Origin of the sequence: Roseinatronobacter alkalisoli, assembly GCF_028745735.1 — a bacterium.
In the GTDB taxonomy this organism is placed as follows: domain Bacteria; phylum Pseudomonadota; class Alphaproteobacteria; order Rhodobacterales; family Rhodobacteraceae; genus Roseinatronobacter; species Roseinatronobacter alkalisoli.
The window spans coordinates 1-57671 of the sequence record NZ_JAQZSM010000021.1; the positions used below are offsets into that span (position 1 = coordinate 1).

The 57671-nt window shown below is 59.6% G+C and carries 48 protein-coding genes and 4 pseudogenes (1 of these 52 running past the window's edge); 37 read left to right on the forward strand and 15 right to left on the reverse strand.

From position 1 onward, the window contains the following. Positions 1 to 162: 162 nt before the first annotated feature. The 7 genes from PUT78_RS17425 to PUT78_RS17455 form a co-directional block, all read right to left on the reverse strand. Positions 163 to 945 (reverse strand): hypothetical protein, encoded by a 783-nt coding sequence (locus tag PUT78_RS17425; RefSeq protein ID WP_274353555.1) that lies wholly within the window; start codon positions 943 to 945, stop codon positions 163 to 165. Positions 946 to 1054: 109 nt separating this feature from the next. Beyond that, positions 1055 to 2008, reverse strand: a complete 954-nt coding sequence (locus tag PUT78_RS17430; RefSeq protein ID WP_274353556.1) for a hypothetical protein — start codon at positions 2006 to 2008, stop codon at positions 1055 to 1057. After that, entirely contained in the window at positions 2005 to 2667 is a 663-nt protein-coding gene (locus PUT78_RS17435; protein ID WP_274353557.1) for a Fe(II)-2OG oxygenase family protein, read from the reverse strand. Before PUT78_RS17435 ends, PUT78_RS17430 begins: the two co-directional genes overlap by 4 nt. Positions 2668 to 2884: 217 nt before the next feature. Next, the gene (locus tag PUT78_RS17440) at positions 2885 to 4645 is read right to left on the reverse strand and encodes a UvrD-helicase domain-containing protein (RefSeq protein WP_274353558.1); all 1761 of its coding nucleotides are present in this window, start codon (positions 4643 to 4645) and stop codon (positions 2885 to 2887) included. Next, positions 4638 to 6698 carry an ATP-dependent nuclease gene (locus PUT78_RS17445; protein ID WP_274353559.1) on the reverse strand — a complete coding sequence of 687 codons (2061 nt, stop codon included), beginning with the start codon at positions 6696 to 6698 and terminating at the stop codon, positions 4638 to 4640. The genes PUT78_RS17440 and PUT78_RS17445 overlap by 8 nt, the downstream gene beginning before the upstream one ends. 197 nt (positions 6699 to 6895) lie before the next feature. Then, complete coding sequence (locus tag PUT78_RS17450) at positions 6896 to 8182, reverse strand: McrC family protein (protein ID WP_274353560.1); 1287 nt, start codon at positions 8180 to 8182, stop codon at positions 6896 to 6898. Next, on the reverse strand, positions 8182 to 9996 hold the full coding sequence (locus tag PUT78_RS17455) for an McrB family protein (RefSeq protein WP_274353561.1): 1815 nt from the start codon (positions 9994 to 9996) through the stop codon (positions 8182 to 8184). Before PUT78_RS17455 ends, PUT78_RS17450 begins: the two co-directional genes overlap by 1 nt. 290 nt (positions 9997 to 10286) lie before the next feature. On the opposite strand from PUT78_RS17455, the gene PUT78_RS17460 reads away from it, so the two are divergent. The 4 genes and pseudogenes from PUT78_RS17460 to PUT78_RS17475 all read left to right on the forward strand — a co-directional run. Further along, entirely contained in the window at positions 10287 to 11249 is a 963-nt protein-coding gene (locus tag PUT78_RS17460; protein WP_274353562.1) for an ArdC family protein, read from the forward strand. Further along, positions 11246 to 11641, forward strand: coding sequence for a DUF2958 domain-containing protein (locus PUT78_RS17465; protein ID WP_274353563.1), 396 nt, complete (start codon positions 11246 to 11248; stop codon positions 11639 to 11641). Before PUT78_RS17460 ends, PUT78_RS17465 begins: the two co-directional genes overlap by 4 nt. 124 nt (positions 11642 to 11765) lie before the next feature. After that, positions 11766 to 13283: pseudogene (locus tag PUT78_RS17470) on the forward strand (ParB/RepB/Spo0J family partition protein); the annotation flags it as partial. 1 nt (position 13284) lies between these two features. Beyond that, positions 13285 to 13641 (forward strand): annotated as a pseudogene (locus PUT78_RS17475) (DUF3363 domain-containing protein); the annotation flags it as partial. Positions 13642 to 13700: 59 nt separating this feature from the next. On the opposite strand, the gene PUT78_RS17480 reads toward PUT78_RS17475, so the two are convergent. Next, the gene (locus PUT78_RS17480; RefSeq protein ID WP_274353565.1) at positions 13701 to 14588 is read right to left on the reverse strand and encodes a LysR family transcriptional regulator; all 888 of its coding nucleotides are present in this window, start codon (positions 14586 to 14588) and stop codon (positions 13701 to 13703) included. 169 nt (positions 14589 to 14757) lie between these two features. Here PUT78_RS17480 and PUT78_RS17485 point away from each other — a divergent pair, with 169 nt between their 5' ends. The 4 genes from PUT78_RS17485 to PUT78_RS17500 all read left to right on the forward strand — a co-directional run bounded on the left by PUT78_RS17485 (position 14758) and on the right by PUT78_RS17500 (position 19575). After that, the gene (locus PUT78_RS17485; RefSeq protein ID WP_274353566.1) at positions 14758 to 16014 is read left to right on the forward strand and encodes an MFS transporter; all 1257 of its coding nucleotides are present in this window, start codon (positions 14758 to 14760) and stop codon (positions 16012 to 16014) included. Beyond that, entirely contained in the window at positions 16004 to 16981 is a 978-nt protein-coding gene (locus PUT78_RS17490; protein WP_274353567.1) for a LysR family transcriptional regulator, read from the forward strand. The genes PUT78_RS17485 and PUT78_RS17490 overlap by 11 nt, the downstream gene beginning before the upstream one ends. A gap of 154 nt (positions 16982 to 17135) precedes the next feature. Continuing rightward, positions 17136 to 19127 (forward strand): conjugal transfer protein TraG, encoded by a 1992-nt coding sequence (locus PUT78_RS17495; protein ID WP_274353568.1) that lies wholly within the window; start codon positions 17136 to 17138, stop codon positions 19125 to 19127. 28 nt (positions 19128 to 19155) lie between these two features. Continuing rightward, positions 19156 to 19575 (forward strand): ribbon-helix-helix domain-containing protein, encoded by a 420-nt coding sequence (locus tag PUT78_RS17500; protein ID WP_476453968.1) that lies wholly within the window; start codon positions 19156 to 19158, stop codon positions 19573 to 19575. Positions 19576 to 19591: 16 nt separating this feature from the next. On the opposite strand, the gene PUT78_RS17505 is transcribed toward PUT78_RS17500, so the two are convergent. After that, complete coding sequence (locus PUT78_RS17505; RefSeq protein WP_274353570.1) at positions 19592 to 20203, reverse strand: LysE family translocator; 612 nt, start codon at positions 20201 to 20203, stop codon at positions 19592 to 19594. A gap of 93 nt (positions 20204 to 20296) precedes the next feature. Here PUT78_RS17505 and PUT78_RS17510 point away from each other — a divergent pair, with 93 nt between their 5' ends. The 18 genes and pseudogenes from PUT78_RS17510 to PUT78_RS17595 all read left to right on the forward strand — a co-directional run. After that, a complete protein-coding gene (locus PUT78_RS17510; RefSeq protein ID WP_274353571.1) occupies positions 20297 to 21184 on the forward strand; it encodes a LysR family transcriptional regulator in 888 nt (295 codons plus the stop codon). A gap of 203 nt (positions 21185 to 21387) precedes the next feature. Continuing rightward, positions 21388 to 22335, forward strand: coding sequence for a P-type conjugative transfer ATPase TrbB (gene trbB, locus PUT78_RS17515; protein ID WP_476453969.1), 948 nt, complete (start codon positions 21388 to 21390; stop codon positions 22333 to 22335). Then, positions 22332 to 22664: a TrbC/VirB2 family type IV secretion system protein gene (locus PUT78_RS17520; protein WP_274353573.1), complete on the forward strand. Its 333-nt coding sequence runs from the start codon at positions 22332 to 22334 to the stop codon at positions 22662 to 22664. Before trbB ends, PUT78_RS17520 begins: the two co-directional genes overlap by 4 nt. Further along, positions 22664 to 22945, forward strand: a complete 282-nt coding sequence (locus PUT78_RS17525; RefSeq protein WP_274353574.1) for a VirB3 family type IV secretion system protein — start codon at positions 22664 to 22666, stop codon at positions 22943 to 22945. The genes PUT78_RS17520 and PUT78_RS17525 overlap by 1 nt, the downstream gene beginning before the upstream one ends. A gap of 9 nt (positions 22946 to 22954) precedes the next feature. Next, positions 22955 to 25465, forward strand: coding sequence for a conjugal transfer protein TrbE (gene trbE / locus PUT78_RS17530; protein ID WP_274353575.1), 2511 nt, complete (start codon positions 22955 to 22957; stop codon positions 25463 to 25465). Further along, entirely contained in the window at positions 25462 to 26253 is a 792-nt protein-coding gene (gene trbJ / locus PUT78_RS17535; protein WP_274353576.1) for a P-type conjugative transfer protein TrbJ, read from the forward strand. Before trbE ends, trbJ begins: the two co-directional genes overlap by 4 nt. Positions 26254 to 26267: 14 nt before the next feature. Beyond that, a complete protein-coding gene (gene trbK-alt, locus PUT78_RS17540) occupies positions 26268 to 26528 on the forward strand; it encodes a putative entry exclusion protein TrbK-alt (protein WP_274353577.1) in 261 nt (86 codons plus the stop codon). Between the two features lie 2 nt (positions 26529 to 26530). After that, the gene (trbL, locus tag PUT78_RS17545) at positions 26531 to 27907 is read left to right on the forward strand and encodes a P-type conjugative transfer protein TrbL (protein WP_274353578.1); all 1377 of its coding nucleotides are present in this window, start codon (positions 26531 to 26533) and stop codon (positions 27905 to 27907) included. Next, entirely contained in the window at positions 27904 to 28593 is a 690-nt protein-coding gene (trbF, locus tag PUT78_RS17550; protein WP_274353579.1) for a conjugal transfer protein TrbF, read from the forward strand. The genes trbL and trbF overlap by 4 nt, the downstream gene beginning before the upstream one ends. A gap of 413 nt (positions 28594 to 29006) precedes the next feature. Beyond that, positions 29007 to 29975 (forward strand): P-type conjugative transfer protein TrbG, encoded by a 969-nt coding sequence (gene trbG / locus PUT78_RS17560; protein ID WP_274353611.1) that lies wholly within the window; start codon positions 29007 to 29009, stop codon positions 29973 to 29975. Continuing rightward, positions 29972 to 31108, forward strand: a complete 1137-nt coding sequence (locus tag PUT78_RS17565) for a TraB/TrbI/VirB10 family type IV secretion system protein (protein ID WP_274353580.1) — start codon at positions 29972 to 29974, stop codon at positions 31106 to 31108. The genes trbG and PUT78_RS17565 overlap by 4 nt, the downstream gene beginning before the upstream one ends. A gap of 2 nt (positions 31109 to 31110) precedes the next feature. Then, the gene (locus PUT78_RS17570; RefSeq protein ID WP_274353581.1) at positions 31111 to 31338 is read left to right on the forward strand and encodes a DUF2274 domain-containing protein; all 228 of its coding nucleotides are present in this window, start codon (positions 31111 to 31113) and stop codon (positions 31336 to 31338) included. A gap of 151 nt (positions 31339 to 31489) precedes the next feature. Next, positions 31490 to 32716: an ATP-binding protein gene (locus tag PUT78_RS17575; protein ID WP_274353582.1), complete on the forward strand. Its 1227-nt coding sequence runs from the start codon at positions 31490 to 31492 to the stop codon at positions 32714 to 32716. After that, the gene (locus PUT78_RS17580) at positions 32713 to 32946 is read left to right on the forward strand and encodes a hypothetical protein (RefSeq protein ID WP_274353583.1); all 234 of its coding nucleotides are present in this window, start codon (positions 32713 to 32715) and stop codon (positions 32944 to 32946) included. Before PUT78_RS17575 ends, PUT78_RS17580 begins: the two co-directional genes overlap by 4 nt. A 97-nt stretch (positions 32947 to 33043) precedes the next feature. Continuing rightward, on the forward strand, positions 33044 to 34573 hold the full coding sequence (istA, locus tag PUT78_RS17585) for an IS21 family transposase (protein ID WP_274353584.1): 1530 nt from the start codon (positions 33044 to 33046) through the stop codon (positions 34571 to 34573). Further along, positions 34563 to 35354: an IS21-like element helper ATPase IstB gene (gene istB / locus PUT78_RS17590; RefSeq protein ID WP_274353585.1), complete on the forward strand. Its 792-nt coding sequence runs from the start codon at positions 34563 to 34565 to the stop codon at positions 35352 to 35354. The genes istA and istB overlap by 11 nt, the downstream gene beginning before the upstream one ends. Before the next feature lie 248 nt (positions 35355 to 35602). After that, the gene (locus PUT78_RS23830; RefSeq protein WP_420793516.1) at positions 35603 to 35869 is read left to right on the forward strand and encodes a hypothetical protein; all 267 of its coding nucleotides are present in this window, start codon (positions 35603 to 35605) and stop codon (positions 35867 to 35869) included. Then, a pseudogene (locus PUT78_RS17595) lies at positions 35790 to 36299 on the forward strand (integrase core domain-containing protein); the annotation flags it as partial. The gene PUT78_RS23830 and the pseudogene PUT78_RS17595, both read left to right, overlap by 80 nt. On the opposite strand, the gene PUT78_RS17600 reads toward PUT78_RS17595, so the two are convergent. Both PUT78_RS17600 and PUT78_RS17605 read right to left on the reverse strand, forming a co-directional pair. Beyond that, positions 36241 to 36618 carry a transposase gene (locus PUT78_RS17600; RefSeq protein ID WP_274353586.1) on the reverse strand — a complete coding sequence of 126 codons (378 nt, stop codon included), beginning with the start codon at positions 36616 to 36618 and terminating at the stop codon, positions 36241 to 36243. The pseudogene PUT78_RS17595 and the gene PUT78_RS17600 overlap by 59 nt on opposite strands. 75 nt (positions 36619 to 36693) lie before the next feature. Next, a complete protein-coding gene (locus PUT78_RS17605) occupies positions 36694 to 37200 on the reverse strand; it encodes an IS110 family transposase (protein WP_274353587.1) in 507 nt (168 codons plus the stop codon). 302 nt (positions 37201 to 37502) lie between these two features. Here PUT78_RS17605 and PUT78_RS17610 point away from each other — a divergent pair, with 302 nt between their 5' ends. The 5 genes from PUT78_RS17610 to PUT78_RS17630 are packed head-to-tail and all read left to right on the forward strand — an operon-like array spanning position 37503 to position 48516. After that, positions 37503 to 38732: a Druantia anti-phage system protein DruA gene (locus tag PUT78_RS17610; protein ID WP_274353588.1), complete on the forward strand. Its 1230-nt coding sequence runs from the start codon at positions 37503 to 37505 to the stop codon at positions 38730 to 38732. 39 nt (positions 38733 to 38771) lie between these two features. Continuing rightward, positions 38772 to 41600: a hypothetical protein gene (locus PUT78_RS17615; RefSeq protein ID WP_274353589.1), complete on the forward strand. Its 2829-nt coding sequence runs from the start codon at positions 38772 to 38774 to the stop codon at positions 41598 to 41600. Beyond that, entirely contained in the window at positions 41597 to 42673 is a 1077-nt protein-coding gene (locus PUT78_RS17620; protein ID WP_274353590.1) for a hypothetical protein, read from the forward strand. The genes PUT78_RS17615 and PUT78_RS17620 overlap by 4 nt, the downstream gene beginning before the upstream one ends. Before the next feature lie 21 nt (positions 42674 to 42694). After that, entirely contained in the window at positions 42695 to 48256 is a 5562-nt protein-coding gene (locus tag PUT78_RS17625; RefSeq protein WP_274353591.1) for a DEAD/DEAH box helicase, read from the forward strand. A 5-nt stretch (positions 48257 to 48261) separates the two neighbouring features. Next, the gene (locus PUT78_RS17630) at positions 48262 to 48516 is read left to right on the forward strand and encodes a hypothetical protein (RefSeq protein ID WP_274353592.1); all 255 of its coding nucleotides are present in this window, start codon (positions 48262 to 48264) and stop codon (positions 48514 to 48516) included. Between the two features lie 58 nt (positions 48517 to 48574). On the opposite strand, the pseudogene PUT78_RS17635 reads toward PUT78_RS17630, so the two are convergent. The 4 genes and pseudogenes from PUT78_RS17635 to PUT78_RS17650 all read right to left on the reverse strand — a co-directional run. Continuing rightward, positions 48575 to 48728 (reverse strand): annotated as a pseudogene (locus PUT78_RS17635) (IS5/IS1182 family transposase); the annotation flags it as partial. Positions 48729 to 48909: 181 nt separating this feature from the next. Continuing rightward, a complete protein-coding gene (locus tag PUT78_RS17640; RefSeq protein ID WP_274353593.1) occupies positions 48910 to 50283 on the reverse strand; it encodes a glutamine synthetase family protein in 1374 nt (457 codons plus the stop codon). Between the two features lie 18 nt (positions 50284 to 50301). Then, complete coding sequence (locus tag PUT78_RS17645; protein WP_274353594.1) at positions 50302 to 51741, reverse strand: aldehyde dehydrogenase family protein; 1440 nt, start codon at positions 51739 to 51741, stop codon at positions 50302 to 50304. A 19-nt stretch (positions 51742 to 51760) separates the two neighbouring features. Continuing rightward, entirely contained in the window at positions 51761 to 52522 is a 762-nt protein-coding gene (locus tag PUT78_RS17650; RefSeq protein ID WP_274353595.1) for an SDR family NAD(P)-dependent oxidoreductase, read from the reverse strand. Positions 52523 to 52704: 182 nt separating this feature from the next. Between PUT78_RS17650 and PUT78_RS17655 the strand changes: the two genes are divergently transcribed. The 6 genes from PUT78_RS17655 to PUT78_RS17680 all read left to right on the forward strand — a co-directional run. Then, positions 52705 to 53637: a 3-hydroxyacyl-CoA dehydrogenase NAD-binding domain-containing protein gene (locus PUT78_RS17655; protein ID WP_274353596.1), complete on the forward strand. Its 933-nt coding sequence runs from the start codon at positions 52705 to 52707 to the stop codon at positions 53635 to 53637. Beyond that, positions 53630 to 54334, forward strand: a complete 705-nt coding sequence (locus PUT78_RS17660; protein WP_274353597.1) for an aspartate/glutamate racemase family protein — start codon at positions 53630 to 53632, stop codon at positions 54332 to 54334. The genes PUT78_RS17655 and PUT78_RS17660 overlap by 8 nt, the downstream gene beginning before the upstream one ends. After that, the gene (locus PUT78_RS17665; protein WP_274353598.1) at positions 54331 to 55716 is read left to right on the forward strand and encodes an aminotransferase; all 1386 of its coding nucleotides are present in this window, start codon (positions 54331 to 54333) and stop codon (positions 55714 to 55716) included. The genes PUT78_RS17660 and PUT78_RS17665 overlap by 4 nt, the downstream gene beginning before the upstream one ends. Beyond that, positions 55713 to 56411, forward strand: coding sequence for a type 1 glutamine amidotransferase (locus PUT78_RS17670; RefSeq protein WP_274353599.1), 699 nt, complete (start codon positions 55713 to 55715; stop codon positions 56409 to 56411). Before PUT78_RS17665 ends, PUT78_RS17670 begins: the two co-directional genes overlap by 4 nt. Before the next feature lie 178 nt (positions 56412 to 56589). Further along, a complete protein-coding gene (locus tag PUT78_RS17675) occupies positions 56590 to 57276 on the forward strand; it encodes a GntR family transcriptional regulator (RefSeq protein ID WP_274353600.1) in 687 nt (228 codons plus the stop codon). Between the two features lie 373 nt (positions 57277 to 57649). After that, positions 57650 to 57671 carry the 5' end (the start) of an aldehyde dehydrogenase family protein gene (locus tag PUT78_RS17680; RefSeq protein ID WP_274353601.1) on the forward strand. Its footprint extends 1409 nt past the window's final position, so only the first 22 of its 1431 coding nucleotides appear in the window; the start codon lies at positions 57650 to 57652; its stop codon lies off the right edge, out of view.

Genomic DNA, 57671 nt, shown 5'->3' on the forward strand with positions numbered 1-57671 from the left:
GCCCAGACCTGACTCTATGAAACCTGTTGGCCAGCCTGCCCGAGGGCGTGAAATGGCTGCCCGCGATGCCGTGAAACGCGTGCCCGAGATCACGCGAAATCACTGCCCAAATTCCGCGAAATGCGCAGTCGGTTGGTGGCGATGTACTCCACTATCGCTCTGTTAGTCGGTTTGGGGCATTATTTGTGCTAGTTCATCGGTGGGACTAGTCTTGTAAGCATCGCAAAGATGGAAAAGCTGCAGTCCGACCGACTTCCGCAGCGTCGCTAGCGCATCTCTAAACCGCAACCAACTGGGGTTTCCGCTGTCGCAACGTAGCGTCACCAAGTCGATTTCTTCAACTTGAACGAAGAACGTTAGGATCGTTTTCGTCAATGATTGGAGTACCAGATCCAGTTCGCCACCCTGGGGTAGCCCCTTTCGTAAATCAAGTAACCTGAACCGCAGACGGTCCAGCGATTGGCGAACCCGGTCGGGGAACTCTGCGTCAAACGACTCCCAGAGTGCGCGGTGGTCCTCAAATTCTGAGACTATGTCCTTCGCAAGCTGGGGTGCCTGTTGCCGTGTTTGCAGAAGCACGAGGCTTTGCGCGTAGCCTTTCGTGCGAACCTCCGCGATCAACGCCTCATGGTCACGTTTCCACTGAAGGAGAAGTTCGGGCTTGTGAGGCGAAGAATCCTTATCAACGATGTCACCGCATTCCCTGCAAAGCCACAAGCCATTTGAGATGTGCTTGCGCTGTTCCGGAGTTTGGTTCTCATCGTAGCGCGGCCCGTTGCTTGCGGCGGCCCTAATGTGAGCGGCATGACCGGTTCTCAGGCTCTTCTCCTGATCCGAATGTGGCCCCGCAGTCAACTTAAGGCAGTCAGGATTCGAACAGAAGTGCGCAGCTCGTTCTGCAAGTGTTTGTTTGGTTCTGGGTGAGAACTCATCTCGCGCCCCCATAGACTTCTCCTTCGGCCGCTCTGTGGCAGCTAGTTTTCTTTAGGCTCTCTCCACAGCTCTCCGCAGCGCATCAATGGTGTATCGGGCCAAGTTACCTTGGAGCCAACTATCAACGTTCGTTATTGTCGTCTTCGTAGTCGGACCAATCGTCAGCAGGAGCATAATATTCTGCTGCATCGTAGGTCTGCGTCTTCTTGTATCGATCGCTGAGCCCAACGGCTGCGAGTTTGGAGAGGCCGGCAATCTTGAGGCCGCAGGCTACGCATTCAAAATGCGTCGGGAGGTACTCCTGCGTCTCGATGATTTCGTCGTCGTCGAGCTTCTGCGTTGGGGCTGAAACCGGCTCTCCCAGCACAAGTGCGGTCGACGCACATGACGGACAGTCGACTCTATGACCGTTTTGACGGGTGGCCCACACTGACGCCTGCGTTTGCAGCGTCGTACGCTCGTGTTCTGGCTTGGCGTTCCAGACCTTCTTGTGCGCCTCAACGTCGCCCCTCACGGCTTTCGCGCTCTCATCTGCAGCTGCATCGATCAGCTTCCTGGCAACTTCCGCTTCGTCTTCGCCAAGGAATTCATCAAGTGGGATGCTCATTGACGTCAGAAGGATTTGGCAAGTCTGATAGAATCTTGGTTGCCAGGTCGATCCCCTAATTCCCTCGAATGCGAGTTCGCCAGTATGAAGCTCGGCATTGCGCTTACCGGTATGCACGACACCGAAGCTCTCGTGCTCCTTGGTGAACTCCGGCAGTATCCCTGAGAGGCGCTTGAACACCTCGCTGATTGCGATGGATCTCGGCGAGAACCTCTCTTCGAACGGAGTGAAGCCAAGCGCAAAATAGAGGTTCGATCCATTTTTATCGGCTTCTGCAAGCAGCGCGGGGCTTACATTTGCAAGAGCGGCGCGGGCAAGAAATTCTAGAGCGAGGCTCGACCAGAGAGCATATTCCCATTTATCGCTGTCATATTCATCCATGTTCTGGATGTAGCGCACAGCCTTCGCGTAGAGTGCCTCCGGATCGAAGGTTGCCGGCGTTGCGCCCGGCTTGATTGTCGTCTTCATTTTAGCCCTCCCAAATATACTCTCTCAATAGTACGATCCTCTCGTCCTAGCGGTATCGGCGAACGGGCATGCAGCATGCGCCAGTTGTCGATTATCAGGGTATCCCCCGGACGAATGAGGGCAATCGACAACGAGGCACGTTTCGCAAGCCAATTGCGAATCTGGGCGTCGGCGGTGTCGCCAACTTTGCTCGCTGGCCGAAGAAATATTTCATCCCATCGTAGGAGATCGGTGCCATCCGACGTACGTTCGAGCAGGCGAAGAAGCGCAAGGGCTCCATCGCGGGGCCGGCGTGGCTTGAAGATTGCGCGTGCGAGAGTGTCTCGAGAAATGGTGTTGACGAGCGCGCGGCCATCGATCAGCAATGTGGGAACGTCATCATATCCAATTAGGCATCGTAGGAGTAAGTAGCGCGGTGGTCTGCGCCAATGGGCAAGATCGGTATGAAACGGAAAACGGCCCAGTCCAAAGTTCCCGCTATATGTATTCGGAGCCGATTCTTCGCGAGGAATTAAAGTTTGGACAAGGCCGCCTTCCCAAGGCGTGAGCGGATCGCCGAGTTCGTTAGCGACTTCGACGATGTCAGCATTAGGACGATGCTGGGAGATTAGGGCGTAGCCGCTTTCGGTAATTTTTTGTCTCAGATCGAACCCCATCATTTCTCAGTCATTCTAGTTGGCTTCTGGGCTATCGGCAGCTCGCCGACTCGATATCGAGCGACGGCATGATGTAGATTGCCCCGCGAACCATGCTGTCGCGGAAATGCGTCTTGCATGAAATCGCGGGGCTTATCGTATGTTCGATCGTGTGAGACAACGGGCTTTGGTTTTGGACGATAGTCTCCATGTGCTTCTTGAAGTGGGTTCAGAGTTGCTCTCATGCTGCGACCGGATCAGGAGGCAGAGCGACGAGATTGTTCTCACCAAACAGCTCTGTGAGCTTCGCCATCGCTGCGGGACTAACGAGTTGCGTGAACAGCAACGCTAGGCGGACCTGGGGTCGCGAACATGCAACATAGAACAAATTTCGATTGTTCTCGAAGAACTCCTGCTTATCAGCGGGAGGTGCTGCATCCATCCATTCTAGGGTTTGGACAAAGTTGTACTTGTTCCAGCCACGTCCCACGACCACCAAAACATTCTCGAACTCCGCGCCCTTCACGCCGTGCTTTGTGGCAAATGGCGTGTGCCCGTCGATGAAACGATCCAAAGCTATCAATTCCGTATAGCTAACCGCCCGCAGCCCTCGAAGCTGGGTGATCCGGCGCGACTCTCCTTCTACGGGTTCATCTCCTGCCTCAGCGAGCTTCGCTTCGCGTTGTTCCACAGCGGCCGGCAGCCGCATGTGCGGCTGGGCGGCGATGAAATCGATTATTTCACCAATCGTTCCGGTCTGCCGCAACGCGATGAGAGCGTTCATGCCATTGGTCCAGGCAATTTTGTCTTCGTGACGGCGGATGCGTGGCATACCGGACCCGAATGCCTCGAACATTTCCCCATAACGGTTGGCCTCAAATGCCGCGCAAGCGGGTTCAAGCTGGTCCGCAAGAAACTTGATGTGAGGATCTTCCTTCTTCAACCAGGGATCGTTGAACTGGCCATAGATGCTCCGAATGTTTTCGTAGCCCTGTTCCCGAGCAAGAATACTATGACTGAGCATTAGGATTTTGGTTTTCTCTACAGACAGATCCCAGCCTTCGGCAGCCAGCCGATCCTTCACACACTGAAAGTAAGCACGAGCTGCCTCAGGACTGGTGTCATCTTTCCAGTGGCCTCCTCCTTGTCCGGTTCGCCGCTGCCCCGGCCAGTCGTTTGTATGAAATACACGGGCCTCACCCTGCGCAGCGGGATCGCTAACCATCTGCGGCAAGTCTGGGCGCATACGGTTCAGGACTTGCACAATCGGATCGACCGATCGGAAGTTCGCTTGCTTGGCGATAACCTCAAGTGTCTGGTGCTCCACCAGCCCGCATCCCTCGCCGTAAATCTTCTGCCAATGGTCGCCGAAAAGACCGATCAACGGGCCTTCACCTCTATCAAGAAACCATTCTTTCAACGCATCAACGAATCCGGCATCCGTGTCCTGATATTCGTCGATAAGCAGAATGGGATATCGCGAAGTCAGAACTCGGCGAAACTTGGGGCGGCTTATCGCCTGGATCATCAGTGACAGTACATCTTCATGGCGAAGTGAAACCTGATCGTCCGTAACGCCGGGGTAGCCGAGTTCATAGTGGATACGACGCTGACCGATGCCGCCGGTGTCCGCAAGTCGCTCTTCCCATGTCGGCAACCCGGGAACCAGTTCACGAAGCGTAGGCTGGAAATCTTGGAGGACTGACCAGCAAAAACCGTGAACGGTTTCGGGTCTCACGGCAGGATGCGCGTTCGTTCTGGCAATGATTTCGTCTTTGGCGACGTTGGTGTAGGTGATGCAGCCAATTTGTTGGCGCTGCCGCAGCAACGCGGAGCCTTGCTTTTCAATCAATCTGCGAAGTGCTTTCTCAAGAGAGTAGGTCTTTCCGGCGCCGGCACCTGCCTCTAGGCGAAAGCTGCGTCCTTCATCCAAGCAAGCGAACATGCGTTCCAGAGCAATGCGACCAGCGGCATCTGCTGGGCTTTCTTGTCCCTCAGCCATGTTCGTCTTCCTGGATCGCGTCGATCTCGAGGCCGGCAGCTTCGGCGAGGACTTCGACCGCTACTGCCTCTGGGGGGGCCACAGGAGCAGGATTACCCTGTGCCAACCACCTCAAACCTTCAGCGATGTATCGGGGAACACTCCATTCGGTGTTTGTGATCGCATACTGCAGAGCAAAGGCGGACTTTTTCTGCTCCGCAGCGAGTTCATACGCCGCCGCTGCAACATCTTCCTCCCCAAGCGCGAAAAGGCCAGGGTTCGCGATTATGAACGCATCTTCGAAGCTGCGCCCGCAAGCTCCACCATCCTGTTCGGGAATCTGGTATGCGATGCGCCTGCCATTGGTAATCTTCTCGTCTGGTGTTTTGATGAGCAAGGCAGCCGGGGATATATCGGCACCGTACAATGCCTTCAGACAACCGTTGCTTGTGAATTGCCCTTGCGCGACAGGTACGGCCTCGCGCTTGTTGTTTGCATTGGGACGAACCGTATCTATGTCCGTAATAATCAATGTGCGGAGTTCGAGGAACGTCAGCAAATCGAAGAAGCGATGAGCATAGGCTCCGCCTACTTCCATGACTGTTAGGTATTGGCTCCCCAGTTGCGGTGCTCCAGGTGCCGCACTGTCCGTTTTTCGAATCATTGTCGGAAGGAGGAGGCGTTCCGACGTTCCCTCGATCAAGACGGCCTTATCTGCAAAGAACAGATCGCAACGTGTGAGGGTCAAATACTGATGTAGAAACTCCCGATCAGGCTCGGGCGCAGCTCCCATGCCCCGGCGCAGGTCTTTGATGATGGTTCGCCGAACGCCATCTTCGTCCGCCTTCGACAGGAAATAACGCATGGATTCAAAGCGGGCCTCGTTAGCCATGTGCGGAGAATGCGTCGTAACGACAAACTGGACAGGCCAAGGGAGGTTATCATTCAATTGAGTGACGAAAGCATTCGTGATCTGATCGAGTTGCCGAATGAATACCTCCTGCATCTGGGGATGAAGGTGCGCTTCCGGCTCTTCGATAAAGATTAGATGCACGCCAGCCGCCGTCGGTGTCGCCTGATACTCACGAAAGAAGCGCAAGATTTGCAGTAGCATGAAGACGAGATTACGCACGCCGAGACCATTATAGGTTTCTGGAAGTGTTATCCCGTTTTTCCCGACATAGCGGACCTTGGTGTGATCGCTCAGCAATCTCTCGACGTCAAAGCTTGTCTCAGTGATGAGCCCTGGGTCAGCCAGTCCGGGGTAGCCGAACAGCTCGAAGGTGGGCAGCAGCGATGTGAGCTTTACATTGAAGTCGCTGTGCAGATCGCTTTGAATGCCTTCGACAGCGATTTTCAGCTGCTCGGCGGTAGTCCTTTTTTCAGGATCGATCGGATCGTTTAGCGCCGACTGAAAAAGTATTTCTACTACTTTTCCAAGAACATCTCGTTCGCGTTTCGTGTCATCGTCCAATCCACGTTGTGCATTGATGAAACCGCCTTGTATTATAGTAGTGAGCATTCTCGTTTCGAGAGGCTTCCTATTCGTGGGGTCGTTAGGATCAATCGCCTCTAATACCGAGCTGTAGGCGACAGGAACCCGTGCTCCCAGAGCACGGAAAAGCGCACTTTTGGCATTCTCTCCATCTTCTTCTGGTGCAGGGAGATCGGCGAAGAGCAATGCAGTTGCGTTGGGTCGAGGGCCAAAAGTCAGGACAAGACGCGCATATGTACAATCTGGATTTAGGTCGATGATGCACTCGCCCAATGCTCCGAGGTCCGGCATGTCAACGTCGTACAAAACATCAATTATTATACGAATAACGGGAAGGGTATCCAGTACGTCGGATACCTCCGCTCCGGCACTGAACGCCTCAAAAGCGTTCCAGAATTTCTCGTGACAGCCGAGAGAAAAATCTTCGAGACGGAAGGTGAGAGTCTTTTCTGAGAGGAGTCGGCGGAAAAGCTCTGCAATCGATGTTTTGCCGCTATTGTTTCGTCCCACGATCAGCGTGGTTCTATCTTCGAAACCAATCTCGACGTCCTGCAGCAATCGGAAGTTTTCAATCTTCACATTGTGTAGCTTCAATTTCTACGCCCCCAAATATAATTCCACCGTCTAGTCGTTAGTTCTGTAATTATACATCATGAGATGTCCGATTCGGATCGGCGCAACGAGTATTTTTGCATGGCTCTAACTGCTTCTGAAGCCATGAATTTTCATTGCTTCTCTATTTTTCTCAAATATTGCTCGGGCCGCCTGCAGGCTCATCACGAAACTAATCTCGTCAGCAGGATATCTGCCCTGGGAGGAATGCCGTTTTCCGTGTAATGGATCATGGCGTAAGTGATGATCTCCCAATTCTTTCTTTGTTGGACCTGAGCCAAATCGACTTGCCAGATTTCCACTCTGCGGTCTGTGGCGGTATAGTGCCATGACGTTGGTGGCGTGCGCTTCCGTCCAGGATAAAGAAGTATGACGCGGCTTGCGTTATAGACCGCCCCATAGGACGCGAGTTGGTAAAGATCGGCTTGGCTCACATTTGGCGCGGAGCCTGAATGTTCGCCGAGATCCTTCCATTTCGTATCAATGACCAGTGGACCTTCAGGCGTGTCAATGACGATATCCGGGATCAGAGGGTAGGCACCATGCTGCAACAGGGCGTGCTGTCGGCGCTGAACCGACACTGATCCGGGCGGAAGAACCCGTTGCAGCCAGCGGGCAACATACCGTTCAAACAGCAGGTTCATCGGAAAGAGCAACGAAATGCCCGTGCGGTGTCCGGAACTCGTGTTTTGCCACTCTGCTTCCAGCAACATGCGCGCAAGTATATGCGCCTGACGAAAGCGCTCATTCATCCGGTTCCAGACGATCCGCTCCCTCAGAGGGACGGGGCTGGCGGGGATGTCGATGAAGCGCTCTGTCAGGTTAGCGATCCGGCGACGCAGAGGCTCGGAGCACACAAAGGGGATGACGCGCAACAGGCTGGCCTTGAACAGCCGGTTGAGCGGCGTGTTCTCGGAAAACTCGTCAAACCGGCAATGCAGGCGGGAAGGATCAACCGAGCGGCGAACGATCTGCTGCCGCACATCGAGCGCTCCTCGCAGCTTAGGCAGAATATCCTCTTCAGGCACATAGTCGCGCGTCAGACCGGATTTCGCTTGTTCTGCCAGGCGTTTGACAAACAGATTGATAAAGGCTTCGAGAAGGTCGCTGTCCTGTGCGCCCATCTGCGCGATCTGCCCTTCTGAAAGCGGTATGTCGAAGGCGACCGCAATCATCCGCACAAGGGTCGCTCGCAATGCACCGTCCTCGTCGGCGAGCTTGGGCAGGATTTCCAAACTTATCCCTGGAACGGAAATAATGCCGCAAACCTGCTTGGTTTCCAGCTTCCGAAAACCGCGCGCCAGCACGCCGTTCTCTGCCACGCCAAGCCTGCGGGCAGCCGTGATTGCGGCAAGATGCAGTTGCTCGGCTTCTCCTTCGCTGATTCCGTCGGGTCCAATGGGCAGAGAGGACCATTCCGGCAGCGAGTAATGGCTTTTCTGTTTGGGCATTATTCCTGTCCCAGAAGAGCCATGTAAGCTGCTTCAGGGTATGCGCCTTCTTCCCGAAAAACATCGGAATAGCGATACCGATCCTCAGCAAATCCCTCAGCCCCCTTGGGAACCGGAATAGGGGTTCGATTCAGGAAGCCGTCGCCGCCGCCCAGAACAATGCGAACCCGTTCAATGTCGTCATGGAAATACTCACGCAGCAGCGGGATGACCTTGAATGCCATGACGCGATCGAGTTCGGCTTTCGTCTTGACGCCCATAAACCAGGCGTGGCCGATCTGGGCATCCTCTCCCAGAAAATAGATAAGGCGTAGATTGAGGTTGTCCAGAATGGCTGCAAGATCGAGCGCACTATCGTCGAGCTCGATGCCTGCGAGTTCTGCGGAATCGGGTGGCAGTTCCTCAAACACGAAACGCCGACGCAGTGCTGTATCCAGCAGCGAGATGGATCTGTCGGCCGTGTTCATCGTGCCAAGGATGTACAGATTGGCCGGAAGAGAGAATGAGGTCTTGGAATAAGGAAGTGTGACGGTGATCGCCGCAGGCGCTCCCCGTCTCTTGTCCGCCTCCAGAAGCGTGATGAGTTCGCCCAGAACCTTCGAGATGTTGGCGCGATTGATCTCGTCAATGATGAGGACATGGTTGCCGGCCTGCTTCGAAGCCCGCTCTGTCATCACTTTCAGCACACCTGCTTCGGGTTCGAGCGTGAAGCCTGCGCCCGATGCCATCGGCTTGGGTCGCAGTCCCTCGACGAAATCTTCGTAGGTATAGCTTTGGTGGAAGGTGACGAAGCCGATGCGCCCGTCCTTGACCAGTTGCTCATAGGACGCGCGCACTGCACCCGGATCGTACGCCACTTGGCCTAGACATATCTCGACGGCGCGTTGTGCGGTGCTGAACGTCTTGCCCGTACCCGGAGGGCCATAGAAGATCGTATTCAGTTCAAAACCGGATGGAGCTGGCACGACGGCTTCTTCATCCAGTTTATCTGTCGAGTGCGCCTTCTTTTCTTTCGGCTTCTGCCAGACGGGCCTGAAGTCACCTTCGTAGAAATCGACGTGTGAACCATGCTTGGCTTCAAGGCTCTTGCGCAAAGTCAGAAGTGCGTCATCGAGCTTGGCTATGCTCATAGCACCGACATCGGCTGCGGTTGTGGCCCCGAAGCCAGCCAGAATATCCCGTTTATGCTGGCCGGCGCTGATGCGCTCGAAGCTGTCAGGAAAAAGCAGGAAGGGCAGGATATGACGCAATTGCCGATTTTCGCCGTTCACCTGTATCTCGAACCAACTGGCAAATGCGCCGCCGTCCCCGAGCAGGCGTCGACGTTCATCAACAGGCCTGGATTTGAGATCCTGCATGGCGGTAATCAACAGAACGAGCTCGCGCCATTTATTGTTGTTATATCCTTGGCCAGCCCGGCCGACACCGTAAAGAACCTGTTCGGTTAGGGCCGCCACATCTAGCGGCAAATCCTGGCCCGACCAGGACCAAACCTCGCGGACTTTCCGATCCTTGGTCGGGGGAGAGACATCGCGGCGCTGGAAGGCATAAAGTAGCCAGATCAGCTCGGCCATCAGGCAGTGCGCTTCAGCGGTTGCGTCAGACAGCTGGACTTTCAGCTTTTCGAAGAACTTGCCTTCGCCCTCATCGAGGTTCTGCACGTAGGTACGCTGCAACTCCGCAAAGTGTTCAGCGGTCCAGAGTGAGCGTCCAGGTGAAAGCAGGGAACCATCGCCGATCAGGCAATCAGTGCGAAGACGATCCATCGTCTCGTAAAGGGGAGAAAGATCAGCATCTGGGTTATAACGGGCCACGAAAATTCCTCGGAAATACTTAGATAACCAGTGCGGCATGCAATATTCGTCTTCCGACTGGCGCGAGTCGGTCCAGCTTGCATAAGAAACCAGAAAAGCTCTTTTTGTCCAGTATACAGAGGCATTTGGGGGAAAGCCTTCCCCCTGGTCGGCACTGGCGTTGCCGACGCACCCTCTTCTGCGGGGAGACTCCGCAACGCCCCCTTCAGAGTGAGAGTGAGGACGGGTTTTCCGTGACGGGTTGAGGGCTGGAAGAGAGGCTTCCGGTGCCCGTCGCGGAGATCATCCCGATGGCCAGACACGATCGCAGCCCCGCTGACGGTGGCGCGCGCAGCAACCTTTACGACGACATCACCAACAAGATCATCGCCGAGCTGGAGCAAGGGCGTCTGCCCTGGGTCCAGCCCTGGGGCTCGTCGCCGGATACCGCCCCGCTGGGCCTGCCGAGAAATGCTTCAACCGGCCGGTCCTATTCAGGCATCAATATTCTCATCCTCTGGGGCGCTGTCATCCAGCATGGTTTTCCCGGTCAGGCGTGGCTCACCTTTCGCCAGGCGCTTTCGCTTGGCGGCAATGTCCGCAAGGGCGAGCGCGGCACCACCGTCGTTTATGCCGACCGCTTCACCCCCGAGGACGAAAAGCGCCGGGCCAGCGAGACGGGTGAGGATGCGCATGCCATTCCATTCCTGAAGCGGTTCACGGTCTTCAATGCCGCACAATGCGATGGCCTGCCCGATGACATCACGGCAGTCGCGCCGCCACCCCCGCCGGGCACGATCGAACCTCGGGTCGAGGCGCTGATCCGGGCCACCGGCATCGACTTCCGTATCGGTGGCAATCGCGCCTTCTATATGCCGTCCCTCGACTATGTGCAGGTGCCGCCTCCGCAAGCCTATTTCGAGCCGATCAACTGGCATCGGACGGCCCTGCACGAGCTGGGTCACGCCAGCGGCCATCACAGCCGTCTCAATCGCGATCTGACCGGATCTTTCGGCTCGAAGAAATACGCCTTCGAGGAAATGATTGCGGAACAGACCGCGGCCTTCAGCTGCGCCGCGCTCGGAATCGTGCCGACCGTGCGCCATGCCGATTACATCGGGTCGTGGCTGGAGGTCATGCGCGAGGATTCCCGCGCCATTGTCCGCGCGGCCTCGCAGGCCAGCAAGGCGGCGGACTGGTTGCTGTCGCATCTGCCGGGCGAGAACACCGTGGAGCTGGATGCCAGTGTAACCGACCGGAGGGCTGCGGCATGATCCTTCTGACCGGCACACAGTGCGACCGCCTGCTGGCAAATGGTCGCCAGCGCGATCAGGATCACATCCCGGTCGTGAAGTTCTTCAACCCCCTCGGCGAGGGCGTCTGGCTCGCCACCGAACTCGATGAGGAAGGCGACATCATGTTCGGCCTGGCCGATCTCGGTTCTCCCGAACTGGGCTCGTGGAGCCTGAGCGAGATGCAGTCAGTCCGGTTTCCCTTCGGCATGGGCATCGAGCGTGATCTGCTGTTCACCGGGGATTTCCCGATCTCGGTCTGGGCCGAGGCCGCCCGTGAGACCGGCAGCATCCGCGCCGCCGAGCGTCTGCTCTACCGCGTCGGCGCGGCCTTTTCCCGTACATCCGCCGATACAGAAAACCGGAGTGCCTGATTTCCGGGTTTCAGGTTCTGCGGCTGGCGTCGCTCTCTTCAGAGGAAGAGGGCGGCGCTTCGCTTCGTGACGGGCTGATAGCCGGAGAGAGAGGCTCACCGGCGTCCGTCATGGAGTAACTGACATGGCCACTGCCGTTCAGAAGATCACCCTGTCGTCCTCGCGCGACATTCCCTTCAACAAGCTGGTTCTCAGCCAGTCCAACGTCCGGCGCGTCAAAGCCGGGATCTCGGTCGAGGAACTGGCCGAGTCCATCGCCCGCCGCGGCCTGATCCAGTCTCTGCATGTTCGCCCGGTGGTGGATGCCGAGGGCAAGGAAACCGGCATGTTCGAGGTGCCCGCTGGCGGTCGCCGTTTCCGCGCGCTGGAACTGCTGGTCAAGCAGAAGCGCCTCGCCAAGGTCGCGCCGGTCCCCTGCGTCGTGTCGGAGGCCAGCGCCGATGTGCTGATCGACGAGGTATCGCTCGCCGAGAATATCGAGCGTGCACCGTTGCATCCGCTCGACCAGTTCCGCGCCTTCCAGGCCATGCGCGAGAAGGGCATGACCGAGGAGGCCATCGCCGCCGCCTTCTTCGTGGATGCCAAGGTGGTGAAGCAGCGCTTGCGTCTGGTTTCCGTCTCACCGGCCTTGCTCGACGTCTATGCCGAGGACGGCATGACGCTGGAACAGCTCATGGCCTTCAGCGTCAGTTCTGACCATGCCCGTCAGGAGCAGGTCTGGGAAGCGATCAAGGATGGCTGGCAGAAGGAACCCTACCACATCCGCCGCCTGCTGACCGAAACCACGGTCCGCGCCGCCGACAAGCGGGCAGTGTTTGTCGGCATTGCTCCCTATGAGGAAGCTGGTGGCTGCGTCTTGCGCGATCTCTTCCAGCAGGACGATGGCGGCTGGCTGCAAGATCCGGTGCTGCTCGACCGGCTGGTGGGCGAAAAGCTGAAGGCCGAGGCCGAAGCTATCGCCGCCGAGGGCTGGAAGTGGATCGAGGTCGCCATCACCTTTCCTTACGGTCACGATCATGGCCTTCGCCAGATTGTCGGCACCACGGTCGATCTGAGCGACGAGGAACGCGCCACCCGCGAGGCTCTGCGCGACGAATATGATCGGCTTGAAGCCGAATATGGCGAGGCGGACGAACTGCCTGACGAGATCGACGCCCGCCTCGGGGAGATCGAACAGGCACTGGAAACCTTCGAGCGCCGTCCAATGACCTTCGGCCCGGATCAGATCGGCATTGCCGGTGTGTTCATCAGCATCGACGCCGATGGCGCATTGCTGGTCGAGTGCGGCTATGTTCGCGCCGAGGATGAAACGCCTGCGGAACCGGAGACTGAGATCGTTGACCCGGAAACCGGCGAGGTGATCCAGCGGGCAGAACCGGAGGTGAGCCGCATGCGTGCGGTTATCACGCTGGGCGGTCAGCCGGTCGAACAGGAGGATGACGACGAGACCGAGACCATCAAGCCTCTGCCTGATCGTCTGGTAAGTGAGCTGACGGCGCATCGGACCTTGGCATTGCGTGATGCCGTCGCGGTGAACCCGCATGTCGCCATGACGGCACTGCTCCACCGGCTGGTCATGGATTGCTTCATGCCGCATTCCAGTCGCGGTTGCCTGGAAGCACAAGTCCGGGAGGTTCATCTGTGAACATCACATCGAACAGGGGAACGCCACCCGGAGCCGCGACGGGCGTGTCGTCTATCGCCGCAATCTGCTCGCTAAACTGCGCGAGCGGGAGGTGGAGCGCGTCGGTATGGAATTGGCGAAGAGCAAGGGGTTGCCATTCCGGGACGCCGCAGATGGCGAGCATGTCAGCGGTAAGTTCACCGGAACCGTGCAGCTATCGAGCGGCAAGTTTGCCGTGGTAGAGAAGAGCCACGAGTTCACCCTTGTCCCGTGGCGGCCCGTCATCGACCGTCAGCTCGGCCGCGAGGTCGCTGGCGTTGTGCAAGGCGGAGCGGTGTCGTGGCAGTTGGGGCGGCAGCGGGGGCTGGGCTTGTAGAGCGGCAAGTGTTGTGTGCTGCCCGATCCCTTTTGATATCCCCATTCTGGTCCATTCTATCAGGGCGGAAAAAGATTCTCTCCCATGAAGTCCACGAAAACCCGGAGTTTCGGGGACAGGTGGCGGCTTGAGGGCCAGAGGATACGGAAGCTGCCCGAATGCGTGACCACATCGTCCAGCACCGACACCAACGTCCCTCTGGCGAGCCGGTCCCGGATTGCAAAGTCAGGAAGGCATGCAAGACCGATACCTTCCTCTGCGAGGTGTATCAGCGGCTCGATCGCACTGGCGACAGTCACCGTAGGAATTTCGGCGGACTTCGGCTTGCCGTCGCAATGCAAGGGCCATTCCTCGATTTTGCCGGTGCTCGGAAAACGATGGCGCAGGCCCCGATGCTTCGACAAGTCGGCCACAGTTCGGGGCCTGCCATGCTCAGCAAAATATGACGGCGAGCCAACCAGCCTGTAGTTGAACGTGCCGAGCATGCGGGTCATCAAACGCGAGTCGCGGATTTCCCCGGTGCGGACAACCGCGTCGAAACCTTCCTCGATCACATCCACCCGCTGGTCAGTGAAATCGAGGTCCATTTCGATATCAGGCCATGCCCGCGCGAACGCGGTGATCGTCGGCATCATCAGCATGCCGACAAGCGGCAGGCTGACCCTCAGTTTGCCGCTCGGCATGCCCCTTGTCTGTAACAGTTCCAGTTCTGCGGCCTCCAGTTCGCAGAAGATGCGACGGCATCTTTCGAGAAAGAGCGCCCCTTCCGGTGTCAGGGTGATTGTTCGCGTCGAGCGGTGGAGCAGGCGGACGCCGAGCCGATCTTCCAGTCGTGCGACCGATTTGCTTATCGCCGATGATGAGACGCCAAGTTTCTGCCCGGCAGCGGTGAAGCTGCGCAACTCGGCTGCCTGAACGAAGGCGTTGAGTGATCCGAGGCTATCCATCGCAATTCCATTGCTGACATAAATGTCCGAAGTGACTTGAACTGTAGCCTAGTTTTCACTTTAGGGGAAGCCGTCTAGCTTTGGGGTCATGTCGCAATCGGCAGATTATGCAGTCTTTCCAAGGCGCTCCGTCTGCAGGTGGCTATTCAGACAAGGCAGAGGCGGATCAATGACAACACCAAACGATACACTAGCCATCAGACCCGGCAACGCGGCTTCGGATGCGCCCGACCGGCTACCGCTGGCGGCGCTTCTGGCGCTGACCATGGCGGCGTTCATAACTATCCTGACTGAAGCGCTGCCAGCGGGCCTGCTTCCGCAAATGGCAGATGGCCTTTCGGTTTCCGAGGCGTTGGTCGGGCAACTCGTCACCATTTATGCCATTGGCTCGCTGGTTGCAGCCATCCCGCTGACGACCGCGACACAAGGATGGCGCCGCCGTCCGCTCCTGCTACTGGCAATTGGTGGTTTTGCCATCGTCAACACAGTGACAGCGATATCCGATAACTATGCCGCCACGATGGTTGCCCGCTTCTTTGCCGGGGTGTTCGCGGGCCTGCTCTGGGCGCTGGCGGCAGGGTATGCAGCCCGTATGGTTCCTGAGCACCTAAAGGGACGGGCCATCGCAATCGCGATGGCGGGAACGCCGATTGCGCTTTCGCTTGGTATTCCTGCTGGCACCTTACTCGGCGCGACAGTTGGTTGGCGTGCCACCTTTGGTCTTATGAGTGTGCTGACCGTTGTCCTCATATTCTGGGTCTTGGCGAAGGTGCCTGACTATCCCGGTCAGGCACGCGGTAAGGGCTTTTCCATTGGGACGGTCTTCATGTTGCCGGGTATCCGATCGGTGCTGTTCGTGACGCTCGCCTATGTCCTCGCCCACAACATTCTCTATACATATATCGCCCCGTTTCTCGTGCCTGCGGGCCTCGCTGATCGGGTGGATCTTGTGCTGCTGGTCTTCGGTATGGCCGCAATCGTCAGTATATGGATCGTCGGCATATTGATTGATCGATGGCTGCGCGAACTGGTGCTGGCAAGCACAGTCCTGTTCGGACTTTCCGCTCTGGCCCTCGGTGTTGCCGGAACCTTGCCGTTGGTGGTCTATATGTCCGTGGCGATTTGGGGGCTGGCCTTCGGTGGGGCCGCGACCCTGTTCCAGACGGCTTCAGCAAAGACGGCTGGCAAGGCGACTGATGTGGCACAGTCCATGATCGTAACAGTCTGGAATACCGCAATTGCAGGTGGTGCGATCGCTGGCGGCCTGTTGCTTGAAACCTTCGGTGTGTCTTCTTTCTCGTGGGGTGTGCTGGCATTACTTGTTGCCGCACTGGTTGCCGCCTGGGCAGCGCGCACACACGGTTTCGCGTCCTCGCGGAAAACCGATCGGCAAAGTACGAGCATAAACACCAGCAATGGCCGTTGAAGCCATGCGAAGGTTGAAGATATCGGTGCAGAACGAGCCATTGCGGTTGCTGCATCGTCGCATCCCGATGGCTGCTCTGATTCAGGCGCTCGCCGTTGCCGAATATCTTAGCTTCCACCGCGCCGCTCTGGCGCTCGGCACCAGCCAGTCGAGCGTCAGCACCCGGATCAAGGCGTTGGAGGCGGACCTTGGCATCATTTTGTTTGATCGCAACACGCGCGGTGTCCGACTGACCAAAGCGGGACGCTGCTTTGTCGGTCAGGTTGATGACGCCTTGGGTATCCTCGATCATGCGATCAAAACCGCCGGGATGCAGGCGCGCGGCGAGGACGGCGAGCTTCGGATCGGCATTCATGCCTTAACGGCGGGCTGCTTTCTCCACCGCCTGCTGGAGCGGTTCCACGACAATCATCCTGGCGTCCGCCTGCACATTACCGAAAGCACCGCACACCACGCGCAGTTCATGGTGCGCGAAGGCAGGCTCGATGTCGCTTTCATGGCCTGCACGCACGAGATCCCCGACCTCAATTCCCGAGTGATCTGGCGCGACCGCCTGATGGTGGCATTACCGCCAATGCACCCTCTGGCGGCACAGATAGATGTTGAATGGCGGCAGCTTGCACAAGAAACCTTCCTTGTTCGCCAAGGCGGCTCCGGCCCGCAGGTTCACGGCTTGATCGTGGCACGCTCGGCCGGGAAATGGCCGGTGCCGTCGATCCAGCGTTTCGATGTCGGGGGCAGCGCGCTCTTGTCGATGATTGCGGCCGGGCATGGGATTTCGCTTTTCGTCGAGGAGATGACGACAGCCGTTGTCGCAAATGTTGCCTTCCTGCCGATCCGTGATGAGCCTGAAACCGTCGCCTTTTCGGCTGTCTGGGCGCCGCGCAACCGCGATCCTGCACTGGTGAACCTGCTGACTCTGGCGTCAAAAGCGAGCCGCGCGTACCCGAAATCTGATTCGCGGTAGCTCTCAACGAACAGTGCCAAAATGGTGCCGTCGCCACCTATCCGAATTACCGCCGATAGTATCCGGCGGCCCTACGGATGCACTTTTGCTGTTGCTCCACCCACAATTGCCCATTCTCTGATCGGCTCTGTCACTCTTGCTGATTGGAGCCACGATGCGCGGAGGCAGAATACTCTGGGGTCAGATCACCGTCGTCTTCACCATCGTTCTGATGATGACTTGGGCTGCGACGCAATGGGTGGCGTTCCGGTTCGGCTTCCAGCCACAGCTTGGAAGCCCCTGGTTCGATCTGGCGGGCTGGTCGGTTTATTATCCGCCAGCGTTCTTCTGGTGGTGGTTTTCCTTCGACGCCTATGCGCCCGCGATTTTCATCGAGGGTGCGATTATCGCCGCGTCTGGTGGGTTTCTTGCGATTGCCGCCGCCATCCTCATGTCGATCATCCGCGCGCGCGAAGCCTGCAACGTCGCCACCTACGGTTCGGCGCGATGGGCCGAGGATCGCGAAATCCATGCAGCCGGGCTGCTTGGCCCCGATGGTGTCCTGCTCGGTCGCCATCGCCAAGACTATCTGCGTCATGACGGACCCGAACATGTGTTGTGCTTTGCGCCCACGCGGTCGGGCAAGGGCGTCGGGCTGGTCGTGCCGACACTGCTCACCTGGCCGGGAAGCTGCATCGTCCATGACATCAAGGGCGAGAACTGGACCTTGACGGCAGGGTTTCGGGGAAAGCATGGTCGCGTTCTGCTGTTCGATCCGACCAATGCGAAGTCGTCAGCGTACAACCCGCTGCTGGAGGTGCGGCAGGGCGAGTGGGAGGTGCGCGACGTTCAGAACATTGCGGATATACTGGTCGATCCCGAAGGCAGCCTCGACAAGCGCAACCATTGGGAAAAGACCAGCCATAGCCTGCTCGTCGGCGCGATCTTGCACGTCCTCTATGCCGAGCAGGACAAGACGCTGGCGGGTGTAGCCAACTTTCTGTCCGATCCGCGCCGACCGGTTGAAGCCACGTTACGCGCGATGATGGGCACGCCGCATCTGGGCGAGGCAGGCGTTCATCCGGTCGTAGCCTCATCCGCGCGCGAGCTGCTGAACAAGAGTGAGAATGAACGTTCCGGCGTTCTCTCGACCGCCATGTCGTTTCTCGGCCTCTACCGCGACCCGGTTGTGGCGCGTGTCACAAACCGTTGCGATTGGCGCATTGCCGATCTGGTCGGCAGCCCACAGCCGGTCGCGCTCTACCTTGTTGTTCCGCCGAGCGACATCAACCGCACCAAGCCGCTGATCCGGCTCATCCTCAACCAGATCGGACGCAGGCTGACCGAGGAACTGACACTCTCCGGCAAGAGGCATCGCCTGCTTATGATGCTGGATGAGTTTCCGGCATTGGGCAGGCTCGACTTCTTTGAATCTGCGCTCGCGTTCATGGCCGGTTACGGCCTCAAATCCTTCCTGATCGCCCAGAGCCTGAACCAGATCGAGCGTGCCTATGGGCCGAATAATTCGATCCTCGACAATTGCCATGTGCGCGTCGCCTTCGCCACAAATGATGAACGCACCGCCAAGCGCGTGTCGGACTCGCTCGGCACCGCGACCGAGTTGCGCGATTCCACCAACTATGCCGGGCATAGGCTGGCCCCGTGGCTGGGGCATCTGATGGTCTCGCGGCAGGAAACCGCGCGGCCGCTGCTGACACCCGGCGAGATCATGCAGCTTCCGCCAACCGACGAAATCGTCATGGTGGCGGGCACGCCGCCGATCCGGGCGCAGAAGGCGCGCTATTTCGAGGATGCCCGATTACAAGAGCGCATCCTGCCGCCGCCCGACCTGGCAGCCGCATCGACGGCCGCGCCGTCAGCGCCAACCGACGACTGGACAAGCCGTGTCGTCTTGCCAGCAAAGAGGCCCACAGCAACCACCGCAAGCGGCACCGAGGCCGATCCGGACAATGCCGGTATCCGCCGCGAGCCCGAATTGCCCGAGCATGAGGAAATCGTTCCGCCGCCGCCATCGCCCGCTCAGGAGTTCGACATTCTGGACGACGAACCGGACGTTGATGCGGCAATGGCCCGCGCGCTGCGCTCGCGCATGCGGATGGTCGCGCGGCAGGCGTCCATGAACCTCGATGACGGCATTGAGCTTTGAAGGAGAGGCAATGAGACCCCGCACACGCATGAACGTCTATTTCGACCCGGAACTGCTCAAACAGGTCGAGGCCCTGTCGCTGCGCCGACAGGTCTCGAAGTCCGCAATTATCGAGGCGGCGGTCGCCTCCTTCCTGTCGGGCGACACATCGGATCGGCTGGAAGCGGCCATGTCGCGCCGGCTGGACAGGATCAGCCGCCAGATCGACACGCTCGACGAAGACCTCGCCATCCTCGGCGAAATCATTTCGCTGTTCATCCGCTTCTGGCTGACGACCACCCCGCCGCTGCCCGACAACGCCAAACAGTCCGCCCGCATCAAGGGGAATGAACGGTTCGAGGGCTTCATGCTGAGCCTTGGCCGCAGGCTGGCTACCGGGGACAGGTTTTTGAAAGAACTGTCGCGCGACGTCGAGCCGGATAGCGATGCGGCCCCGGACCCAAGCTGACGATTCATCATAATCATCAGGAACCTATGTTGGCAGCCGCCAATGCAATCCCGAAGCCGACCAGCAGGACGCCGAAAGTCCGGTCGATCCAATGGCGCACGCCGAAAATCCGCTTCTGGATACGCGGAGCGCCAAAGAACAGACTGACAGCGGAAAACCACACCACATGAGCCAGCGAGATGAACAGCCCGTAGGCAATCCGTGTCGCCAGCGGCGTATCCACCTGAATGACCTGCATGAACAGGCTGACGATGAAGATGGTGGTCTTCGGGTTCAATACGTTCGTCAGGAACCCTATCCGTAGGGCCCCAAGATCAGACAGGGTCTTTTCGTTCGTCGCAACCGGACCCTCTACCTTGGAGCTGAACAGCATCTTCGCGCCCAGCGAGACCAGATAGGCCGCGCCAACCAGCTTCATAATGTTGAACAGGCCCGGTGACTCGCGGATCAGCACCCCGATGCCGAGCAGCGTATAGCTGACATGCACCAGCACACCCAAGCCGATGCCGAGCGCGGTCAGAATGCCCGCGCGGTGGGAGAGCGACAGCGAGTTGCGCGACACCATGGCGAAGTCCGGCCCCGGGCTGATAACGGCGAAGATGGTGATGACGGCGAGCAATTCGGCCATAGGCGCATCCTTTCGGTTTTCCCTTTGCGTAACGCGGTGATGACGACGGCAAAAACGATGACTTCTGACAGAATGTGTGAGAATAAATCACCTATGAGACAGCACATCACATCGCTCCCCGCGCTCGCCTGCTTTCGGGTTGCTGCCGAGCTTGAGAGTTTCAGTAAGGCAGCGGATCGCCTGAGTCTGACGCACGGCGCTGTCAGCCGGGCGGTACGGCTGCTTGAGGCAGACCTTGGCACGTCCCTGTTCGAGCGCCGCAATCGTGCGGTTTTTCTGACAGATGCGGGGCGCAGGCTGTCGCAGGTGGTTGCGCGGGGTCTCGGCGAGATCGAAGAGGAAGCGCAGCGCATCAAAGCCGAATACGCCAACGCGCCCGTCACAGTGTCGTGCGAGCCGACCCTGATGATGCGCTGGCTCATCCCCCGGATGCCGCAATTCCACGCCGCGCATCCGGCCGCCGATGTCCGCCTGCTGGCGGGCGGCGGGCCGGTGTCCCTCGGATCGGGCATAGACCTTGCCATCCGCCGCAATGACTTCACCTGGCCGGAAACCTACCTTGCGCAGCACCTTTTCGATGAGCGGATAGGCCCGGTCTGCCGCCCCGACAAGGCTGCGGCCTTCTTCGATTCCGACCGGATAAATGCGGCGACCATGCTGCTGCATACGCGCACGCGGCCCTCAGCCTGGACGACATGGGCCGAAATCGCTGGCGAAACTTCTCCGGCCAATCCCGGACAGGATTTCGAGCATTTCTATTTCAGCCTGCAAGCGGCCGTCGCGGGCCTGGGTGTCGCAATCGGGCCGTGGCATCTTGTTCAGGACGATATTCGCGCGGGAATGCTTGCCGCGCCCAAAGGCTTCCATGTGGATGGAAGCGCGTATTTCGTGCTTTCGGCGCGAGAACCGGAAAGCGACTCGCCAGCCGCCGTATTTCGACACTGGCTGGCCAATCTGGCGTCCGGGGAAACACAGGCATAACCGCCGCCGCCACTTCAACCCATCCTATTCGCCGCCGTTCCCCGCTGATGCCCGCGCGCTCGTAAATACTTGTTGAAGCAGTCCAATTTCGGGCTTTCTTAATCAACCTCGATGCGGGGACCGTCTGTCGCGCCCCGCGAGAAATCGGGGCCTGGATGACTGCCACACACCACAGACCGGAGGCGATTCAGCGCGGCGCACGCATGTTGCGCACCGCGCTCGGCCCCGCCATTGCCCGGCTGCTCGAAGACCCGGCCGTGGTCGAGGTGATGTTGAACCCGGACGGGTGGTTGTGGGTCGACCGCCTGCCTGAAGGGCTGTCCGAAACTGGTGAGCGCCTGTCAGCTGCCGATGGCGAACGCATCGTGCGGCTGGTCGCGCATCATGTCGGTGCAGAAGTCCATTCGCGTAGTCCGCGCGTCTCGGCCGAACTGCCGGAGAGCGGCGAGCGGTTTGAAGGTCTACTGCCGCCGGTTGTCGCCGCGCCGGCCTTCGCCATCCGCAAGCCCGCCGTCGCTGTGTTCACGCTCGACGATTACGTCGCCGCCGGCATCATGTCCGCCAATCAGGCTTTGAGCCTGCGCGTGGCCGTTTCCTCGCGCGCCAACATCCTCGTGGCTGGCGGCACCAGCACGGGCAAGACCACGCTGACCAACGCGCTGCTCGCCGAGGTGGCGAAGACGCAGGATCGCGTCGTCATCATCGAGGATACGCGCGAGCTGCAATGCGCCGCGCCGAACCTTGTGGCAATGCGGACGAAAGATGGTGTGGCGACGCTCTCCGATCTGGTCCGTTCCTCGCTGCGCCTGCGCCCCGACCGCATCCCAATCGGCGAGGTGCGCGGCCCCGAAGCCCTCGACCTCCTGAAAGCCTGGGGAACAGGGCATCCCGGCGGCATTGGCACCATCCATGCCGGTTCCGGCATCGGCGCGCTGCGTCGTCTCGAGCAGCTAATCCAGGAAGCGGTCGTCACCGTCCCGCGCGCCCTGATCGCGGAAACCATCGACCTTGTTGCCGTCCTTTCCGGGCGCGGTTCCGCGCGCCGGTTGGCCGAACTCGCCCACGTCGAAGCGCTGGGGCCGGACGGCGACTACCGCGTCACGCATTCCATCCCTTTGGCAATCCCCACCAGCACAGGAGAATCTTCATGATCCGCACGCTCACGCGCGGCTATCGCCGCATGGCGACCGTCGCATCCACCCTTGCCATCAGCATCATGCTCGCGCCGGTCGCCCATGCGTCCGGTTCATCAATGCCGTGGGAAGCGCCGTTGCAATCCATCCTCCAATCCATTGAGGGGCCGGTCGCCAAGATCATCGCCGTCATCATCATCATCATGACTGGCCTGACGTTGGCCTTCGGCGATACGGGTGGCGGTTTTCGCAAGCTGATCCAGATCGTGTTCGGCCTGTCGATTGCGTTCGCCGCGTCGAGCTTCTTCCTGTCGTTCTTCTCGTTCGGCGGCGGGGCGCTCATCTGATGGCGGCGGGCCTCGAACAACTCGATGCGGTGCCGGGATTTTTGGTCCCGGTCCACAGGGCGCTGACCGAGCATATCCTGCTCGGCGGTGCTCCACGCTCCATCGCCATCATGAACGGGACGCTTGCCGGGGCCGTGGGCCTTGGCCTGCGTCTCTGGCTGGTCGGCATCGCTATCTGGGCGGTCGGGCATTTTCTGGCGGTCTGGGCGGCAAAGCGCGATCCGCTCTTTGTCGAGGTGGGGCGCAGGCATCTGCGTATCCCGGCATTTCTGTCGGTGTGAGGGACGTCCATGATGAACCTTGCCGAATACCGCCGCACCGCTGCGCGTCTCGCCGACTATCTGCCTTGGGCTGCGCTGGTCGGCTCGGGCGTTGTCCTGAACAAGGACGGTTCGTTCCAGCGCACAGCCAGGTTTCGCGGTCCCGATCTGGATTCCGCTGTCGCTGCGGAGGTGGTCGCTGTCGCCGGACGCATTAACAATGCCGTGCGACGTCTCGGCGCCGGCTGGAGCATCTTCGTCGAGGCGCAGCGCTCAGCTGCTGCGACCTATCCCGACAGTACCTTCCCTGACACCGCATCTGCGTTGCTTGACGCTGAACGGAAAGCTGCCTTCGAGGAGGCCGGGGCGCATTTCGTATCCGGCTATTTCCTGACCATCCTCTGGCTGCCACCCGCCGAGGACGCCGCGCGCGCCGAAACCTGGCTCTATGAGGGCCGCGAGCAATTCGGCGTCAATCCATGGGAGCTGTTGCGCGGCTTTGTGGATCGCACCGACCGCATCCTGGCGCTGCTCGACGGTTTCATGCCGGAGTGTCGCTGGCTCGATGACACCGAGACGCTGACCTACCTGCATTCGACGGTATCCACGAACCGGCATCGCCTCCGCGTGCCCGAGGTACCGATGTATCTCGATGCTTTGCTGGCTGATCAGCCTCTGACCGGCGGGCTGGAGCCGCGGCTCGGCGATCAGCACCTTCGCGTGCTGACCATCACCGGCTTTCCGACCGCGACAACACCCGGACTGCTCGACGAGATGAACCGGCTGGCCTTCCCGTATCGGTGGAGCACGCGGGCGATCCTGATGGACAAGACTGACGCAACCCGGCTGCTGACCCGCATCCGGCGCCAATGGTTCGCCAAGCGCAAGAGCATCGCCGCGATTCTCAAGGAGGTGATGACCAACGAGCAGTCCGCGCTCGTGGACACCGATGCCGCGAACAAGGCCGCCGATGCGGATATGGCTTTGCAGGAACTCGGGGCGGACGTGGCGGGCATGGCCTATGTCACCGCGACCGTCACGGTCTGGGATGCTGATCCGCGTATCGCCGACGAGAAACTGCGGTTGGTCGAGAAGATCATCCAGGGCCGCGACTTCACCGCCATGGCCGAGAACGTCAACGCGGTGGACGCATGGCTCGGATCGCTTCCGGGGCACGCCTACGCGAACGTGCGGCAGCCGCCCATCAGCACTTTGAATCTCGCCCACATGATCCCGCTTTCGGCGGTGTGGGCGGGGCCGGAACGGGACGAGCATTTCGGCGACGCTCCATTGCTTTACGCCAGGACCGAAGGCTCCACCCCGTTCCGGTTATCCCTTCATGTCGGCGACGTGGGCCACACCCTCGTCGTCGGCCCCACGGGTGCAGGCAAAAGCGTGCTGCTTGCCCTCATGGCCTTGCAGTTCCGCCGCTACGAGCTTTCACAGGTCTTCGCCTTCGACTTCGGCGGCTCGATTCGCGCCGCAGCCCTCGCCATGGGAGGCGACTGGCACGACCTCGGCGGCGGGCTGACGGATGGGGCGGACAATTCCGTTTCGCTTCAGCCGCTTGCCCAGATCGACGACGCTTATGAACGGGCATGGGTCGCTGGCTGGCTGGGCGCGATCCTCATGCGCGAGGGCATCGCGATCACGCCCGAGGTGAAGGAACATATCTGGACGGCGCTGACCTCGCTGGCCTCTGCGCCGGTCGGGGAACGCACCATCACCGGCCTTGCGGTTCTGCTGCAATCCGGAGAGCTGAAACAGGCGCTCCGCCCATACTGCATCGGCGGTGCCTATGGGCGGCTGCTGGATGCAGAGGCCGAACATCTGGGTTCGGCGGATGTTCAGGCGTTCGAGATCGAGGGGCTTGTCGGAACCGGCGCGACCCCGGCTGTCCTGTCCTACCTGTTCCATCGCATTAGCGACCGGCTCGACGGCCGGCCCACGCTGCTCATCATCGATGAGGGCTGGCTTGCACTCGATGACGAGGGGTTCGCCAGCCAGCTTCGTGAATGGCTCAAAACGCTGCGCAAGAAAAACGCCTCCGTCATCTTCGCCACGCAAAGCTTGTCCGACATTGATGGAAGCGATATCGCGCCTGCGATTATCGAGAGCTGCCCGACGCGGCTTCTGCTGCCGAACGAGCGCGCCATCGAGCCGCAGATCACCGCCATCTATCGCCGCTTCGGTTTGAACGACCGACAGATCGAAATCCTCGCACGGGCCACGCCGAAGCGGGATTACTACTGCCAGAGCCGCAGGGGAAATCGCCTGTTCGAGCTTGGCCTGTCCGAAGTCGGGCTCGCGCTCTGCGCTGCATCCTCCAAATCCGATCAGGCCGCCATCGAGCGCATCCACGCTGAGCATGGCCGCGAGGGTTTCCTCGCCGCCTGGCTGCGTGAGCGCGGCGTGGATTGGGCCGCGGATCTGATTCCGGACCTCACCAATCTCGCAACCGAAAGTAAGCCCCTACCGCTCACGGTTCCCGAGAGCGGCGACATCAGACACACCCCGGAGGAAAAGGAGACGACCCCATGACAATCAAAATGCCCCGGATCACGCGTATGGTGAGCGCCTCAGCGCTGGCGATTGCGCTTGCCTCACCCCTGGCGCTGGCCCCGGTGTTCATGACACCAGCCCATGCGTTCTTTGGCTTCGGTCGCATCGTTTATGACCCGACCAACCACGCAGAGAACCTGTTGACCGCTGCCCGGACGCTGGAACAGATCAACAACCAGATCACCTCGCTCCAGAACGAGGCGCAGATGCTGATCAACCAGGCCCGCAACCTCGCGAGCCTGCCTTACTCGTCACTTCAGCAACTCCAGCAAAACGTCCAACGGACCCAGCAGCTTCTGGGGCAGGCCCAGAACATCGCTTTCGACGTCCAAAGCATCGACCAGATGTTCCAGCAGGACTACGGCAACCTGTCTCTGACAGTGACCGACGCCCAAATGATCACTGATGCGCGCTCGCGCTGGGAGAATACAGTCGGAGGCTTGCAGGATGCCATGCGGGTGCAGGCCGGTGTGGTTGGCAATATCGACAGCAACCGTACGCAGATGTCGGAGCTTGTCGGCCATAGCCAAGGGGCGACCGGTGCGCTTCAGGCAACGCAGGCCGGCAACCAGCTTCTCGCTCTTCAGTCGCAACAGCTGTCCGACCTGATTGCGGTCATCTCGGCCAATGGACGGGCGGAGGCCTTGTCGGAGGCGGAGCGCGCCACGGCCGCCGAACAAGGGCGCATCCAGCGCGAGCGCTTTCTGACGCCCGGCAGCGGCTATCAGCCGGGCATTGCGCGGATGTTCAACCGCAGCATCAACTGACCGGGAGGCACGCCATGGATGGCAAGATGCTGGCCCGACTCGGGCCCGTGGTATTCATCGCCATCGCCTTGACAGTGACCGCCATCGAAATGGCGCGGAAGGACGAACCTTCCGCGCCCCGTCCTGCGCCAGCTCTTCAACCGTCGGCCGATCCGCTGCGCGAGAGCCTGCGCCGTTGCCAGCAACTGGGAGAGGCCGCAGTGAGCGATCCCGACTGCCTCGCCACCTGGGCAGAAAGCCGCGATCGCTTCCTTGGCCGCAACGAGGCGCGCTGAGCATGGGCAACACCGGCGTCATCGACAATTTTCTGGGAGTTTTCACCTCCTATATCGACAGCGGTTTTGGCCTGCTTGGCGGCGAAGTGGCGTTCATCGCCACCACCCTGATCGTCATCGACGTGACGCTGGCTGCGCTGTTCTGGGCCTGGGGCGCGGATGACGACATTATCGCCCGGCTGATCAAGAAGACCCTGTTTGTCGGCGTCTTCGCCTACATCATTTCCAACTGGAACACTCTTGCCCGGATCGTCTTCGACAGCTTTGCTGGTCTCGGCCTTATGGCGGCAGGTAGCGGGTTTTCCGCACAAGATTTGATGCGGCCAGGCCGGGTGGCGCAGACCGGCCTCGATGCCGGTCGTCCGTTGCTCGACTCCATCTCCGACCTCATGGGCTGGATCGCGTTTTTCGAGAACTTCATCCAGATCGCCTGCCTGCTCTTCGCCTGGGCACTGGTGGTGCTGGCCTTCTTCATCCTCGCCATCCAGCTCTTCGTCACTCTGATCGAGTTCAAGCTGACCACTCTCGCGGGCTTCGTGCTGATCCCCTTCGGTCTGTTCGGCAAAACGGCCTTCATGGCCGAGCGGGTGCTCGGCAATGTCATCTCATCCGGCATCAAGGTGCTGGTGCTCGCCGTTATCATCGGTATCGGCTCGACGCTGTTCGGCCAGTTCACCGCAGGCTTTGGCGGAGTAACGCCGACGATAGACGACGCGATGGCAATCGTACTGGCGGCGCTTTCGCTACTCGGGCTCGGCATCTTTGGTCCCGGCATCGCCACCGGCCTTGTTTCGGGTGGCCCGCAACTGGGCGCGGGCGCAGCTGTGGGGACTGGCCTTGCTGCTGGCGGCATGGTGCTGGCGGGTGGTGCGGCCGCAGGTGGCGCGGCCATGCTCGGCGCGAAAGGTGGCGCTGCGGCTCTGTCAGGCGGAGCCGCAGCCGTTCGTGGCGGGGCAACCGCCGCAGGGGCGGCCTCTGCCGCCTACAGCCTCGGCTCGCTCAGTCAGACTGGAGCTGCCGGTATTGCCTCCGGGCTTGGCGGCGTCGCCCGCGCAACAGGATCGGCTGCCATCTCGCCCCTCAAACGTGCCGCCGCTCAGGCATCCCAGACCGTCAGTTCCAGCTTCTCCGAGGGCGCAAAGGCCGGGTTCGGTGCGAGCGGCGGCACCTCCACCATGAACAATGTCGGTGGTGACGTGGGAGCTTCCGCTGCGGTTTCATCAGCCTCAACTGCGGGCACGCCGCCCGCCTGGGCGCAGCGGATGCAGCGCTCTCAGGCGATGAACCACGGGACGACCATGGCCGCGCACGCCGTCCGCTCCGGCGACAGCCACGGTGGCGGCTCCTCCGTCAACCTTTCCGAAAGGGACCGCTCATGAACCTCTTCAGACGACCTGCAACGCATTACGGCAAAACGCCGGAACCAGAGACTCCCTATCAGAAGGCTGCGCAGATCTGGGACGAGCGTATCGGCTCGGCCCGTGCGCAGGCGAGAAACTGGCGGTTCATGGCCTTTGGCTGTCTGATCCTTTCGGCAGGCTTCGCCGCTGCCCTTGTCTGGCAGTCGGCGCGCGGGACAGTGGTGCCCTGGGTTGTTCAGGTCGACAATCTCGGCCAGGCGCAGACCGTCGCCCCGGCGGCTGCCGATTATCGTCCCACCGATCCCCAGATCGCCTTCCACCTCGGCCGCTTCATCGAGCAGGTTCGCGCGATCCCCGCCGACGCCATCATTGTCCGGCAGAACTGGCTGCGCGCCTACGAGTTCACCACGGATCGCGGCGCAGCAGCCCTGAACGACTACGCCCGCGCCAACGACCCGTTCACCCGCGTCGGCCGCCAGCAGGTCGCCGTCGATGTGTCATCGGTGATCCGGGCATCGCCGGATTCCTTTCGCGTTGCCTGGACTGAGCGCCACTATGAGAATGGCCAGCTTTCCACAACCGAGCGTTGGATCGCGATCCTGACAATTGTCATCCAGACCCCGCGCGACGCCGAACGTCTGCGCGCCAACCCACTCGGCATCTATGTCAACGCGATTTCATGGTCACGGGAGATGAGCCAATGATCACCACCTCAGATTGTCGCCCCCTGCGGAGCCGTGAAGGTGTCATCAACGACATTCCCGGTGTTCAACACCTCGGCGGGCTCGAAGATCAGGATCTCCGCTTCTTCGTCGGCCGCTGTCCGGTGCTCGACGCCACGCGGGACGACGACGAACTCTCCCGGTCCCAGATCACAGATCCTGTCGCGGAACTCGACACGGAAACGTCCTTTCCAAACGAGGAACATCTCCTCGCAGTCGTCATGATGATGCCAGGGGAAGACACCCTGGACCTTGACGATCTTCACTTCCTGCCGGTTGAGGCTGGCGATCACTTTCGGACGCCAATGTTCCGAGAAAAGCGAAAGTTTCGTGTCAATACTGCCGGTCTGAATCATGTGCCCCGTTCTCCTAAAAGATTGTTTCGTCGTCCCTTTATGTATTCATGGGGTCTCGCGTTTGCCAGTTTGGTTCTGGCGGGCTGCGCGACCAATAGGACACCGCAATTCAGTTACGACGACGACGTGCCGCCGCTGCCCAGTGTCCAGATGGCCGCTGCCGATGACAGGCCGCGTCCGCTGCATACGCCCCCGGCCTGGACTGTCGGGCGCGGCGGCGCGGCTGCTGAAACGTCGGCTGGCCGTGTGGAGAACGCCAATGCTGCCGCACGTGTCGAGCCACGCCGGGAAGGTTACTACAACGCTATCCAGATCTACCCATGGAGCGAAGGCGCGCTCTATCAGGTCTATGCCGCCCCCGGCCAGATCACCAGTATCGCGCTGGAGCCGGGCGAGAGCTTGACCGGCGCGGGACCGATTGCAGCAGGAGATACTGCCCGCTGGATCATCGGCGACACCGAGAGCGGATCGGGAGCAAACCGTCGCGTCCATATTCTCGTCAAGCCGACCCGTCCTGACATCGCGACCAACCTTGTCGTGACCACAGACCAACGCACCTACATGATCGAACTGCGCGCCCGCGAAGCCCTTTATATGCCGTCCGTGGCATGGGCCTATCCCGCGCCGCCAGCCGGCCAGCGCCAGACCGTTCCGGCCGCGCCTGTCATTCCGGCCGAGGTCGGGCGCAACTATCGCTATGGGTTGACTGGTGACACGCCACCCTGGCGGCCGATCACCGTCTTCGACGATGGCCGCCGTGTCTATGTCATCTTCCCGCACGGCATCGTGCAGGGCGAAATGCCGCCGCTCTTCGTGCTCGGCGCCGATGGTGAGCCGCAGGTCGTTAACAGTCGTGTCCATCAGAATACCCTCATCGTGGACCGGCTGTTCGGCGCGGCTGAGTTGCGCCTTGGAAGCGGTAACCGGCAGCAAACGGTCAGGATCACACGCATCGAAGAGCAGCAGGCAACCACCCGACCCGCATCCACCGGAGGTTCGCGGTCATGACTGAAAACACTGACATTATGGACGCTACTGCCCCGATGCGGCTGCGTGCCGAGCCGCCGCGTGTTACCCGCCTGTCCCGCAAGATGCTGGCGGGTGTTGCTGCGGTCGCGCTTCTCGGCATCGGCGGAGCGCTGGTCTACGCGCTTCAGACCCGCGATGCCGGACAGGGCGGGGGCGAACTCTATTCGACCGAGAACCGGCCCACGGCGGATGGTCTGAACGAACTTCCGGGCGACTATACCGGCCCGGTTCTGGGGCCAGCGCTGCCCGGTGATCTCGGCCGCCCGATCCTCGATGCGCAGGAGCGTGGGCAACCGATTGCACCGCCCGCAATAATGACACCTGCCGTCGATCCGGAGGAAGAACGCCGCCGTGCCGAGGAAGAGGCTGCACGTCTCAGCAATGTGTTCTTCCAGTCCGGACCGCGCACAGGGACGCCAGCCGGAACAGCCGCAGGCCTTGCCGGTCTCGACCTTGGCGGGCAGCCGGCAACGCAGGATCGGCATTCGGCTTTCCTGAACGCCCCTGCGGACCGGCAGATCGTCGCCCCGGATCGCGTCGTGCCGCCTGCCTCGCCCTATATCCTGCAGGCCGGTTCGGTGATTCCGGCGGCACTCATCACCGGCATCCGTTCCGACCTGCCGGGCCAGATAACAGCGCAGGTGACCGAAAACGTCTATGATAGCCCGACCGGCTCGCTGCTCCTGATCCCGCAAGGCACGCGCATCATCGGGGAATACGATGACGGCGTGACCTTTGGTCAGCGCCGGGTGCTGCTCGTCTGGAACCGACTGATCCTGCCGGGTGGACGCTCCATCGTTCTGGAACGCTTGCCGGGCGCAGACGTCAGCGGTTACGTGGGTCTTGAGGATGGCGTCGATTATCATTGGTGGGATCTGATGAAGGCTGCCGGACTCTCAACGCTGCTTTCAGTCGGAACCGAGCTCGCCGCCAGCGACGAGGACCGCCTGATTCGCGCCATCCGTGACGGGGCGCAGGACACCATCAATCAGGCAGGTCAGCAGATCGTCCAGCGCCAGTTGCAGGTCGCGCCGACGCTCACCATCCGCCCGGGCTTCCCGGTCAGGGTCATCGTAACCCGCGATTTAGTTTTCGAACCAGCCGGAGGTTGACCATGACGAAATTGAAGCTGGGGCCGCTGTCCGACGACAAGCCCGTGAAGGTCACGGTAGAGCTGCCGGCGTCGCTTCACCGCGATCTGCTCGCCTATGCCGAGGTGCTAGCCCGCGAAACGGGGCAGCCCGCCGCCGAACCCGTGAGACTCATCGTGCCTATGCTGGAACGCTTCATCGCCACGGATCGCGGTTTTGCCAAGGCGCGGCGCGTGGAAAGGGGGAGTTGATCCCATCAACTCGGTGCTCCGCGCGTGTAGTCTTTCGATTGTCCTACCTTCTGGTTTCAAAGGGTCGGGTCGCCGATTTCAAATGGTCGGCACTTGACTTTCAATCGGTCAGGTGCGTAACTCCAATCGGCCGAATAGAGACAAGCTGAACATGTACCCGAGATTCGCTAAGGAGAGAATAGAGGAGGCGCTGTCAGACACTCGCGTCGTTCTGATCTCCGGGCCGCGTCAGTCGGGGAAAACGACACTCGCAATGGATGTCGCAGCCGACAGGACACCTTTCCTGACATTGGACGATGCCAACGTACTGCGGTCCGCAGTCGATGATCCGGTCGGGTTCGTCCGTGGTCTGGATCGTGCCGTGATCGACGAGGTGCAACGTGTTCCCGACCTACTCCTCGCGATCAAGAACTTGGTCGATGATGACAAGACTCCAGGTCGCTTCCTCCTAACAGGATCGGCCAACCTCATGACCCTCCCGAAGGTTGCAGATTCCCTTGCCGGGCGCATGGAAGTCATCAGGCTTCTGCCGTTAAGCCAATCTGAGATCATTGGCACCAAGTCGAATTTCATCGATCGAGCCTTTGCAGGAGAAATGCCTTCGGCAGACCACATAGTCGTTGGCAATGAACTGATCGAGATCGTTTTGTCCGGCGGCTATCCGGAGGCACTTGGTCGGAAAAGATGGGCGCGCAAGCAAGACTGGTACCACGGTTACCTTGATGCAATCGTTCAGCGTGACGTGCGCGACGTGGCTCAAATCGATCAGCTTGCGGTCATGCCTAAACTGCTGTCCGTGCTCGCTGAACATTCAGGGCAGTTGGTCAATTACTCAGCCATCGGCGGCGCGCTTGATCTCAATCACGTGACGACACGGAAATATGTAAGCGTCTTTGAGAGCCTCTATCTTGTTCATACATTACAACCATGGTTCTCGAACCGTCTGAAGCGTCTGACAAAGTCGCCCAAGCTGCACTTCCTCGATGCTGGACTGCTCGCATCGATGCGCGACGTGTCACCAGATGTGGTTGCGAAGGATAAAACTTGCTTCGGCTCGATCCTGGAAACCTTTGTGTTCAGCGAACTGCGTAAGATCGCTTCTTGGAGCGAACAGAAATGCTCTTTCGCTCATTTCCGGGACAAGGATAAGAACGAGGTAGACTTGGTTTTGGAGAATCGTCGCGGCGACGTCATCGGGATTGAAGTCAAGTCTTCAGCGACCGTATCAGCGGCTGACTTTTCCGGCATGCGGAAATTGGCCGATGCATGCGGGGATAAGTTCGTGCAGGGGATGGTGCTCTATGATCACGATAAGATCGTTCCTTTCGGAGAGAACATCTTCGCGGCCCCGCTTTCGAGCCTTTGGAGTTCGTCATGAATAATGTTCAAGAAGTCCCATTTCGAGTTTCTGCCCGAACGGCTCGCCTGATTGGGCGCGAAAATGTCGCTACCGCAGAAAGCGCGATCAGCGAGTTGGTCAAGAACTCCTATGACGCCGATGCTTCGTTCTGCATTGTCCGGATATCGCCAACCTACACGGGGGTTCCGGAGAAGATATCAAAGGACGAATTCGACCGATTGTCAGGTTGGGGTGTTGATTGTCACTGAGACCTGACCCTGCAGCGACCAAAATTGTCACCGAGAACTGACCCATGTGCAACCTTTCCCCGGCGTGAATCAGCTGGGGATTATCGGAGTGTTAGACATGGGATTTTTGAGAATTATTCGGAAGTGGGCGTTGCGTGACGGGATGCCCATTCGCGAGATTGCACGGCGGACGGGTGTATCTCGAAACACGATCAAGAAGTATCTGCGGGCGGGGATTGTCGAGCCAGAATTTCAAACACCGGACCGCCCGAGCAAGTTGGATCCGTATGCTGAGAAGCTGACAGCCTGGCTGGTGTCTGAGCAGCGCAAATCACGCAAGGAACGGCGCACGGCCAAGCAGATGCATGCCGATCTGGTGCAGCTTGGATTTGACGGTTCCTATGAGAGGGTCGCGGCCTTCGTGCGGGACTGGAAGGGCGAACGACAGCGCGCACAACGCACGGCAGATCGCGGGGTCTTCGTGCCGCTGGTGTTCCAGCCTGGCGAGGCATTCCAGTTCGACTGGAGCGAGGACTTGGCCTATGTCGGCGGTGAGCGCATCAAGCTTCAGGTGGCCCATATCAAGCTGTCGCACAGCCGGGCGTTTCTTGTGCGGGCCTATTTGCTGCAGACACATGAGATGCTGTTCGATGCGCATTGGCATGGCTTCCGGGTGTTTGAGGGCGTGCCGGGACGCGGCATCTACGATAATATGAAGACCGCCGTCGACCGGGTTAGGGCTGGCAAGAAGCGCGATGTGAATGCGCGGTTTTTAGCGATGACCAGCCACTATGTCTTTGATCCCGAGTTCTGCAATCCAGCTGCGGGCTGGGAGAAAGGACAGGTCGAGAAGAATGTGCGTGATGCGCGTCACCGGCTCTGGCAGCTCATGCCAGCCTTCCCGGACCTTGAAGCGCTGAATGGTTGGCTGGAAGAACGCTGCAAGCTTCTTTGGGCTGAGACTGCACATGGAGCATTGCCCGGAAGCATTGCCGATGTCTGGGAGGTCGAGAAGCCGACCCTGATGCCACTTCCCACGATGTTCGACGGGTTTGTCGAAGAGAGAAAGCGCGTGTCACCCACCTGCCTGATCAACTTTGATCGGAACCGCTATTCTGTGCCAGCCAGTTTCGCGAACCGTCCTGTTAGTCTGCGCATCTACCCTGAACGGCTGGTGGTTGTGGCAGAAGGCCATGTGGTCTGCACGCATGAGCGCATCATTGAACGATCCCACCGCCAGCCAGGGCGCGTCATCTATGACTGGCGGCATTATCTGGCAGTAGTTCAACGCAAGCCCGGAGCGTTGCGCAATGGCGCGCCATTCGTCGAGATGCCGGAACCCTTCCGCAAATTGCAGGCGAAGATACTACGTAAGCCAGGCGGAGACCGAGAGATGGTCGATATCTTGTCGCTGGTTTTGCATCATGACGAACAGGCCGTGCTGTGTGCAGTGGACCTGGCACTGGAGGCTGGCGTGCCCACCAAGACCCATGTGCTGAACCTGCTTCACAGGCTGGTGGACGGAACACCGACAGACCGACCCGATGTGACCCCACCGCCAGCCCTTTCTCTGAGCAAAGAACCCGAGGCCAATGTCGCGCGCTACGACGTGCTACGCACCACGGGAGGAACACGCCATGCGTCATGATCCAGCGGGAGCTGCCATCGTCATCATGCTGCGGAGCTTGAAGATGCCTGGCATGGCACATGCTGTGCAAGATCTGCTTGAACAGGGATCACCCGCTTTCGAAGCATCCATGCCAATGTTGTCACAGCTGCTCAAAGCCGAAATGGCAGAACGCGAGGTGCGTTCCGTCGCCTATCACATGAAGGCCGCCCGCTTTCCGGCCTACAAGGACCTCTCCGGCTTCGACTTTGCCGCCAGCGAAATCCGTGAAGCCTTGGTGCGCCAACTCCATCGCTGTGAATTCCTGGATGGTGCCGAGAATGTGGTGCTGATCGGCGGCCCCGGAACCGGGAAATCACATGTGGCAACGGCCCTTGGCATTCAGGCAATCGAACATCACCGCAAACGCGTGCGCTTCTTCTCGACCGTCGAACTGGTTAACGCTCTGGAGCAGGAAAAAGCCCAAGGCAAGGCTGGGAAGATCGCCGAGGCGCTGGTGAAAACTGATTTGGTGATCCTGGATGAGCTGGGATATTTGCCATTCAGTGCATCAGGCGGCGCATTGCTCTTCCACCTCCTAAGCAAACTCTACGAACGCACCAGCGTCATCATCACCACGAACCTGAGCTTCAGCGAATGGGCAACCGTCTTCGGCGACGCCAAAATGACCACCGCGCTGCTCGATCGCCTCACTCATCGCTGCCATATTCTCGAGACCGGCAATGACAGCTACCGCTTCAAGGCCAGCTCCGAGACAGCGAAAAAGAAAAGGAAGGAGACAGCGGCATTGACGACAACATAGCGCTGAGAGCATAACCACTGGGTGGGTCAGATCTCGATGAAAATGCCGGGTCAGGTCTCAGTGACAATCAACAAGGTTGGGGCCTGAATCCCGAAAACCACTACGATCTTTCTGGCAAAACGGCTAATCTTTTGCCGTGCCTCGCCGATGAGCAAAGTCCGGAGGCCGCGCTCATTCGGAACCTTGTGACGATCACAGTGATCGATGATGGTTCGGGTATGGGAAACGACGCCATCCGTGAGGCATGGATGGTCATCGGAACAGCGAACAAAGAACTTGATTCTTCATCCAAGCTTGGGCGCACCAGGACCGGAGCCAAAGGGATCGGCAGATTCGCGCTTGATCGACTGGGAGCACGATGCCAACTGCACTCGAGCACCATCACAGAACGTGGTGACCCAACTCGTCGAGAAGGCAGACAGGAAGTCCGCCTGAGAGTTCTTGCAGATCATGCTCGAAGCAGTGCCTTATCGCGTCCACACCATTTTGACCGACAACGGCATCCAGTTCGCTGAGCAACCACGCAATCGCAACACCGCATATTCAAGGCCAATGCGTTTCGACATGATCTGTGAGGCCAATGGTATCGAGCATCGCCTTACCAAGCCAAACCATCCGTGGACCAACGGTCAGGTGGAGCGCATGAACCGCACGATCAAAGACGCGACGGTCAAGCGTTTCCACTACGATGACCACGACCAACTGCGCACCCACTTGGCGGACTTCATGGCAGCCTACAACTTCGCGCGCAGGCTCAAGACCCTCGGCGGTCTCACGCCCTATGAATACATCTGCAAGATCTGGACATCCGAGCCAGACAGATTCATCCTAAACCCGATCCAACAGATGCCGGGACTGAACACCTTATGGTTAGCAACTGTATCTCTCAGGGCGCCGGGGCCGCCCATTTCTGTCGGTTCTTGCATAGCGCGTTCGCGATGGTGACCAGCTTTCTGGCGACGGCGGTGATGATGACCTTGTGCGGCTTGCCAGCCTTTCGGAGGCGATCTGCGAATGACTTCAGGCTTGGGTTGTGATGTGCTGCGACTAAGGCCGCCTGGAACATCACGTGCCGCAGGGCACGGCGACCACCGGCGATTGCTCGTTTCCCGCGAAGGGTTTCGCTGTCATGCGCGACCGGGGCCAAGCCGGTGAGTGCGGCGGCTTCTTCGCCGGTGATGGTGTCGATCTCGGGCATTTCTGCGATCAGAACCGTGCTGGCAACCGGGCCGATGCCCGGGATGGAACGGAGAACGCCGGCCATCTCCGACAGCTGATTATCGCTCGCGATGGCCCGGGTGATCCGGTCTTCCAGTTCCTTGATCAGGCTGTCGATCCGTTACTTCAACTCGGTGCCGAGGTCCTCGAACATCGCGGCGGTGCCCAGTTTCTGATGTGCGCGGATTTGGGCCAGTAGCCGTTTTCGCATCTCGACCAATTGTGCTCGTTTTGACGTCAAGGCTCTGAGAATGCGTAGCTTTTCTGCGGGGAGACTGCGTCCTGCTTCGGGGCGGAAAGCAAAGAAGCGGGCGATGAGTTCCGCATCGATCCGATCGGTCTTGGCGCGTGTGCCACGGCTTTGTGCAAACGCCTTCACCTGAGCGGGGGGCACCTGGCGGGCCGCTACACCTTCTGCCTCCAAAAGCACCCAGAGCGGCCATTCCTGACCGCCAGTCGATTCAAAGCAGACAACGGCATCCCGATCCCGGGCAAGATCCGCTACGACAGCATGACCTGCCGGGGTGTTTGGGGCTCTGCAGCAGTGCCCATCGGGGAGGCAATGAACGTCAAGCCAATCGCGGCTGACATCTATGCCGATAACGCGGCCATGTGATAGATCGTCCATGCTCTCTTCCTTCTGGTGCGCGGTCCTGCAAGGCCGCAATCAACTGTTCGAGACGATGAAGAGAGGCGGTGCCGAAAGGCTAAGAAACGTGGTCATGCCACAAGGGTCAGACGTCGCGCACCACCCCGCCATCGGCCCTGGCCGGGGCCGGGGCCAGTTTAGCAAAACCCAGTTACAGAAGGGTCATGATTGCGCTGACCGGTCCGACACGGCAATGTCGACATTTAGCGGATACGGCTAGGTAGTCTTGTCGTCGGACGGTAGTATAGAGTAGGCATGTAGACGACCGGCGGGGGGATAGAATGAACGGCAAAAACGCAATAATCAATGTTGCCTCTCGCGAGGCTAATATAAAACGGAAGTTGCGCCGACATCTGCATGCACTAGGCTTTGAGAAGTCCGACGAGGGTGCGCTTCGCATTCGAGGGTCCGGTAAGGACATTGTTCGCACACTACACCGCGCGCAACGGCAAGAGCGGCTCTGGGTAAACCGCGAGTTCATTGCTGCCAAGACCGAGAAGCTGCTGAGGCATTTTGCGTCTGGCAAGGAAATTGATCCTACGAGGATATCACCGGTACTCGAACGCGTATCTGCGGGAACTCCGCAAGGCGATCTGTTTCGCCTCGCGTCGCTGACATGGTCAGTTCCGGTTTCAAATGGGTTCGGCAGGCGGCTGCGGTATCTCGTCTGGGATGAAAGCAACGGTAAGCTGATGGGCCTCATTGCCATCGGAGACCCGGTCTTTAACCTTGCGGTTAGGGACAGACTCATTGGCTGGGACAGCCATGACAGAAGCGCCCGTCTCGTCAACGTGATGGATGCTTACGTTCTTGGAGCCATCCCTCCCTACAACGAGTTGCTGGGCGGGAAACTTGTAGCCTGCTTGCTTCGGAGCCGGGACTTATACGACGATTTTGCGCGCACCTATGGCGGTTCCACCGGAATAATCTCGAAAGAGGAGAAAAAGGCGCGACTGCTCGCTGTTACCACATCGTCATCAATGGGGCGATCGTCGGTCTACAATCGTCTCAAGCTTGGGGGGCAGCAGTATCTGAAATCTATCGGCTACACAGGAGGTTGGGGGCACTTTCATATACCGGATCGGTTATTTTTGGAGTTGCGCGATTACCTGCGCGATATCGACCATAACTATGCAGACCAGCACCGTTTTGGCCAAGGGCCAAACTGGCGTTTGCGAACTACAAGGGCAGCACTTTCAGCGCTCGGGTTCAAGGAAGACATGTTGCGGCACGGAATTCAGCGTGAGGTCTTCATTTGTGAACTAGCCAAGAACGCAGTCAAGATATTGCACACCGGCAAGGGGAAGCCTGACGTCGGAGAACTCCTCTCTGCCAAAGAAATATCTGAACTGGCGCTTGAGCGCTGGATGGTGCCTCGCGCCAAGCGCAGGCCTGAGTTCAAGGACTGGGATTCGAGCGATCTTGTTGACCTCTTTGGAAATCAGACCCGTCTGCTGCGCAACCAGCTTAAAAGCTCCGACCTGTTCAAGGATACGGCCTCGGGGTCATAGTCGGCCATGGTTGTGCCTTTGGACCAATGGCAGGAGCGAATGGAGCGGCATTTTGCGTCGCTTGCAGAGCGTCGCGCGACGTCCGGGTTTCCTCTCTTTGCGCTGGAGCATGGCCTGGATGAAGGTGAACTGGAGGAAATCGGCAAGCAACTACGGGCACGCCTCAATACGGGGCTGAGACTGGCGCCGCACTGGTTGCTCTGGACAATCTACGCAGCAGAGAGGGGATACACCTACGAAGGCGGTGAATATTGGCAGTCTTTTGAGGATGTCACACCTGGTTGGGATTCCCGAGACCGGTACCGGGTTACGGCTTGGTTCTCGAAATTCCAATCAACCTACAATGGCGTGGTTCCTTCCGGACCATGGGCATCGCATTTCAGCATAATCGCCTGGCCAATCACCCATGCGGTCTTACCGCGCTATCTGCAGCAGCAGTTTGCCCGGACGTTATATGATCTGCGATTCATGCTTGCGCGGCTGACGACGATCGAGCCTGCGGTAATTGGCCGTTTGATCGCCAATAATGTCTACCATGCGTCGACACGATTCGAGCAGTTTCTCCAGCAAGAAGAACTGGTCGGCCGTATCGTCCTTGCGCTTCTGCACCAAGATCTACGTGAAGGTGAAGAGCCGCTTCTGCCCGCTACGCTCGATCGGATCGTTGCCGATCTTGAGCAGATGCGACACGCCCGCAGTTGGCTGAGAGAAGCGAGTCGCGTTGTAGCTGACCGCTTCAAAGGCATTGGTCGCGGCGCCGCGCCTACATCTTCCGGTGAAGTCCAGGCTTCAGCGGAACGGCAGTTGCAGGAAGCCAGGCCTGATATCCGGCCCGATTTGCGCTTGCGATATGTCGGCGACGGGCGTTGGACGCTCGTGATTGACGTCCCCAATTTCAAGGCAATTGCCGCAGTCAACCCGGATATTCGGCAATTTCTTCGGCAGTCCCGTTCGAAGTTGAACGGCGATGACGTCAGGCGGCCGGCTGGCTGGGTCCTGTCCGGTAACCGCCGTGCGGTTCTTAAGGCATGGCCAGACCCGTCCAGACCGCTGGTCAGTTTCGAGTCACCCAACGGAGTCGTTGATCATCTTCTTGAGAGCGAATGCCGGATGAGCCCAGGCCCGATTTGGCTCTTTCGCATCGGCGGCGACGGCACCGCCCGCGAAATTGTCAGCCGCCTGATGCGCCCCGGTTATGCTTACATCCTGGCGTCGCCCGATGAATTTGAAGACTTGCAAGAAGGCATGACAGGTTGTGCCATCGACTGCAGCGATATCTGCGCTGTCCGAGTTTCGGTGCCTTCCGATGTGTCCGACGATTATATGCAATGGCTGCGGAGGCGGAATCTGGAACTTGCAAGAACCATCCGTGTCTGGCCTGCGGGTTTGCCCGGCCGGAATTGGGATGGAGAAGGGCGCAGTGAATGGCTGACATCCGAGAGCCCGTGTTTCGGAATCGTTCCGGATCACCCGGTGGACTCCTACATCGTCACACTCGATGACGGCGCGGCAATGGCCTTCCAGGCCGGGGAACCGGGAGAACCAACCTTCATTCAGCTACCGCAACTGGCGGCGGGGACACATCGGCTCAACGTCAAGGCGCGCCGCAGTGCGGCTCTGGATGGACTCGGGGGGGTGCCCACGCATGAGGGGTATCTGGAGCTCAGGGTACGCGAACCTGAACCGTGGATCCCCGGGACGAACTCGCATGTAGGTTTGGTGGTCACGAGCAACCCGCATGACGCCGCACTGGACGTGTTTTGGGAAAATGAGTTGGACCTCACGGTTTTCGGACCCGAAGGCCGTCAGGTCATCCCGCATGTGAGCCTTGAGGATGCCAAAGGCGAGGAGATCTACAGTGCTCAGGTCTGTCCACCGATGGACCTGCCGATCTTCCCGGAAACTTGGAAAAAGCGATTTCTGGAGTACCTGCGGCGGGAAAATGCCGAGTGGCGCTACCTTGAAGCCGCTTCTGGCCTTCTCACTATCGAGGGGCAGGAACTTGGGCGGTTCGATGTTCGGTTCGATCACGATGCACTGCCGGTTCGCTGGGTACTGCGCCATCGAGGCGAAGCTGTTTCGCTTCGGCTTGTCGACGATACGGGGCAAGAAGGCGCGGAACCGAAATGCCGCTTTTTCAGCATGGAGACGCCAACCCGGATCGAGCGCCTCGATGCTGGGAGTGCCCTTTCGGGATTCGATGTTCAGTCCCCAGGCGGGCTCTTTATCACCCAAAACGGTAAGTTCCGGGACTTGGTAATCGTCAGCACCGGGCTGTCCGGCAGCGGCTTGGAGGGCTTGGGCGTTCAGCCTGTCTACGACAGTATTGCCGATAGTCCCAAATCTATCATCAAGCATATGAGAATATTGCGCTACTGGAGGACAGCGCGGCTCGCAGGCTTCCTTGCCAACGCGCGGCGGGCTCAGGTGGTGATTGGTCTGACCACTCGTCTCCACGGCGCCCTGGCCGGGCGAGACTGGGGCCGGGCCGAGGCTGCTTTCATGAGAAGCAATGATCGGGAGAATGGTTTCGATCATCTGCAATCGTTGCTTGATCACAGGGGTGGTTTTCCGGCCGTGCTGCGGCGCGATGCCGTGAGCATCGAGGGAGGAAGAAAGGCGATCGCGAGTTGGTATGCCGAGTTGGCCGCGCGCTATGGCGTTTGCTCCGATCAAGCGCTTTGCACCCTGGCAGTCGACATAGCCAGTCGGCCGCACGAGGTGCCGCGCCTTTACCGTGACAGGCTGCCGGCGCTTCTCAAACGCATCATGGCGAAGCCACTGTTGCTGCGCGGCGCTCGCATTGTCGCACTTAGCCACGCCTGCGCGGACAATGGACCTGCAGAATTGCTGCCGAGGTGGGAATGACAATCACCGAACTCACCCCGGATGAGGTTTTAGGCTACTGCCGGGCTTCGCTTGGAATAGGGACCGAGCCTTCCGGGCTTGACGACATCCTGCTGGCCGGCCTCTTGCGTCGTGCAGCAGGAATACACTGTCCATGTTCAAGGTCCGCGCTGCGTGCTGCCCTCACAGAAAGCCTCGCATACTTAAATCCGGATCGCGGCGCACTTGCTGATCAGTTGGACAATTTGATTGAGGCCATGATCGTCGCCGGCGACTTGTTGGAGTTATCCGACGTCGCGACCGATGATCCTGAGGTCAAGGGAACTTGGGTATTTGCAGCGCCACCATCTTTTGTAGTTCGCCGTACCGGAAACATCTTCCTGACCGGATTCGCTCCCGATCAGGATGGCTTCCTGCCGGAACACCTGGCCCGGCGCGTGATCCGCTCCCACGTGACGCAGTTTATCGCGCCTGAGCCCGGCGAGGATCTGATCGAGCAATTGATCGCGCACGGGTTGCATCAGTTGTCCGAGGCCGTCTGGCTCAGATCGCCTAAGGCGCAAGCCCCAGAACAACTGATCCAACGTTTCGAAAATCAACTGGCCTCTCAGCCGACGTGCGGCCCGGTATCCGGTCTCGAAATACTCGATCGGGATACCAAGGTCACTTACTATCGCGGCCGATGGAGCGCACCGAGTGGCCAGACCGGAACATTCGTCGCACGCCGCCCGCAGGAGTTCGGAGCGCCCCTCTGGAGCTTTGCCGAACTCGTTGATGGCACGCTGAAGCGCATCGTCGATCTGCCTCCCAAGCATTATCGTTGGCGCGGATGCGATGCCGCGTGGCATCTACAAATGGCGATCGACCGCAGTGCGGGACAGCCACAGCAATACCGGCGCGGCTCGACAGATGCCGGTGTTCGTTTCGATTTCTTTTCGCCGTTGCCACTCTGGGCGCAGCGCCGATTGATGGTTCTCGGTCACGAACGTCCACGCAGCAGCAGCTTGTTCGCGTACGAGATCCCCGTGGCAGAGGCGGCAGAAGAAGAAAAAAACCTTCAGGAAAGCTTGTGGCTGGCGCCGACGGACGCGTAAGAATATGGGAGGGGGACAAGTATGCAGACAATTAAAGAAACCATAGAAAATCTGCACAGCTCGCTGAGTGACTATATCGAGGCGACGTACCACATCAGTGCCCCGTCGTTGATTGCGCAGCGGCAACGCCTTCTTGAACGTGATGGCGTAATTCATCGCGTCCCTTATCTTGAGTCGACGCCCAAATACCAAACGGGCGATACATTCGGCTCAATGATTGGACTGCCGCCGGCAGCGCAGACGCTCTTTTCACGATTGAGTGCTCCGAGAGACGGCCGTCCCCGGTTGATCTACGACCCTCCCTACAAGCACCAGGCCGAGTCGCTTCGTCACAATCTCATCGACGGAAAAAACCTGGTCATTATGACCGGGACTGGTTCGGGAAAGACGGAATCCTTCCTTCTTCCGATCCTGGGCAAATTTGCGCAGGAGGCGCAGACGCGTCCCGGCGTCTTCGCCGAGCAGCCGGCGATGCGGGCACTGATCATGTATCCCATGAATGCGCTTGTGAACGACCAATTGGGACGCCTTCGCGCATTGCTGGGCGATCCGCGTCTTGTCAGCACGTTCAAGGAGTGGTGCGGCCGCCCGCCTCGGTTTGCCCGATACACAAGCCGTACGCCCTATGCGGGCATTCGCACGTCGAAGAAGGATTCGTCGCGACTACAAGCCTTTGATAGCTTCTACGTCGATGTTCTCAGGCGTGCGGATAGCGACGATGCGGATGAGAAGGCACAGGCTGTTGAGTTGCTAACCGCCCTGAAGGATCGTGGTAAATGGCCAGCAAAGCCCGATCTTGAGGCCTGGTACGGACAAAAGGGCAGCGCCTGGCAAGACCGGAAGACGGGAGAGTTCGTCAGGGCGGTTACGCTACCGGACGATTCCGAATTGCTGACTCGACACGAAGTCCAGGCCACGCCACCTGACTTGCTCGTCACGAACTATTCAATGCTCGAATATATGCTCATGCGACCGATTGAGCGGCCAATCTTTGACAGGACGCGTGAGTGGCTTGCTGACAATCCGGATGAGACTTTTCTGGTGGTGCTCGACGAAGCGCACCTCTATCGCGGCGCCGCCGGCGCGGAAGTGGGATTGCTGCTAAGACGGCTGCGCGACCGGATCGGCGTCCCCGAAGAACGTTTCAGGGTCATCTGCGCGACAGCCAGTTTCAAAGATGCGGGTTACGCTCCGGCGTTTGGATCGCAGCTCTCGGGCATCCCGGCTCATACCTTCGTTCCAATCGAAGGCACACTTGATCTCAAGGAAGGTGCCGGGAAGGGAACGTTGGCGGACGCCGAAGCCCTGTCCGGGATTGATCTGAATGGGTTCTACGAGGCGGACACCGACGATGCCAAGCTGGCATTGATCACGCCGTTGCTCGACTACCGAGACGTCACGGGTGCGGAATCAACAGAACGAGGGCTCTTCGATGCGCTGAAATCAATTCCTCCAATGTGCGCGCTGATCAACGCGACGATGAAGGAAGCCCGGCCTATCGCTGAACTTGGCACCTTTCTGTTTGCCGATGATGTACCGTCCAAAATGGCCGACGAAGCCGTCACTGTCTTGATGGCGCTCGGTAGCATTGCGAGGCCGGAGCCAAACCTGCCCGGACTGCTGCCATGCCGCATCCACTACTTCTTTCGGGGCCTGCCCGGTCTTTGGGTCTGTATGGACCCGGACTGCAGCGAACTCGCGGAGGATCAACGTGATGGCATCTGCGGGAACATGTACTCGCAGCCGTCAGAAGAATGCGGCTGCGGGGCCCGGGTGCTTGAGCTGTTCACCTGCCGAAACTGCGGAACCGCCTACGCTCGCGCTTATACCGACGACGTCGATTCACCGCGTGCTCTCTGGTCCGAGCCGGGTGAGCAGTTGCGCATGGCGAGTGGCGAGACAAACCCGTTGCTGCCTATCGACTTGCTTCTTGAGCAGCCTGCGCACGACGATGGCGCGGAACCTGCCGACTACGATCTGGAAACAGGACAGCTGAATCCGCTCTCCCCCGGACCCCGCATGCGAACGGTCTTCATACGGCAGGACCGGCTCAACGATACGGCCGACGACGAGAATGAGAACGATACCAGTTTCGAGTCGCGCGGCCAGTTCACACCGTGCGCCGTTTGCGGCAAGACCGCGCGCTTTGGGCGAAGCTATGTGCAGGACCATCAGACCAAGGGCGACCAGCCCTTTCAGGCGTTACTGGCCCGACAAATTCAAATTCAGCCTCCTGGGCCACAGGAAGCGACACCCTTTGCACCTTTGCGCGGCCGCAAAGTGCTCGCCTTCTCGGACTCCCGACAAGTGGCAGCTCGTCTCGCACCAAATCTGCAGATGTATTCCGAGCGGGATTCTCTACGCCCCCTGATCATCAGTGGCTTCAATTGGCTCAAGGAACAGGATGCAATTCGTCCTCACCTGAACCTCGACGACCTATATTTTGGTGTGTTGCTCGCCTCCAAACGCCTGAACGTGCGTCTGCGTCCGGAAATGCGGGGTGGAGAAAACTTTGATGCTGAAGAGGTTGTAGACGAGGCGGTCCACAAAGATGATCTGGATGATCCGTCGACCTTATTGAGCCTGCTGCTGGAAATTCGGTCACACCGCCCTCCGGAGTCACTGCTTAGCAGCATGCTGACGACCTTGACCGATAGGTTTTGGGGAATGGAACCCCTGGCGCTCGCAACGTTGAAAGAAAGCGATCGCCACACAAAGAAAATACTGGGCCTACCGTCGATACCGGGGGTCGCTGAGACCGACGAGGCCAAACTTGCGATTGCGCGCTACTGGTTGCGGTGTTGGAACAACAACGGCTTCAGGCTTGCGCAGATGCCGGGCACCTGGATCAATCGCCCGCCATCAGAAGGATTTCGGGTCAAGCCGCGAAACCCGAAAGCCAAGATCAAGGCGATTGAATCCGTCATCGACGATAAGGCCGCCAGGAAGATCTTTTGGGATAGTTGGTCGCCAGAACTGCTAAAGTGGTTCACGCAATCGGTGGAGAGTGGGTATCGTTGCCTGAACGGCAGCGAGCTTTCGCTCCAGTTTGATGGCGCCTGGGTGCATTGCTCAAGTTGCAAATCAGTCCATCGTCCTATCCCCGGCATTGAAAGCTGCCTTGACTGCGGAAGTGATACCGTCTCCGCCCTTGATCCAGATGCCGACCAGGTCTTCCTTGCGCGCAAAGGTTTTTATCGCAAACCGGTTACGCAGGCCCTTGAGGATCCGCCGCGGCAGCCGATGGCGCTCATTGCCGCTGAGCACACCGCCCAGCTCAACGCACCGCAAAACGAGGATGTGTTCTCCAAGGCGGAAGAGAATGAGCTCTTATTCCAGGATATCGCGCTAAGCGGAAGCGGCCTCGGCGGGCGTTCCACCGCGATCGACATTCTGTCCAGCACGACGACGATGGAAGTCGGTATTGACCTCGGGGCCTTGTCGGGCGTGGCCCTGCGGAACATGCCACCGGGGCGCGCCAACTATCAGCAGCGGGCAGGCCGCGCGGGTCGCCGCGGCAATGCTGTGGCCACAGTCGTAGCGTTTGGGAGCGCAGACAGCCACGATGAGCACTATTTCTCCCAGCCCGACGAGATGATCCGGGGAGATGTGATCGACCCGAAGTTGACATTGGACAACCCCGAGATCGTGCGCCGTCACATCCGCGCGTTCCTCTTGCAGAACTATCACCAGGATCGTCTTCCGATCATCGACCCGGACCAGCCACACGACCTGTTTTCGGTTCTGGGAAGCGTTTCCGGCTTTCGAAAGGCGGATTCACTTTTGAATCGGGACGACTTCGCCGTATGGCTCGCCGGTAACGAGGTGGCGTTGCATACGCGTATAGCCGGCTGGATTCCGGAGCAGTTATCCAAAGAAGATCGGGCCCTTCTCCTCGGCGAATTCGTCAATGATTGCCTTCAAGCTGTGGATGAGGCCATCGCTCCTGGTCCAGGCGAGGAGGATGAAAGTGAGGATGGAGACGATGAAGCCGGGGGCGATGAGGAAGCGGCCGAAGAGGGAGAAGAACGGCCGCAGCAAGCGTCCAGTCCAGGCAAGATGCTGGACCGGCTCCTCTACTGCGGGAAGCTTCCCCGATACGCATTTCCGACCGATGTTGCGACCTTCCACGTATTCGATCGCGACCGGTCGTCCCGCCACCGGCACATCATGAAGTTCGCGCCCTCTCAGGGTTTGCCGATAGCGCTATCCCAATATGCTCCGGACAAGCAGGTCTGGATTTCGGGCAAGTGTTATACATCGGGTGCGATCTACTCGGTCATGAAGGACGACCGCTTTCAGGCATGGGAGAACAAGCGTCTCTACATGGAATGCAGCGATTGTGGTTTTGCCCGAACGTTCGACACGGGCGAAATCGTCCGCAACGACACGACCGACTGCGAGGCCTGCGGCGGTGAAAGCACATTTGGTCCCGCCCGCTACTGGATACGGCCGCCGGGGTTCGCGCATCCGGTCAGCGTCGAAGAGATGACGTCGCCTGATGAAATCCCGGAAACCAGCTATGCCACGCGCGCAAAATTGACGATGGGCACGCCCGGAGACGATGAGGGCTGGACCGAAGCCAACGAGCGCATTCGTAGCCTGAAAACCCGGCGGCATCTCTTGGTGTCGAATACCGGCCCGCAGCAGGAGGGATATAACTACTGTGTCAAATGCGGGCGAATAGAAGCGAGCAACACGCCCTCGCCGATGCTGGCGGCGCCGCATCGCAAGCCTTTCCCGGACGATGACGACAAGCTCATGTGTGACGGAATCGGACCAAGTCGCCATTTGGTGCTCGGGACTGACTTCATTACGGACATCGCCCTGTTCTCAATGCGCGTAGCCGCGCCGCTCAAGCTGAAGCCGGGGCACTACTCAACGGACGTAGCGCTGCGAACTGCTAGCGAAGCGCTGGCCAAGGCGGCATGCCAGATACTGGAGATCGAGCCCGGCGAGTTGATGGCCGAGTATCGGCCGGCGCTTACCCCGGCCGGCAAGAGCGGGTTGGAAGCAGAGATCTTCCTCTATGACACGCTTCCTGGCGGCGCCGGTTTTGCAAGTCAGTTTGCAGATCGGGGACTTGAGCTGTTTCAGCGCGCACTCCACTTGCTGAAAGCCTGCCCCGAGGACTGTGACGCTTCGTGCTACCGCTGTTTGCGGAGCTTCAAGAACAAATTCGAACATCGCCTGCTCGACAGGCATGTCGGAGTCGAACTGCTGGAATATCTGCTGACAGGACAGAACCCCGGATTCAGCGTTGAACGCCTCAAGCGATCTACCGCCTTGCTGCTGAACGATCTCCTCCGGCGCGACGAAGGGATGGCGACATTCGAGGCTGGCCCAATAATCACCTATGGGAATGGGAAGGCAGTCACAGCTCCAATTCTAGCTGAATGCAAAGGGCGGAAGTTCGTCATTGCGCTTTCCGGTCCTTTGACGACAGGTCATCCCGCTGATCCTGCCATTGCCGAACTTCGGGACAGCGGCACCGAGTATCAAGTCATTGTGGAGAATGAACTTGTCATTCGGGGGAACCTCCCAACAGCAACACGTACCATCTACCAACAGATTACCGGTTGAAGTAGATGATAGAACTGGTTGGTATCGGCGAGGGCAAGGAATTCGAGGCTGCATTGCATTTGCGCAAGCAACTGCTTGCCGTCTGGCCTGATCTCAGCCAGCACGCTGACGACCATGTGAAGATCTTCGTCGGCTTGAAGCTTTACGGCCATCCAATCGAAGACATCGATCTGTTTGTGGTGGGGCAATTCTCCGAGCCACGCGAGTTTGACATCGAGACCGCAGCATCGTGGTCCGCCCTGAACGAACACTCGCTTTGAACCGCCCCGGGTTTTCCGGAACCGTCACAGGGCTGGACGGGCCACGAATGGATGGCTACCCCGTGGAACTGTAGAAGGGCGCAAGATGCTGGCGGATACCGGACAGATCGACAACCGCTCAACCGAGCGCAGCAAGTGATCTTGCGGGACATGCCCTTCGATCGAAAACTCATTGAATAGCGCGCTCTGCGGTTTTGCCGCAACCCCATCATCGCCGTCCACCGCCGCCAAACCTGAAGAAAGTGAATTAGCAATCAGCCAAGCAATAAAGCAGAGTTTTTCAACAGAATAGGCAGAAAGCCGCCCTTGCAAGCTATGAAGAACTGGCACAAAACTCAAGCCAGCGCTGTTCAAGAGACAGTCTTACTACCTGCCGGGATGTGACATCCTAGTCTAGATAATGGTGCCGTAAAGCTGCCATTCCAGTTCCGTTACTTCCATGGAAAGCGAATAGTGTTCGCCTCGCTTCACGGCGGCGAACATCTGATGCAGAGGTGCCCCCAGAATGGACTTCATCGCTGTGGACCCATCAAATCGGTTGATCGCGTCCAGCCAACCGCCGGGCATGGCGGGATAATCGGCTGCGCCTTCCGGCCCTTCGGCACCCGGACCTTTTCCTGCGTCTATTCCGTCCAGTGCAGCCCCCAGCACGATAGCGGCGACAAGGTAAGGGTTGGCGTCGACACCGGCTACGCGGTGTTCAAAATGGCGGGTTTTCGGCGCACCGGATGGAATGCGCAGCGCGACATTGCGATCTTCTGCGCCCCAGGTATTGGCCGCCGGTGAATAGATTTTCCCGGCGAACCGACGCCAGCTGTTCAGCACAGGCGCAAGCACCAGCATCGATTCGGCCATACTGTCGCGCACGCCGCCAATGGCGCTGAGCATGCGCGGCGACAACGTGCCATCTGCCGGGTCCGCAAAGATATTCACGCCGGACGCGTCTGTCATCGACAGGTGCAGATGCATCCCCGAACCGGAGCTTTGTGCAAAGGGTTTCGACATGAAACAGGCTTCCATGCCGAAGCGCCGCGCGGTGGTGCGCAGCAGGCGTTTGCAGCGCACAATGTCATCCGCGGCGCGGGCCAGTTCCCGGTAGCGCAAAGTCAATTCGAATTGTCCCACCGCATATTCGGAAATCAGGCTTTCCATCGGCAGGTCCAGCGCCGCGGCACCCTCATAAACAGCGTCAAAGAACGGTGCCATCTCGTCCAGTTCATCCACCGACATGCAGTTGGTACCGGACAGCCTGCGGCCTGTCATCGGTGCGCGGGCGGGTTGGGGCTTCCCGACTGCATCCCTGTCCTTGTCGATAAGGTAGAATTCCAGCTCCAGCGCGCCCATGGGCGTGTATCCCATCGCAACCGCGCGAGCGATCTGGGTCATCATTGCGTTGCGCGGGTCAAAGGGTGTTGGGGCACCTTCGGGCGTTTCCATCTGCAACAGCACCATGCCCCGCCCGGTCGCTGTCTGATAGCCAAGCGTATGGGGAACTGGCCAGCAACGGCTGTCGCCCCCGCCATCGGTCATCACGGCGATGGCCGCGTCAACGTCATGGCCTGACACATCCTGCGCAAACAGCGACGCGGGCATGCCGCGCCCGGATGTGAACAGGCTTTCCAGTTCATGGCGCCGGATGATCTTGCCCCGCCCGATGCCGTGCAGGTCGCTGAGGATGATGTCGATCGCCTGAACATCCGGATAGGCAGCCAGAAAGCCCTGCGCCTCGGACAGGGGTGCTTTCTGAAGGGGCGCAGTGGGTGTCATCTTCTTGTCCTCGTGGGTTTATCCGGCGAATGTATAGGCTGTTTTCACCGATGTGTAGAATTCTGCTGCATAGCTGCCCTGTTCCCGTGACCCGAAGCTGGACGCTTTGCGCCCCCCGAAAGGGACGTGATAATCCACACCGGCGGTCGGCAGGTTCACCATCACCATCCCGGCGCTGGAATGGCGCTTGAATTCACGCGCATGGCGCAGACTGGTGGTGCAGATGCCCGATGACAGACCGAACTGGGTGTCATTGGCCAGATACACGGCCTCGTCAAAATCATCCACCTTGATCACGCTGGCGCAGGGGCCAAAGATTTCCTCGCGGGCGCTGCGCATCATGTTGCGGGCCCCCAGAAACAGCGCGGGGGATTGAAAATACCCGTCCGTGCCCCGATCAAGGCGCCCGCCACCCAGCACCTCGCAACCCTCTTCCGCTGCCAGCGCGACATAGGACAGGTTGCCGTCAAGCTGGTTCTGCGATGCCACTGGCCCGATCTGCATGCCTTCGGTCAGGGCATGTCCGACCTTCAGCGCCTGCATCTGGCGGCTGAGTTCCGCAACGAATGCGTCGTGAATGCCCGACTGCACGATCAGCCGCGATGACGCAGTGCAGCGCTGACCAGTCTGAAAGAACGCACCGTTCAGGCAGGCAGATACGGCGGTTGCAAGATCCGCGTCATTCATGACGACCATCGGGTTCTTGCCGCCCATCTCCATCTGCAATTTCTTCATGTTTGCGGCGCAGCCCGCCGCCAGTTGCCGCCCGACAGGCACCGAACCGGTAAAGGAAATGCCTGCGATGCGCGGATCAGCGGTCATTGCTTCGCCCACGACCGAGCCGCGCCCCATGACAAGGTTGAACACCCCTGCCGGGCAACCGGAACCGTGGATGATTTCTGCCAGAATATGCGCGCTTCCCGGCGTCAGTTCCGCGGGTTTGAAGATGACGCAATTGCCATAGGCCAGCGCGGGCGCGATTTTCCACGCGGGAATTGCAATTGGGAAGTTCCAGGGCGTGATCAGGCCGACAACGCCCAAAGCTTCGCGCGTAACCTCCACATCCACATCCGGGCGGACCGAGGCCAGCGCATCACCCGTCAGCCGCAACGCCTCGCCGGCGAAAAAGCGGAAGACATGCGCGGCGCGGCGGGTTTCCCCCAGTGCTTCGGGCAGAACCTTGCCTTCTTCGCGCGCCAGCATCTGCGCGATTTCACCTTCGCGGCGGGTGATTTCAGCGGCCACGCGGTCCAGCAGATCGGCGCGCACCTGTGGCGATGCCGCCGCCCAGACAGGGGCCGCAGCCGCGGCGGCCGAAGCTGCGTCGGCCACATCCTGCGCGCGCCCACGGGCATAAGTCCCGATCAGGTCGGTCACATCCGACGGGCTGCGGTTCTCAGAAGCGTCATCCGCCCCGCGCCATGCGCCGCCGATCAGGTTTTCAAAAGTCTTGCCCATGGCTGTCTCTCCTGTCGCCTTAGTCAGCGGTTGCGCCGCCATCGACCGGGATCAGCGCCCCGGTCATGTATTCTGCCGCGTCGGAGGTCAGAAAGGCCGTGACGCGCGCGATGTCTTCGGGGGTGCCGACGCGCCCCATCGGGATATTGGCCCCATAGCGGGCCAGCGCCTCGGCACGCGCGCGCCCTGTCAGCCCCGCCGCAAGCATGGGGGTGTCGGTATCGCCGGGACAGACCGCGTTGATGCGGATGCCTTCATGCGCATGGTCCTGCGCCATGCAGCGGGTCAGTTGCGCGACTGCCGCTTTCGAAACGGCATAGGCGACCGCCCCCTTCGCGCCGACCAGCGCCCAGTCCGATGCGATGTTGACAATTGCCCCGCCGCCCTGCGCGCGCAGCGCAGGCAGCACTGCGCGCGACAGGCGGAAAACCGCGCCCAGATTGACATCCATGATCCGGTTCCAGACGGCATCGGTGGTGTCTTCGGCACGGCCATGGCTCAGAAGCCCTGCGTTGTTGATCAGTATGTCCACCCGCCCGAAGGCCGCGATTGCGGCCTTGATGACCGCTTCGGGGGCTGCGCTGTCCGACAGGTCAGCTGCGTGAAACACAACCTCGGTTCCTTCGGCCCGCAGCGCATCGGCCAGTTCGCGCCCGGCATCTTCGCGGCGTCCAACCAGCAGTAATGCATGCCCCTGCGCGGCCAGTGCGCGGGCGATGGCGGCACCGATTCCCGATGTCGTCCCGGTAATGATGGCGCAGGTCTTCGCGCTTGGTGTCATGTGTATTCCTATGGTTGGCGTTGAGTATGGCTATCTTTTGCGATCGCATAAGTCAATTGAGACCTTTTGTTTCGCGATGAATTTTCAAATATACTAATAAATATCATTATTAGAACAAAATTTTTCTCTTGCGTGATGGTGTGTTCATATACGAAAATGCGATCGCAAATATGGAGTGCCGCATGGAACAGGTTTCACACACACCTTCGGTTGCGATTCTGGGCGCTGGCCTTATTGGTGCCGGTTGGGCGGCCCTGTTCGTGCATCACGGCGCGAATGTCCGGGTCTGGGATCCGGCAGCGGACGCGCTTGAGCAGCTTCAGGCGCGCATGCGCGCGCCGCTTGCGCAACTGGCGGATGTGTCACCGGATGCGGGGCCACGCGGCACACTGACGCTTTGCGCGTCCCTGTCTGATGCAGTGCGCGATGCGGATCTTATTCAGGAAAACGCACCGGAGAGTATTCCAGTCAAACATGCGCTTTATGCGCAGATTGAACCGCTGATGGCGGCGGGCGCGGTGCTTGCGTCATCCACATCGGCGCTGACATGGTCCGACCTTGGCCCCGGCCTGCAGGATCCGTCGAAACTGATTACCGCGCATCCGTTCAACCCGCCGCATCTGGTTCCGCTCGTTGAAATTTACGGCACTGACCCCGCGCGCCTTGCGCGTGCCGAAGCGATCTATCGTTCAGCAGACCGCGTGCCTGTGCGCCTGAAGAAAGATGCCACCGGGCATATTGCGAACCGTCTGGCATCAGCGCTATGGCGTGAAGCGGTTCATATGGTTCAAGATGGCATCGCGGATGTGGAAGCGATTGACGCCGCGTTGGTCAACGGGCCGGGGCTGCGCTGGTCGGTGCTGGGGGCGCAAATGGCCTATCATCTGGGCGGTGGTGCGGGCGGCATGGCGGGCTATCTGGCCCATCTGGGGCCAAGTCAGGAACGCCGCTGGGCCGCATTGGGCAGCCCGACTTTGAGTGCCGATGTGCAGAACGCGCTTGTGGCCGGGGTGGCGCGCGAAGTCGGCGGGCGCAGCATCCGTGAACTGGAAGACGCCCGCGACAAGGCACTGATCGCGGTGTTGCGCGCCCGCAAGGTGGCCCCCCATGTCTGAACTGGCCGTGACCATGCCGCGCATCGCGCTGATCCATGCGCTGGAAGAATCGGTTGCCCCGATCCGCGACGCCTTTGCCCGGCTCTGGCCCGAAGCGCAGATTGCCGATCTGCTGGACACATCGCTTTCCGCTGATCTGGCGCGTGCAGGCAGGCTGGATCAGGCGATGATAACCCGTTTTCTGAAGCTGGGGCGCTATGCGGCTTTGGGCAGTGGTGCGCAGGACACACAGGCGATTCTGTTCACTTGCTCGGCCTTTGGCCCGGCGATTGATGCAGTCAGGTCCGCGCTGTCCATCCCTGTCCTGCGCCCCAATCAGGCCGCCTTCGCAGAAGCGCTGATTTTGGGCGCGCGCATTGCGCTTGTCGTGACGTTTCCGCCCTCGCTGCCTGCGCTGATGCGCGAGCTTCAGGATATGGCCAGTGCGCTGGGCAAGACCATTCACATCACCCCCATTCTGGCCGATGGCGCGTTGGCCGCGCTGAAGGTCGGCGACGGGGCTGGCCATGATGCCATTGTTCTTGCGGCCTGCAAGGATATCGGCGCGCAGGATGTTGTCCTGCTGGGCCAATTCAGCTTAGCGCGCGCCGCCAGGGTTTTGCAGCCCTGCTTCGGCTGCCCCGTCATTACAACCCCCGACAGTGCCGTGCGCGCCCTGCGCCGCCTGCTTCCTTGTCCTGAAAGGACCGCATCATGAACGAACACACAAACCTGTCGTTGGCGCAGATGGACCAGATGAGCCTGTTTCACCCTGTCACCTCGATCAGCGATCTGCAAAAGAACGGCCCGTCCATTTATACCGCCGCCGAGGGCGTGACGATCACGCGCGACACGGGCGCAACGCTGCTGGACATGGGCGCGGGGCTTTGGTGCGTGAATGTGGGCTATGGCCGGAAAGAACTGGTGCAGGCCGGGGCCGAGGCAATGCAACAGCTTAGCTTCCAGCATTTCTTTGGCGGCGCGTCGGCGGAACCGACCATCCGTCTGGCCGACCGCCTGCTGGGCCTGTTTCGCGACACGGTGCCGGGATCGGACATGGCCCGGGTGTTCTTTGGCAACTCCGGTTCAGACGCCAATGACACTGCCGTCAAGCTGGTGAATTACTACAACAACCTGCGCGGCAAACCGGCCAAGAAAAAGATTATCGCGCGCGAAGGGGCCTATCACGGCCTGACACTGGCATCCGGCAGTCTGACGGGCATCAAATCCTATCACACGGCTTTTGACATGCCGCTGGACAATGTGCTGCATACCAGTTGCCCGCATTATTTTGCCTTCGGCAAGGATGGCGAAAGTGAAGCGGCATATACTGACCGCCTGATCACTGAACTGGAAGACATGATCGCCTATGAGGGTGCAGACACGATCGGGGCCTTCATCGCGGAGCCCGTCATGGGCACCGGCGGCGTGTTCCTGCCGCCCGAAGGGTATTTCGAAAAGCTGCAGGATGTTCTGGACCGCCATGACATTTTGCTGATCGCGGATGAGGTCATCACTGGCTTTGGCCGGACCGGCAACTGGTTCGGGTCGGGCACATATGGCTTGCGTCCTGATATCGTGTCGCTGGCCAAGGGCCTGACCAGCGCCTATTTCCCGATGTCGGCATCGATCATTTCCACCCGGATGTGGGAGGTGTTTGAAAATGCATCCGACGAAATGGGCGTTGTCATGCACGGCTTTACCTATTCCGGCCACCCGGTGGGTGCCGCCATTGCACTGGCCAATCTTGACATCATGGAGCGTGAAAACCTGGCCGGTCGTTCCGCAACCCTTGGGCCGGTCCTGCTGGAGGCGCTGCGTACCCGCGTGGGTGACAGTCCCTTCGTTGGCGATATTCGCGGCATCGGCCTGATGGCGGCGGTCGAATTCACCGGTTTTCCGCAGGGCGCCGCCCCGCACAAGATTGTGGCCAGACACGCCACTGTGGCAGGCGTTCTGACACGGGCGCTGCCCTATCTGCCGGTTACGTCGTTTTCGCCGCCGCTTTCCGTCACCGAGGCCGAGATCATCGAGGCCGCAGATCGCTATGCGCGCGCCCTGAAAGCGGCAACACCGGAACTTGAGGCCCTGATGAAATGAAGATCGGCATTCTTCAGACCGGGCGAACCCCGGTTGAATTGCGCGCGAAACATGGCGATTATGACGACCTGTTTCGCGCGTTTTTGGCGGGGCAGGGGTTCACTTTCGAAACCTTCGCCGTGTTGGACGGGGTTCTGCCCGCCGGACCCAATGATGCGGATGGCTGGTTGATCACCGGGTCGCGCTTTGGTGTCTATGAAGGGCACCCATGGATTGCGCCGCTGGAATCGTTCCTGCGCGCGGTCTATGCCAAGGGCGTGCCGATCATTGGTGTCTGTTTCGGGCACCAGATTCTGGCGCAGGCGCTGGGTGGCAAGGTCGAAAAATTTTCGGGCGGCTGGTCGGTCGGGGCAACGCAGTATGACACCGACACCGGATCGAAGCGCATCATGGCATGGCATCAGGATCAGGTGACGCAGCCGCCAAAAGATGCGCGGGTTGCCGGACATACTGACTTTTGCGAAAACGCGATTCTGGTCTATGGTGACAAGGCGTTGACGATGCAGCCGCATCCGGAATTCACCCCTGAATTCATGGTCGATCTGCTGGATGCGCGCGGGGTGGTTCTGCCGCCCGAAACCGCTCAATCGGCACGAAAGGGAATGTCTGCGGAACTCGCAACGGAGGATATTGCCGATATGTTTGCTGAATTCCTTCGCCGACCAAGACCGGATGTGACGAATAATGCACCCTGAGAAATGGGGCTTCCGGTGCGGCGCAATATCAAATGGCGTCATGGCGCCTGATCATTTACCCTATGCTACATCATCAGTAGCTGGGTCGCATTGAGATGAAGGTCTTAACGAAGCGCGTGGCAGTTTCACGTTGCGGCAAACCAGGTCTGAACTGCCTGTCCGGGGAATGGAAAAACACTTGAAGAAGCAAGACCCGATCGGATTGTCCCCCGTGGAAATCCAGCCATTGCATGAAATCGTTTATGAGCGGTTGCGGCACGCGCTTATGTCTGGCCAGCTTGAACCCGGTCGCAAGCTGACATCGCGCAAGCTGGCCAAAGAGCTTGGAACCAGCGACATGCCTGTGCGCTCTGCCTTGCTGCGTTTGCAGGCGTTGCATGCGTTGGACCAGTTGCCCAACGGATCAATGGTTCTGCCTGCCATGACCCGCGAACGGTTTGACGATCTGATGATGACGCGGCTGATCTGCGAACCCGCCGCCACGCGCCGCGCCGTCGCGGCTCTGGACCGCGGCGGGTTGCTGAAGCTGCGTCAGGTTGCGGTTGCGCTGACCGCCGCTGCCGAGGATCAGGATATCGACGCCTATCTGCTGCACAATCACGACTTCAAATTCGGGATCTACACAGCCTGCGGTTCACCGTCACTGTTGTTCCTGATCGAAACGCTCTGGCTTCAGGTCGGGCCGTTCCTGCGCCAGTTCAGCGGCCAGTTCGACAATGACCTGCGCGGGATTTTGGAACTTGATTATCATGATGAGATTGTCAAACGTCTTGAAGACCGCGACGGGGAGGGGGCGGCCGAACTTCTGGCGCGCGACATCCGCGAAGGGCATGCCTATCTGATGGAAAACGCACGGTTCGAATAGCGTCGGGCGTATCTGTCCCGGGCTGAACACTGGTCGGGACAGTGCCCATATCTTTGATGAGCCCATGTGCGAATAATGTGGGCCATAGGCGTGCCGTGCCCGCCAAAGCATGGTCACTCCAATTGAAATCACGTCAACCAGCAGGCACCGGGCAAGGCCCGGCCCGCAACGTTGTGGGACGGGTGCTTTGTGCGTGGTCCAAAATGTGATCGCAGATTCGTTCCGCAAGTTCTGCAGGCATCGTCCCACATTTGCGCTGAAAATAACGACTTTTCCATAAAATGTATAGCATTTATCATTAAGACATCTAATTTACTTGATTGCGATCGCAATATTTTGTATCTCTTTCTCAAGAAATGACCGGAGGTGAAAGATGCGCCTGGACAAGGCTTATA

Coding starts and splice junctions, on each gene's coding strand:
- PUT78_RS17510 (WP_274353571.1), top strand. CDS start 20,297: ATGAGACAGCACATCACATCGCTCCCCGCGCTCGCCTGCTTTCGGGTT.
- PUT78_RS17565 (WP_274353580.1), top strand. CDS start 29,972: ATGACTGAAAACACTGACATTATGGACGCTACTGCCCCGATGCGGCTG.
- PUT78_RS17570 (WP_274353581.1), top strand. CDS start 31,111: ATGACGAAATTGAAGCTGGGGCCGCTGTCCGACGACAAGCCCGTGAAG.
- trbG (WP_274353611.1), top strand. CDS start 29,007: ATGTATTCATGGGGTCTCGCGTTTGCCAGTTTGGTTCTGGCGGGCTGC.
- PUT78_RS23830 (WP_420793516.1), top strand. CDS start 35,603: ATGGTCATCGGAACAGCGAACAAAGAACTTGATTCTTCATCCAAGCTT.
- PUT78_RS17670 (WP_274353599.1), top strand. CDS start 55,713: ATGAAGATCGGCATTCTTCAGACCGGGCGAACCCCGGTTGAATTGCGC.
- PUT78_RS17660 (WP_274353597.1), top strand. CDS start 53,630: ATGTCTGAACTGGCCGTGACCATGCCGCGCATCGCGCTGATCCATGCG.
- PUT78_RS17620 (WP_274353590.1), top strand. CDS start 41,597: ATGACAATCACCGAACTCACCCCGGATGAGGTTTTAGGCTACTGCCGG.
- PUT78_RS17525 (WP_274353574.1), top strand. CDS start 22,664: ATGGCGGCGGGCCTCGAACAACTCGATGCGGTGCCGGGATTTTTGGTC.
- PUT78_RS17465 (WP_274353563.1), top strand. CDS start 11,246: ATGATCCTTCTGACCGGCACACAGTGCGACCGCCTGCTGGCAAATGGT.
- PUT78_RS17645 (WP_274353594.1), bottom strand. CDS start 51,741: ATGGGCAAGACTTTTGAAAACCTGATCGGCGGCGCATGGCGCGGGGCG.
- trbJ (WP_274353576.1), top strand. CDS start 25,462: ATGACAATCAAAATGCCCCGGATCACGCGTATGGTGAGCGCCTCAGCG.
- PUT78_RS17435 (WP_274353557.1), bottom strand. CDS start 2,667: ATGATGGGGTTCGATCTGAGACAAAAAATTACCGAAAGCGGCTACGCC.
- PUT78_RS17485 (WP_274353566.1), top strand. CDS start 14,758: ATGACAACACCAAACGATACACTAGCCATCAGACCCGGCAACGCGGCT.
- PUT78_RS17450 (WP_274353560.1), bottom strand. CDS start 8,182: ATGCCCAAACAGAAAAGCCATTACTCGCTGCCGGAATGGTCCTCTCTG.
- PUT78_RS17505 (WP_274353570.1), bottom strand. CDS start 20,203: ATGGCCGAATTGCTCGCCGTCATCACCATCTTCGCCGTTATCAGCCCG.
- PUT78_RS17440 (WP_274353558.1), bottom strand. CDS start 4,645: ATGGCTGAGGGACAAGAAAGCCCAGCAGATGCCGCTGGTCGCATTGCT.
- trbF (WP_274353579.1), top strand. CDS start 27,904: ATGAACCTCTTCAGACGACCTGCAACGCATTACGGCAAAACGCCGGAA.
- PUT78_RS17625 (WP_274353591.1), top strand. CDS start 42,695: ATGCAGACAATTAAAGAAACCATAGAAAATCTGCACAGCTCGCTGAGT.
- trbB (WP_476453969.1), top strand. CDS start 21,388: ATGTTGCGCACCGCGCTCGGCCCCGCCATTGCCCGGCTGCTCGAAGAC.
- PUT78_RS17600 (WP_274353586.1), bottom strand. CDS start 36,618: ATGGCCGGCGTTCTCCGTTCCATCCCGGGCATCGGCCCGGTTGCCAGC.
- PUT78_RS17575 (WP_274353582.1), top strand. CDS start 31,490: ATGTACCCGAGATTCGCTAAGGAGAGAATAGAGGAGGCGCTGTCAGAC.
- PUT78_RS17655 (WP_274353596.1), top strand. CDS start 52,705: ATGGAACAGGTTTCACACACACCTTCGGTTGCGATTCTGGGCGCTGGC.
- PUT78_RS17495 (WP_274353568.1), top strand. CDS start 17,136: ATGCGCGGAGGCAGAATACTCTGGGGTCAGATCACCGTCGTCTTCACC.
- PUT78_RS17480 (WP_274353565.1), bottom strand. CDS start 14,588: ATGGATAGCCTCGGATCACTCAACGCCTTCGTTCAGGCAGCCGAGTTG.
- istA (WP_274353584.1), top strand. CDS start 33,044: ATGGGATTTTTGAGAATTATTCGGAAGTGGGCGTTGCGTGACGGGATG.
- trbK-alt (WP_274353577.1), top strand. CDS start 26,268: ATGGATGGCAAGATGCTGGCCCGACTCGGGCCCGTGGTATTCATCGCC.
- PUT78_RS17665 (WP_274353598.1), top strand. CDS start 54,331: ATGAACGAACACACAAACCTGTCGTTGGCGCAGATGGACCAGATGAGC.
- PUT78_RS17500 (WP_476453968.1), top strand. CDS start 19,156: ATGAACGTCTATTTCGACCCGGAACTGCTCAAACAGGTCGAGGCCCTG.
- PUT78_RS17650 (WP_274353595.1), bottom strand. CDS start 52,522: ATGACACCAAGCGCGAAGACCTGCGCCATCATTACCGGGACGACATCG.
- PUT78_RS17630 (WP_274353592.1), top strand. CDS start 48,262: ATGATAGAACTGGTTGGTATCGGCGAGGGCAAGGAATTCGAGGCTGCA.
- PUT78_RS17615 (WP_274353589.1), top strand. CDS start 38,772: ATGGAGCGGCATTTTGCGTCGCTTGCAGAGCGTCGCGCGACGTCCGGG.
- istB (WP_274353585.1), top strand. CDS start 34,563: ATGCGTCATGATCCAGCGGGAGCTGCCATCGTCATCATGCTGCGGAGC.
- trbL (WP_274353578.1), top strand. CDS start 26,531: ATGGGCAACACCGGCGTCATCGACAATTTTCTGGGAGTTTTCACCTCC.
- PUT78_RS17580 (WP_274353583.1), top strand. CDS start 32,713: ATGAATAATGTTCAAGAAGTCCCATTTCGAGTTTCTGCCCGAACGGCT.
- trbE (WP_274353575.1), top strand. CDS start 22,955: ATGATGAACCTTGCCGAATACCGCCGCACCGCTGCGCGTCTCGCCGAC.
- PUT78_RS17460 (WP_274353562.1), top strand. CDS start 10,287: ATGGCCAGACACGATCGCAGCCCCGCTGACGGTGGCGCGCGCAGCAAC.
- PUT78_RS17520 (WP_274353573.1), top strand. CDS start 22,332: ATGATCCGCACGCTCACGCGCGGCTATCGCCGCATGGCGACCGTCGCA.
- PUT78_RS17430 (WP_274353556.1), bottom strand. CDS start 2,008: ATGAAGACGACAATCAAGCCGGGCGCAACGCCGGCAACCTTCGATCCG.
- PUT78_RS17640 (WP_274353593.1), bottom strand. CDS start 50,283: ATGACACCCACTGCGCCCCTTCAGAAAGCACCCCTGTCCGAGGCGCAG.
- PUT78_RS17605 (WP_274353587.1), bottom strand. CDS start 37,200: ATGGACGATCTATCACATGGCCGCGTTATCGGCATAGATGTCAGCCGC.
- PUT78_RS17490 (WP_274353567.1), top strand. CDS start 16,004: ATGGCCGTTGAAGCCATGCGAAGGTTGAAGATATCGGTGCAGAACGAG.
- PUT78_RS17425 (WP_274353555.1), bottom strand. CDS start 945: ATGGGGGCGCGAGATGAGTTCTCACCCAGAACCAAACAAACACTTGCA.
- PUT78_RS17610 (WP_274353588.1), top strand. CDS start 37,503: ATGAACGGCAAAAACGCAATAATCAATGTTGCCTCTCGCGAGGCTAAT.